This is a genomic window from Streptomyces sp. NPDC034086 (assembly GCF_055575515.1).
In genome coordinates this window covers 1-55,154 of the sequence record NZ_JBVISM010000009.1, presented here as the reverse complement: position 1 = coordinate 55,154, position 55,154 = coordinate 1, and the positions used below count along the sequence as shown (strand labels likewise).

52 protein-coding genes and 1 pseudogene (1 of these 53 running past the window's edge) are annotated in these 55,154 nt (G+C 74.3%); 24 read left to right on the top strand and 29 right to left on the bottom strand.

What is annotated here, in order from left to right; translation table 11 throughout:
• From ACZ514_RS20910 to ACZ514_RS20900, 3 genes are all read right to left on the bottom strand, one after another.
• On the bottom strand, positions 1-852 hold the 5' portion of the coding sequence (locus tag ACZ514_RS20910; protein ID WP_468165762.1) for a sirohydrochlorin chelatase. It extends 69 nt beyond the left edge of the window; the window shows 852 of its 921 coding nt (coding positions 1-852); the start codon lies at positions 850-852; its stop codon lies beyond the left edge, outside the window.
• A gap of 111 nt (positions 853-963) precedes the next feature.
• Positions 964-1,650 carry a uracil-DNA glycosylase gene (locus tag ACZ514_RS20905; RefSeq protein ID WP_468165765.1) on the bottom strand — a complete coding sequence of 229 codons (687 nt, stop codon included), beginning with the start codon at positions 1,648-1,650 and terminating at the stop codon, positions 964-966.
• A 42-nt stretch (positions 1,651-1,692) separates the two neighbouring features.
• On the bottom strand, positions 1,693-2,781 hold the full coding sequence (locus ACZ514_RS20900; RefSeq protein WP_469125351.1) for a WD40/YVTN/BNR-like repeat-containing protein: 1,089 nt from the start codon (positions 2,779-2,781) through the stop codon (positions 1,693-1,695).
• Between the two features lie 216 nt (positions 2,782-2,997).
• On the opposite strand from ACZ514_RS20900, the gene ACZ514_RS20895 reads away from it, so the two are divergent.
• Together ACZ514_RS20895 and ACZ514_RS20890 are read left to right on the top strand one after the other, a co-directional pair.
• Positions 2,998-4,098, top strand: coding sequence for an NADH:flavin oxidoreductase/NADH oxidase (locus ACZ514_RS20895; protein WP_469125350.1), 1,101 nt, complete (start codon positions 2,998-3,000; stop codon positions 4,096-4,098).
• Positions 4,099-4,209: 111 nt separating this feature from the next.
• On the top strand, positions 4,210-4,563 hold the full coding sequence (locus tag ACZ514_RS20890) for an ArsR/SmtB family transcription factor (protein ID WP_468165774.1): 354 nt from the start codon (positions 4,210-4,212) through the stop codon (positions 4,561-4,563).
• A gap of 69 nt (positions 4,564-4,632) precedes the next feature.
• On the opposite strand, the gene ACZ514_RS20885 is transcribed toward ACZ514_RS20890, so the two are convergent.
• Together ACZ514_RS20885 and ACZ514_RS20880 are read right to left on the bottom strand one after the other, a co-directional pair.
• Entirely contained in the window at positions 4,633-5,988 is a 1,356-nt protein-coding gene (locus ACZ514_RS20885; RefSeq protein ID WP_468165777.1) for an FAD-dependent oxidoreductase, read from the bottom strand.
• 54 nt (positions 5,989-6,042) lie between these two features.
• Positions 6,043-6,699 (bottom strand): DUF305 domain-containing protein, encoded by a 657-nt coding sequence (locus tag ACZ514_RS20880; RefSeq protein WP_468165779.1) that lies wholly within the window; start codon positions 6,697-6,699, stop codon positions 6,043-6,045.
• A 76-nt stretch (positions 6,700-6,775) separates the two neighbouring features.
• Here ACZ514_RS20880 and ACZ514_RS20875 point away from each other — a divergent pair, with 76 nt between their 5' ends.
• Positions 6,776-8,260, top strand: a complete 1,485-nt coding sequence (locus ACZ514_RS20875) for an LVIVD repeat-containing protein (RefSeq protein ID WP_468165781.1) — start codon at positions 6,776-6,778, stop codon at positions 8,258-8,260.
• 12 nt (positions 8,261-8,272) lie between these two features.
• On the opposite strand, the gene ACZ514_RS20870 is transcribed toward ACZ514_RS20875, so the two are convergent.
• The 4 genes from ACZ514_RS20870 to ACZ514_RS20855 form a co-directional block, all read right to left on the bottom strand.
• The gene (locus ACZ514_RS20870; protein ID WP_469125349.1) at positions 8,273-8,896 is read right to left on the bottom strand and encodes a TetR/AcrR family transcriptional regulator; all 624 of its coding nucleotides are present in this window, start codon (positions 8,894-8,896) and stop codon (positions 8,273-8,275) included.
• Between the two features lie 37 nt (positions 8,897-8,933).
• Positions 8,934-9,599, bottom strand: a complete 666-nt coding sequence (locus tag ACZ514_RS20865) for a phosphatase PAP2 family protein (RefSeq protein WP_468165785.1) — start codon at positions 9,597-9,599, stop codon at positions 8,934-8,936.
• Positions 9,600-9,631: 32 nt separating this feature from the next.
• Entirely contained in the window at positions 9,632-10,570 is a 939-nt protein-coding gene (locus ACZ514_RS20860; protein ID WP_469125348.1) for a M56 family metallopeptidase, read from the bottom strand.
• A gap of 99 nt (positions 10,571-10,669) precedes the next feature.
• Positions 10,670-11,209 (bottom strand): DUF5134 domain-containing protein, encoded by a 540-nt coding sequence (locus ACZ514_RS20855; RefSeq protein WP_468700304.1) that lies wholly within the window; start codon positions 11,207-11,209, stop codon positions 10,670-10,672.
• A 145-nt stretch (positions 11,210-11,354) separates the two neighbouring features.
• Between ACZ514_RS20855 and ACZ514_RS20850 the strand changes: the two genes are divergently transcribed.
• Positions 11,355-11,894, top strand: coding sequence for a GNAT family N-acetyltransferase (locus tag ACZ514_RS20850; RefSeq protein ID WP_468165791.1), 540 nt, complete (start codon positions 11,355-11,357; stop codon positions 11,892-11,894).
• A 25-nt stretch (positions 11,895-11,919) separates the two neighbouring features.
• On the opposite strand, the gene ACZ514_RS20845 is transcribed toward ACZ514_RS20850, so the two are convergent.
• Complete coding sequence (locus ACZ514_RS20845) at positions 11,920-12,612, bottom strand: glycerophosphodiester phosphodiesterase (RefSeq protein ID WP_468165793.1); 693 nt, start codon at positions 12,610-12,612, stop codon at positions 11,920-11,922.
• A gap of 190 nt (positions 12,613-12,802) precedes the next feature.
• Positions 12,803-13,474: a PadR family transcriptional regulator gene (locus tag ACZ514_RS20840; protein ID WP_469125347.1), complete on the bottom strand. Its 672-nt coding sequence runs from the start codon at positions 13,472-13,474 to the stop codon at positions 12,803-12,805.
• 49 nt (positions 13,475-13,523) lie between these two features.
• On the opposite strand from ACZ514_RS20840, the pseudogene ACZ514_RS20835 reads away from it, so the two are divergent.
• The 5 genes and pseudogenes from ACZ514_RS20835 (at position 13,524) to ACZ514_RS20815 (ending at position 18,417) form a co-directional block, all read left to right on the top strand.
• A pseudogene (locus ACZ514_RS20835) lies at positions 13,524-14,254 on the top strand (LLM class flavin-dependent oxidoreductase).
• A gap of 223 nt (positions 14,255-14,477) precedes the next feature.
• A complete protein-coding gene (locus tag ACZ514_RS20830) occupies positions 14,478-15,884 on the top strand; it encodes a DUF6421 family protein (RefSeq protein WP_468165797.1) in 1,407 nt (468 codons plus the stop codon).
• Entirely contained in the window at positions 15,881-16,660 is a 780-nt protein-coding gene (locus ACZ514_RS20825; RefSeq protein WP_468165799.1) for an SDR family NAD(P)-dependent oxidoreductase, read from the top strand. The genes ACZ514_RS20830 and ACZ514_RS20825 overlap by 4 nt, the downstream gene beginning before the upstream one ends.
• Positions 16,657-17,718, top strand: coding sequence for a threonine aldolase family protein (locus tag ACZ514_RS20820; RefSeq protein WP_468165801.1), 1,062 nt, complete (start codon positions 16,657-16,659; stop codon positions 17,716-17,718). The genes ACZ514_RS20825 and ACZ514_RS20820 overlap by 4 nt, the downstream gene beginning before the upstream one ends.
• 99 nt (positions 17,719-17,817) lie before the next feature.
• Positions 17,818-18,417 (top strand): transglutaminase domain-containing protein, encoded by a 600-nt coding sequence (locus tag ACZ514_RS20815; RefSeq protein ID WP_469125346.1) that lies wholly within the window; start codon positions 17,818-17,820, stop codon positions 18,415-18,417.
• On the opposite strand, the gene ACZ514_RS20810 is transcribed toward ACZ514_RS20815, so the two are convergent.
• Positions 18,353-19,591: an MFS transporter gene (locus tag ACZ514_RS20810; RefSeq protein ID WP_468165805.1), complete on the bottom strand. Its 1,239-nt coding sequence runs from the start codon at positions 19,589-19,591 to the stop codon at positions 18,353-18,355. The genes ACZ514_RS20815 and ACZ514_RS20810 overlap by 65 nt on opposite strands.
• Before the next feature lie 96 nt (positions 19,592-19,687).
• A complete protein-coding gene (locus tag ACZ514_RS20805; protein WP_468165807.1) occupies positions 19,688-20,416 on the bottom strand; it encodes a lysophospholipid acyltransferase family protein in 729 nt (242 codons plus the stop codon).
• Between the two features lie 224 nt (positions 20,417-20,640).
• Here ACZ514_RS20805 and ACZ514_RS20800 point away from each other — a divergent pair, with 224 nt between their 5' ends.
• From ACZ514_RS20800 to ACZ514_RS20780, 5 genes are all read left to right on the top strand, one after another.
• Positions 20,641-20,982 carry a thioredoxin family protein gene (locus tag ACZ514_RS20800; RefSeq protein ID WP_468165809.1) on the top strand — a complete coding sequence of 114 codons (342 nt, stop codon included), beginning with the start codon at positions 20,641-20,643 and terminating at the stop codon, positions 20,980-20,982.
• A gap of 254 nt (positions 20,983-21,236) precedes the next feature.
• Positions 21,237-21,812, top strand: a complete 576-nt coding sequence (locus ACZ514_RS20795) for a flavin reductase family protein (protein WP_468165811.1) — start codon at positions 21,237-21,239, stop codon at positions 21,810-21,812.
• Positions 21,813-22,014: 202 nt separating this feature from the next.
• The gene (locus ACZ514_RS20790) at positions 22,015-22,800 is read left to right on the top strand and encodes an electron transfer flavoprotein subunit beta/FixA family protein (protein WP_468700323.1); all 786 of its coding nucleotides are present in this window, start codon (positions 22,015-22,017) and stop codon (positions 22,798-22,800) included.
• Between the two features lie 60 nt (positions 22,801-22,860).
• The gene (locus ACZ514_RS20785) at positions 22,861-23,823 is read left to right on the top strand and encodes an electron transfer flavoprotein subunit alpha/FixB family protein (RefSeq protein ID WP_469125345.1); all 963 of its coding nucleotides are present in this window, start codon (positions 22,861-22,863) and stop codon (positions 23,821-23,823) included.
• A gap of 182 nt (positions 23,824-24,005) precedes the next feature.
• The gene (locus ACZ514_RS20780; protein WP_468165815.1) at positions 24,006-25,304 is read left to right on the top strand and encodes a DUF6986 family protein; all 1,299 of its coding nucleotides are present in this window, start codon (positions 24,006-24,008) and stop codon (positions 25,302-25,304) included.
• Positions 25,305-25,358: 54 nt separating this feature from the next.
• Here ACZ514_RS20780 and ACZ514_RS20775 read toward each other — a convergent pair whose 3' ends face one another.
• Entirely contained in the window at positions 25,359-27,617 is a 2,259-nt protein-coding gene (locus tag ACZ514_RS20775) for a WD40 repeat domain-containing protein (RefSeq protein ID WP_469125344.1), read from the bottom strand.
• Between the two features lie 157 nt (positions 27,618-27,774).
• Between ACZ514_RS20775 and ACZ514_RS20770 the strand changes: the two genes are divergently transcribed.
• On the top strand, positions 27,775-27,978 hold the full coding sequence (locus ACZ514_RS20770; RefSeq protein WP_468700331.1) for a hypothetical protein: 204 nt from the start codon (positions 27,775-27,777) through the stop codon (positions 27,976-27,978).
• Here ACZ514_RS20770 and ACZ514_RS20765 read toward each other — a convergent pair.
• The gene (locus ACZ514_RS20765; protein WP_469125429.1) at positions 27,968-28,957 is read right to left on the bottom strand and encodes a LacI family DNA-binding transcriptional regulator; all 990 of its coding nucleotides are present in this window, start codon (positions 28,955-28,957) and stop codon (positions 27,968-27,970) included. The genes ACZ514_RS20770 and ACZ514_RS20765 overlap by 11 nt on opposite strands.
• A gap of 221 nt (positions 28,958-29,178) precedes the next feature.
• On the opposite strand from ACZ514_RS20765, the gene ACZ514_RS20760 reads away from it, so the two are divergent.
• Complete coding sequence (locus ACZ514_RS20760; protein ID WP_469125343.1) at positions 29,179-30,216, top strand: NUDIX hydrolase; 1,038 nt, start codon at positions 29,179-29,181, stop codon at positions 30,214-30,216.
• A gap of 45 nt (positions 30,217-30,261) precedes the next feature.
• Here the strand turns inward: ACZ514_RS20760 and ACZ514_RS20755 are convergent, their stop codons facing one another.
• Entirely contained in the window at positions 30,262-30,957 is a 696-nt protein-coding gene (locus ACZ514_RS20755; RefSeq protein ID WP_469125342.1) for an MBL fold metallo-hydrolase, read from the bottom strand.
• A gap of 110 nt (positions 30,958-31,067) precedes the next feature.
• The gene (locus ACZ514_RS20750) at positions 31,068-32,432 is read right to left on the bottom strand and encodes a M20/M25/M40 family metallo-hydrolase (RefSeq protein ID WP_468165825.1); all 1,365 of its coding nucleotides are present in this window, start codon (positions 32,430-32,432) and stop codon (positions 31,068-31,070) included.
• Positions 32,433-32,788: 356 nt separating this feature from the next.
• Here ACZ514_RS20750 and ACZ514_RS20745 point away from each other — a divergent pair, with 356 nt between their 5' ends.
• Entirely contained in the window at positions 32,789-33,979 is a 1,191-nt protein-coding gene (locus ACZ514_RS20745; RefSeq protein WP_468166220.1) for a geranylgeranyl reductase family protein, read from the top strand.
• Between the two features lie 132 nt (positions 33,980-34,111).
• On the opposite strand, the gene ACZ514_RS20740 is transcribed toward ACZ514_RS20745, so the two are convergent.
• Entirely contained in the window at positions 34,112-34,570 is a 459-nt protein-coding gene (locus tag ACZ514_RS20740; protein ID WP_469125341.1) for a nitroreductase family deazaflavin-dependent oxidoreductase, read from the bottom strand.
• Between the two features lie 150 nt (positions 34,571-34,720).
• On the opposite strand from ACZ514_RS20740, the gene ACZ514_RS20735 reads away from it, so the two are divergent.
• Both ACZ514_RS20735 and ACZ514_RS20730 read left to right on the top strand, forming a co-directional pair.
• Positions 34,721-35,419 (top strand): TetR/AcrR family transcriptional regulator, encoded by a 699-nt coding sequence (locus ACZ514_RS20735; protein WP_468700340.1) that lies wholly within the window; start codon positions 34,721-34,723, stop codon positions 35,417-35,419.
• Between the two features lie 124 nt (positions 35,420-35,543).
• Complete coding sequence (locus ACZ514_RS20730) at positions 35,544-36,500, top strand: spherulation-specific family 4 protein (RefSeq protein WP_468165831.1); 957 nt, start codon at positions 35,544-35,546, stop codon at positions 36,498-36,500.
• Positions 36,501-36,605: 105 nt separating this feature from the next.
• On the opposite strand, the gene ACZ514_RS20725 is transcribed toward ACZ514_RS20730, so the two are convergent.
• Together ACZ514_RS20725 and ACZ514_RS20720 are read right to left on the bottom strand one after the other, a co-directional pair.
• Positions 36,606-37,817 carry a GDSL-type esterase/lipase family protein gene (locus ACZ514_RS20725; protein WP_469125340.1) on the bottom strand — a complete coding sequence of 404 codons (1,212 nt, stop codon included), beginning with the start codon at positions 37,815-37,817 and terminating at the stop codon, positions 36,606-36,608.
• 244 nt (positions 37,818-38,061) lie between these two features.
• On the bottom strand, positions 38,062-38,805 hold the full coding sequence (locus ACZ514_RS20720) for a maleylpyruvate isomerase family mycothiol-dependent enzyme (RefSeq protein ID WP_468165835.1): 744 nt from the start codon (positions 38,803-38,805) through the stop codon (positions 38,062-38,064).
• Between the two features lie 36 nt (positions 38,806-38,841).
• Between ACZ514_RS20720 and ACZ514_RS20715 the strand changes: the two genes are divergently transcribed.
• A complete protein-coding gene (locus ACZ514_RS20715) occupies positions 38,842-39,498 on the top strand; it encodes an alpha-ketoglutarate-dependent dioxygenase AlkB family protein (RefSeq protein ID WP_468700345.1) in 657 nt (218 codons plus the stop codon).
• 41 nt (positions 39,499-39,539) lie between these two features.
• A complete protein-coding gene (locus ACZ514_RS20710) occupies positions 39,540-40,802 on the top strand; it encodes an ROK family protein (protein ID WP_468165839.1) in 1,263 nt (420 codons plus the stop codon).
• Positions 40,803-40,899: 97 nt separating this feature from the next.
• On the opposite strand, the gene ACZ514_RS20705 is transcribed toward ACZ514_RS20710, so the two are convergent.
• Positions 40,900-41,445, bottom strand: coding sequence for an ATP-binding protein (locus tag ACZ514_RS20705; RefSeq protein WP_468700347.1), 546 nt, complete (start codon positions 41,443-41,445; stop codon positions 40,900-40,902).
• 209 nt (positions 41,446-41,654) lie between these two features.
• Between ACZ514_RS20705 and ACZ514_RS20700 the strand changes: the two genes are divergently transcribed.
• Positions 41,655-42,818 (top strand): PLP-dependent cysteine synthase family protein, encoded by a 1,164-nt coding sequence (locus tag ACZ514_RS20700; RefSeq protein WP_469125339.1) that lies wholly within the window; start codon positions 41,655-41,657, stop codon positions 42,816-42,818.
• Between the two features lie 94 nt (positions 42,819-42,912).
• Here the strand turns inward: ACZ514_RS20700 and ACZ514_RS20695 are convergent, their stop codons facing one another.
• The 5 genes from ACZ514_RS20695 to ACZ514_RS20675 form a co-directional block, all read right to left on the bottom strand.
• Complete coding sequence (locus ACZ514_RS20695) at positions 42,913-45,375, bottom strand: right-handed parallel beta-helix repeat-containing protein (protein ID WP_469125338.1); 2,463 nt, start codon at positions 45,373-45,375, stop codon at positions 42,913-42,915.
• A 190-nt stretch (positions 45,376-45,565) separates the two neighbouring features.
• Positions 45,566-46,165, bottom strand: coding sequence for an Rv1733c family protein (locus tag ACZ514_RS20690; protein WP_469125337.1), 600 nt, complete (start codon positions 46,163-46,165; stop codon positions 45,566-45,568).
• Positions 46,166-46,341: 176 nt separating this feature from the next.
• Positions 46,342-47,169, bottom strand: coding sequence for an MOSC domain-containing protein (locus ACZ514_RS20685; RefSeq protein ID WP_468165849.1), 828 nt, complete (start codon positions 47,167-47,169; stop codon positions 46,342-46,344).
• Between the two features lie 97 nt (positions 47,170-47,266).
• Complete coding sequence (locus tag ACZ514_RS20680; protein ID WP_468165851.1) at positions 47,267-47,806, bottom strand: DUF6643 family protein; 540 nt, start codon at positions 47,804-47,806, stop codon at positions 47,267-47,269.
• Positions 47,807-48,067: 261 nt separating this feature from the next.
• Positions 48,068-49,249, bottom strand: coding sequence for a glycosyltransferase (locus tag ACZ514_RS20675; RefSeq protein WP_468165853.1), 1,182 nt, complete (start codon positions 49,247-49,249; stop codon positions 48,068-48,070).
• Between the two features lie 653 nt (positions 49,250-49,902).
• Here ACZ514_RS20675 and ACZ514_RS20670 point away from each other — a divergent pair.
• The gene (locus ACZ514_RS20670) at positions 49,903-50,697 is read left to right on the top strand and encodes a glutamate racemase (protein ID WP_469125336.1); all 795 of its coding nucleotides are present in this window, start codon (positions 49,903-49,905) and stop codon (positions 50,695-50,697) included.
• A 69-nt stretch (positions 50,698-50,766) separates the two neighbouring features.
• Here the strand turns inward: ACZ514_RS20670 and ACZ514_RS20665 are convergent, their stop codons facing one another.
• A complete protein-coding gene (locus tag ACZ514_RS20665) occupies positions 50,767-51,666 on the bottom strand; it encodes an aldo/keto reductase (RefSeq protein ID WP_468166222.1) in 900 nt (299 codons plus the stop codon).
• Between the two features lie 446 nt (positions 51,667-52,112).
• On the opposite strand from ACZ514_RS20665, the gene ACZ514_RS20660 reads away from it, so the two are divergent.
• Positions 52,113-53,270, top strand: a complete 1,158-nt coding sequence (locus tag ACZ514_RS20660; protein WP_469125335.1) for a hypothetical protein — start codon at positions 52,113-52,115, stop codon at positions 53,268-53,270.
• Positions 53,271-53,333: 63 nt separating this feature from the next.
• On the opposite strand, the gene ACZ514_RS20655 is transcribed toward ACZ514_RS20660, so the two are convergent.
• Together ACZ514_RS20655 and ACZ514_RS20650 are read right to left on the bottom strand one after the other, a co-directional pair.
• Complete coding sequence (locus ACZ514_RS20655) at positions 53,334-54,254, bottom strand: ADP-ribosylglycohydrolase family protein (RefSeq protein ID WP_469125334.1); 921 nt, start codon at positions 54,252-54,254, stop codon at positions 53,334-53,336.
• Positions 54,251-54,847 (bottom strand): TetR/AcrR family transcriptional regulator, encoded by a 597-nt coding sequence (locus ACZ514_RS20650; protein WP_468165861.1) that lies wholly within the window; start codon positions 54,845-54,847, stop codon positions 54,251-54,253. The genes ACZ514_RS20655 and ACZ514_RS20650 overlap by 4 nt, the downstream gene beginning before the upstream one ends.
• Between the last annotated feature and the right edge of the window lie 307 nt (positions 54,848-55,154).

Genomic DNA, 55,154 nt, shown 5'->3' with positions numbered 1-55,154 from the left:
TGCCGGGTAGGCCCCGAGGACCTCGGCGGTGGAGCAGTCGGCCTCCTTGCACGCCGTGTCCAGCAGGCCCTCGGCCGCTTCCGGGCCGATCAGGTACGGGGCCAGCGCCAGCTGGACCGAACCGGAACCGCGCAGCTCGGCGGCGACCGCCGCCACCGAGCCCTCCTGGTCCAGCGCGGCGGCGATCACGGGCACCGCGAGCCGGGCGGCCAGCAGCATCCCGGTGATCCCGGCCGCCTGCACGGCCTCCTCGCCACCGGTGGTGGCCAGGATGATGCCGTCGGCGGCGGTGGCCACGGTGAACAGCCGGGCCCGGTCGGCGCGGGCCAGGCCGGCCTCCGAGAGGCGCACGTGGAGGCCTTCGGCGAGCAGCGGGTGCGGGCCGAGCACGTCGGCCAGCTCGGCGGCGGCCGAGGAGTCCATCAGCGCCTGGCGCACCCGGCGCAGCAGGCCCCCGTCGGGACCGGCCAGCAGGGGCACGACCACGGCGTCGGGGCCGGTCGGCGCGGGCACCTCCAGACCGGCGGCCCGGGCGAACTCCGCCCGGGCGGTCCGCTCCTGGGCGACGGCGTTCAGCACGCCGGACAGCGAGGGGAACTCGCTCCCCTCGCCGTCCTCGCCCTCGAGGAAGCCGATGCGGGCGTCCAGGCCCGGCAGCTCGGAGCGGCCGATGCTGATGACCTCTTCGGCGAGCCCCCGCGAGGCGGCCGAGGGGGCACCGGGCACGGCGAGCACCAGCGCGGGCGCGCCCTCGGGCGCCACCGCGGGCTCGGGCCGGCGGTGCCGTCCGGTCTGGCGGGGTCGCGGCATTCGTACGGGCAGGCCATTCGCGGGCCCAGTGGGGGAGCTCATGGCGCCGCATGCTACTGGCTTATCGGAACCCCGTGTTCGGGCAGGGCCCACTCGCGTGGCATCTGTCCGTATTTATCCATTGAATGTCGTACGTTGAATATCATATACGGTTCAACTGACTGACGGCAGGCGCCAGTCGACGGGCTGCGCGCCGAGGCCGGCCAGCAGCTCGTTGGTCCGGCTGAACGGCCTGGAGCCGAAGAAGCCGTTGGCGGCGGACATGGGGGAGGGGTGCACGGACTCCACGGCCGGCAGGTCGCCCAGCAGGGGGCGCAGATTGCGGGCGTCGCGGCCCCACAGGATCGACACCAGCGGCTTTCCGCGCGCGACGAGGGCGCGGATCGCCTGCTCGGTGACCGTCTCCCAGCCCTTGCCGCGGTGGCCGCCGGTCTTGCGGGGGGCGGTGGTGAGCGCACGGTTCAGCAGCAGCACGCCCTGCCGGGTCCACGGGGTGAGGTCGCCGTTGAGCGGCCGTCCCGTCCCGATGTCCGCGTGCATCTCGCGGAAGATGTTGTCGAGGCTGGGCGGCCACGGGCTCACGTCCGGGGCGACCGAGAAGGACAGCCCCATGGCGTGTCCCGGCGTCGGGTAGGGGTCCTGCCCGACGATCAGCACCTTCACCTCGTCGAAGGGCTGCTGGAACGCGCGCAGCACGTTCGCCCCCGACGGGACGTAGGTCCTGCCTGCCGCGATCTCGGCGCGCAGGAAGTCGCCCATGGCGGCGATCTGCCCCGCCACCGGCTCCAGAGCCCGGGCCCAGCCCGGCTCGACGATCTCGTTCAACGGTCGTGCTGCCATGGGTGATCACTCTACTGGCCCACACCGACAGCCGGCCGCCGCTCAGCGCAGTACGGCGGCCCGTACGCAGAGCACGTCCGGCAGGTGCTCGGCCAGCAGCTGCCAGCTGTCGCCGTCGTCGTGACTGGCGTACAGCTCGCCGTTGCGGTTGCCGAAGTAGACGCCCGCGGGATCGGCGTCGTCGGTGCACAGGGCGTCGCGCAGGACGGTGCCGTAGTGGTCGCCGGCCGGCAGCCCCTTCGCGAGCGGTTCCCACGTCGCTCCGGCGTCCCGGGTGCGGAAGACCCGGCAGCGGTGCTCCGCCGGCACCCGGTCGGAGTCGGCGTTCAGCGGGAAGACGTACGCGGTGTCCGGGCGGTGCGGGTGGGCGGCCACCGCGAAGCCGAAGTCGGAGGGCAGCCCGGCGCCGATGTCGGTCCACCGGGCGCCCGCGTCGTCGCTGCGGTAGACCCCCCAGTGGTTCTGGAGGTAGAGCCGGCCGGGGTCCGCGGCGTCCTGGGCGATCTTGTGGACGCACTGGCCGAACTCCGGATCCGGATCCGGCAGGAACACCGCGGAGACCCCGCGGTTGGACGGCTCCCAGCTCGCCCCTCCGTCCCGGGTGCGGAACACCCCGGCGGTGGACACCGCCACCGTCACGGCGGCCGGGTCGGCCGGGTCGGTGATCACGGTGTGCAGGCCCTCACCACCGCCGCCCGGCACCCATTCCGAGCGGGTCGGGTGCTCCCACAACGGCCGGACCAGCTCGAAGGACTCGCCCCGGTCGGCCGAGCGGAAGAGCGCGGCGGGCTCGGTCCCGGCGTAGACCACGTCGGGAGCCTCCGGACCGGCCGGGTGCAGCTGCCAGACCCGCTCGAGGGAGGCGCCGGTGTCCTTGGGGAACCTGACGGCGGGCGCGGCGGGCTCGTGCCAGGTCGTGCCCAGATCGTCCGAGCTGAAGACGGACGGCCCCCAGTGCGCGCTGTCCCCGCCCACCAGCAGCCGGGGCGCCGGCCCCCGGGTGTCGACGGCGACCGCCGAGACGGCCTGGGCGTTGAAGTGCGGACCGTCGAACTCCCAGGGGCCGCCGTCCCGGCGGCGGCCGATGAAGAGGCCCTTGCGGGTCCCCGCGAGCAGTACCACGTCGGTCATGGCCGACACCTCCGGACGTCGTTGTCCCTCACGGCAGCTTTCCAGCCAGTCTGCACCCGCCCGCGGGCCGCGGTCCGGCAGACCGGGCCGTCGAAGCCCCGTTCGATCCCCGAATCATTCATACGAGAGGTCTCGTACTACGAGAAATTTCGTAGTACGGTGTTCCTCGTACTTGGCGCCGGTTCCGGCGCCCGTCCGGTGATACCTGGAGAGCTCATGAGTGCCGCACCCGCCGCCTTCGCCGCCCTGTTCCAGCCCTACACCCTCCGTTCGGTCACCCTCCCGAACCGCGTCTGGATGGCGCCGATGTGCCAGTACAGCGCCGAGGCCTTCGGCCCGAACGCGGGCGTGGCGCTGGAGTGGCACTTCGCGCACTACGCGGCCCGGGCCACCGGCGGCACCGGCCTGATCATCCAGGAGGCCACCGCCGTAGCGCCGGAGGGCCGCATCAGCCCCTACGACCTCGGCATCTGGAACGACACCCAGGTCGAGGCGCTCCGCCGGATCACCGCCTTCGTCAAGTCCCAGGGAGCCGTCCCCGGCATCCAGATCGGCCACGCCGGGCGCAAGGCCTCCACCGACCGCACCTGGAAGGGCGGCCGCCCCGTCGGCCCCGAGGGCCACGGCTGGCAGCCCGTCGCGCCGAGCGCCGTGCCGTTCGACGAGGGGCACCCGGTGCCGCACGAGCTGACGACCGAGCGGATCCACGAGATCACCGGCCAGTTCGCGGCCGCCGCCGGACGCGCCCTCGAGGCCGGCTACGAGGTCCTCGAGATCCACGGCGCCCACGGCTACCTCATCGGCGAGTTCCTGTCCCCGCACAGCAACAGGCGCACCGACTCCTACGGCGGCTCGTTCGAGAACCGCACCCGCTTCGCCCTCGAAGTCGTCGACGCGGTGCGGGCGGTGTGGCCCGAGGAACTCCCGCTGTTCTTCCGGATCTCCGCCACCGACTGGCTGGAGGAGGACGGCTGGACCGCCGACGAGACGGTCCGGCTGGCCCGGCTGCTCCAGGAGCACGGCGTGGACCTGCTCGACGTCTCCACCGGCGGGCTCGCCCCGCACGTCAGGATCCCGGCCGGCCCCGGGTATCAGGTGCCCTTCGCCGCCCGCGTCAAGGCGGAGACCACCCTTCCGGTCGCCGCGGTCGGCCTGATCACCGAACCGGAGCAGGCCGAGAAGATCCTCGCCAACGGCGAGGCGGACGCCGTCCTCCTCGGCCGCGAGCTGCTGCGCGACCCCTACTGGGCCCGCCGCGCGGCCGCCGAGCTGGGCGCGGAGATCCCCACGCCGGACCAGTACCACCGCAGCTGGTGACCCCGGGTGCGGCGCGGGCGGGCACCGGCCCCTTCGCGCCGCACCCCCCTCCTTCCTACGACACTTCTCGTACGATGGGGTCCGCAGCGAGCCGAACGAGCGGAGCAGGACATGACGGAACGCGACACGGCCCGAGCCCTCGCCCACCCCGAGCCGCGGGAGATCCGGCTGGAGGACGTCCTGCACGCCCTCTCCGACCCGATGCGGCTGTCCATCGTCCGTGAACTCGCCTCCACGGACACCGAACTGGCCTGTTCCGACTTCGTCCTGCCGGTCACCAAGTCCACGACCACCCACCACTTCCGGGTCCTGCGCGAGAGCGGCGTCGTACGCCAGACCTACCGTGGGACGGCGAAGATGAACGGCCTGCGCCGCGACGACCTCCAAGCCCGCTTCCCGGGCCTCCTGGACAGCATCCTGACGGCCGCCGCCGCCGAGCCGGCGCCGCCTTCGGACGCGTCCTAGCGCCGGCCTCCGGGACCGGTACCCGGCCGGTTCCGGGGACGTCGGCCGCCCTACGCGACGCCGGCAGCCCTACGCGACGCCGGCCGCCGAGCGCAGACCCGCCCAGTCCGGGATCTTCACCGAGCGGCGGCCCAGGGAGCGGCCCAGGGCCTCCTCCGCGGCCTCGATCGACAGCCAGCCCGGCCACTCCACCGGGCGCAGGCCCGCGGCGCGCAGGGCGTCCAGCGGGTCTCCGGGCAGCTCGCGCCGGGCCAGCGCCCCGGCGTCCTGGAGCAGCGAGGACACCGTCTCCTTGGCGCACGGGCGGTTGGTGCCGATCACCCCGGTCGGACCGCGCTTGATCCAGCCCGCCACGTACTCGCCCACCGAGGCCCGGCCCCCGCGCACCACCCGTCCCGCCGCGTGCGGCACGGTGCCGGTGGCGGCGTCGAAGGGCAGGCCCGGCAGCGGCACCCCCAGGTACCCCACCGAGCGCAGCACCAGCTGGGCCTCGACGTCCTCGTACGCGCCCGTCCCGGTCACCCCGCCCCGGCCGTCCGGGGCCGTCCGCTCGAAGCGGAGCCCGCGGACCCGGCCGCCGGGCCCGCCCAGCACCTCCACCGGCCTCAGGTAGAAGCGCAGCCGGATCTCCCGCGCCGCGGCCGCGCCGTCCGGCCCGGCACCGGCCCAGCCGCGGAGCACCTCCAGGTTGCGCCGGGCCACCGCCGGCAGCGGCGGCGCCGCCCCGCCCGCGTACGCCGGGTCGAGGGCCAGCTCGGCGGGCTCCACCCGGGTGCCGACCCCGGGCAGCGTGCCCAGTTCGCGGAGCTCCTTGGTGGTGAACTTGGCCTGCGAGGGCCCGCGCCGGGCCACCATCGTCACCGTCCGCACCCCGCTCTGCGCGAGCGCGCCCAGCGCGGGCTGCGGCATGTCGGTGGGCTCCAGCTCGGGCACGCCCCGGGCCAGGATCCGCGTCACGTCCACCGCGACGTTGCCGGCGCCGACGACCACGGCCGAGCGGACCCCGCCGAGGTCGAAGGAGCCGGCGTCGGGATGGCCGCTGTACCAGGACACGAAGGCCGTCGCCGAGTGCACCCCGGCCAGCTCCTCGCCGGGGATGCCGAGCATCCGGTCGCGCGCGGCGCCCACGCAGTACACCACCGCGTGGTACAGCTCCAGCAGCCGCCCGGTCGGCAGGCCCTCGCCGCCCACCTCCACGTTGCCGAGGAAACGGATGCGGTCGTCCTCCAGCACCGATCGCAGGTTTCCGGTCAGCGACTTGATCTTCTCGTGGTCGGGGGCCACCCCGTACCGCACCAGGCCGTACGGGGCCGGCAGCCGGTCCAGTACGTCGACGCGCACGCCCGGCACCTCCCGCTGCTGGACCAGCGTCTGAGCGGCGTAGACCCCGCTGGGGCCCGAACCGACGACGGCGACACGAAGCACGGCGGTACTCCTCCCGCAAGGTGCTCCCCAGCATGCCACCGGGCCCCCGGCCCGTCAGCCCAGGGCGCGCATCCGCTCGATCTCGGCGCTCTGGGTGGCCACGACCTCGTTCGCCATCTCCTCCACGGCGGCGTTGTTGCCCCGGGCCAGCGCCTCGCCGGCCATCTTCAGGGCCCCCTCGTGGTGGGCGGTCATCATCCTCAGGAAGAGCCGGTCGAAGTCGGCCCCCTTCGCGGCCGTCAGCTCCGCCAGCTGCTGCTCCGTCGCCATGCCGGGCATGGCGCCGTGCTCGTGCTCGCCGGTGCCGCCGCCCGGCGCCGGGTACCGGGAGAGCCACTTCTCCATGGCCCCGATCTCGGGCCGCTGCGCGGCCGCGATCCGCTCTGCGAGCCGTCTGACCCCTTCCGCCGAGGCCCGCCCGGGGGCGAGGGCGCTCATCGTGAGGGCCTGCCGGTGGTGTTCGGTCATGCGCCGCACGTACGCGTGGTCGGCCGCGTTGGGGCTGTCGTCGGGGCGTTCCTTCGCGGCCTGTTCGGGGGAGAGGGTGCGGGCCGGGCCCCCCGGTGCGCCGGGGGCGACGATCACGGGCCCGCCGTCGCCCGCGGCCCGCGCGCCCGCGTCGTCGTCCTGGCAGCCGGTGACGGTGAGGAGGAGGCCGGCGGTCAGCGCCGCCCCCAGGAATCGGCCGACTAATGCATTTGCCATGTCCATGAAAAGCACGATACTGCCGGGGTCCAGGTTCCGTTCCCAGCAGGAGCGAAACGTACGGGCCCCCACGGGAGGCACAGTGACCCTGCTCCACAGCGTCAGAGTGCGCCACCGGAGTCTGGGGGCGGCCCTGGCCGCCGCCGGACTCCTCACCACCCTCCTGGCCGCCGGACCGGCGGCCGCCACCCCCGACCCGGGCGACCTCACCCCGGGCCCCGGAGCCCGGCAGGACGCCGGGCCCGCCCAAGGCCGCGAACTCGCCCCCGGGGAGATCCCCGGCCAGGACGAGATCGTGCACAGCGCCAACATCAGGCACCTGGCCAACGTCCCCGGCGCCAACCCGGCCGGGATCAACACCGACCTGGCGTTCCAGGGCGACTACGCCTACGCCGGCAGCTACGACGGCTTCACCATCTACGACATCGCCGACCCCAGGTCGCCCAAGGTCGTCACCCAGGTCCTGTGCCCGGGCGGCCAGAACGACGTCTCGGTCTCCGGTGACCTGCTCTTCCTCTCCACCGACTCCTCCCGCAGCGACGACTCCTGCAACAGCGTCTCGCAGCCCGCGACGGAGAAGTCCTCCTGGGAGGGCATCAAGATCTTCGACATCAAGGACAAGCGGAACCCCAAGTACGTGAAGTCCGTCGAGACCGCCTGCGGGTCCCACACCCACACCCTGGTGCCCGGCGGCCGCGACATCTACGTCTACGTCTCCTCGTACTCGCCCAACGAGGCCTTCCCGGACTGCAAGCCGCCGCACGACGGCATCTCCGTGATCAAGGTCCCGAAGAAGGCCCCGGCCCGGGCCGCCGTCGTCGGCTTCCCGGTCCTCTTCCCGGACGGCGGCAACCCGGGCGCGCCGACCAACCCGGGGGTCTCCAAGACCACCGGCTGCCACGACATCACCGTGCTGCCGTCCAAGGACCTGGCCGCCGGCGCCTGCATGGGCGACGGCATCCTCTTCGACATCAGCGAGCCGGAGCGGCCGAAGGTCATCGACCGCGTCCAGGACAACGTCAACTTCGCGTTCTGGCACTCGGCGACCTTCAACGAGCGGGCCGACAAGGTGGTGTTCACCGACGAGCTCGGCGGCGGTGGCGGCGCCACCTGCAACGAGGCCACCGGACCCGACCGGGGCGCCGACGGGATCTACGACATCACCGGCCGCGGCGACCAGCGCCGGCTGGTCTTCAGGAGCTACTTCAAGATCCCGCGGCACCAGGCCGACACCGAGAACTGCGTCGCCCACAACGGCTCGCTGGTCCCGGTCGGCGGCGGGCGCGACATCATGGTCCAGGCCTGGTACCAGGGCGGCGTCTCCGTCTGGGACTTCACCGACTCCGCGGCCCCCAAGGAGATCGGCTACTTCGAGCGCGGCCCGCTGACCACCGACAAGCTGGGCCTCGGCGGCTCGTGGTCCGCGTACTACTACAACGGCCACATCTACTCGAACGACATCGCCAAGGGCCTCGACGTGCTCAGGATCGACGACTGGCGCACCGAGAGCGCCAAGTGGGTACGGATGGAGCGGCTCAACGTGCAGAGCCAGCCCGAGTACCGCTGACCGTCACCCGGCTCAGCGGGGAATCGTTCCGCCGGGCGGCCCCCCGTCCGGCGGGACCCCCAGATCCCAGTCCAGCCCGTACCGCTGGAACAGCTCCGCCCGCAGCCGGGCCGCCGGCATCGGCGCCCCCGGCAGCAGCACCGCGACCACCGCCCCCATCAGCAGCGCCCGCAGCAGCGGGTAGTCCGTGTCCACGTCCGCCGAGCCGTACCGGTCGACGGTGTCCCGCAGCAGCTCCGCCAGGCGCTGCTGCTCCGGGCACTGGATGAACCCCTCCGCCTGGAGGATGCCGCCCATGTGCGTCCGCATCAGCCGGGGATGGTCCCGGGCCAGCCCCAGGACCGCGTCGATCGCCCGGGCCAGCCGCTCCCGGCCGTCCTCGCTGCGGGGTTCGCGCTCCAGGGCGGCTTCCAGGGTCAGGTGCATCAGCCGGTGCACGGCGGACTGGAACAGCTGGCGCTTGCCGGGGAAGTAATACGAGACCAGGCCGCGCGCCGCGCCCGCGCGGTCGGCGATGTCGCCGAGCTTCGTGGCCTCGTAACCGCGCTCGGCGACCAGTTCGACCGTCGCCTGCAACAGCCGCTCCCGGGAACGTCTGCGCAATTCTTCATTGACCGATGCGCTGCGCGGGGACATGCTTACTCCTGCGTTGACTGGCTCTGAGCCAATATACTCAGCGCGCGGGACCGTCTGCTCGGGGCGACGCGGGGGATCGCCTCGAGCAGGCATGCCGGAACGTCGCCAGCGACACCACGGCCACCCCCAGCAGCCAGCCCGCGAGCACGTCCGTGAACCAGTGCACGCCCAGGTAGAGCCGGGTGAAGCCCACCCCGACCACCGACACGACGGCCACCGCCCAGGCCGCGGCCACCACCCCGCGCGGAGTCCTCGCCGGCAGCAGCCACAGCAGCAGCCCGCACACCACCGTGGCCGTCATCGCGTGCCCCGACGGATAGGCCGCGTAGTACGCCGAGTCGACCGGATCCGGCCACACCGGACGGGCGCGCCCCAGCAGGGCCTTCAGGCCCTGCTGCACCCCCGAGGCCACCAGTGCCGCCCCGCCCACCCGGACCGCCCGCGAGCGGTCCCCGCGCCGCCACAGCCACAGACAGGCCAGGGCCGCCAGGGCGCGCATCGTCCACGGGTCCCAGACCCAGTCCGAGAGGACCCGCACGACCCCCGTGACCCCGTCATGGGCCACCGCGTACGGGTGCAGGCCCCGGGCGACCAGGTCGTCGTACGCGATCAGGGGCGGCCAGCCCGCCCCCACCAGGAGGGTCAGCGCGGCCGCGAGCAGTGCGCAGCCCACCCCGGCCCTCGACAGCCACGTGTTCCGCATGCCCCCGATCCTGTCAGCACGGGGCCGCTCACCTAGGCCAGCGCGCTCAGACCCGGCCCGAAGGCCACCAGCAGCGGCACCGCCGGGACCAGCGCGGCCATCGCCGCCAGCCGCAGCCGGCGGGCCGGCGACAGGCGCGGCGCGGCCGACAGCAGACGCCGCACCCGCTGCGGGACGTGCGCCTGCTCGGGCCCGCACGGGCCGAAGACGCCCCGGTCCTCGTTCAGCCCGACCAGGGCCAGGGCCACCGTCAGCCGCCCGTAGCGCCGCGAGGCCACGTCGTCGGCCGCCAGCTCGACCAGCCGGTGCATCTCCGCCTCGAACGCGGCGAACACCGGCACCTGCGGGAACCCCTGCGCCAGCGCCCGCGAGCAGTGCAGCAGCCAGTCGTGCCGGGCGGCCACGTGCCCCTGCTCGTGCGCCAGCACCGCGTCCAGCTGGCTGCCCTTGAGCCGGCCCAGCGCCGCCGTCGTCACCACCAGCCGCGGCGCCGCCCCCGGCTGCCACCACGCCTCCGGACGCGGACCCTCCAGGACCACCAGCCGCGCGGCGGCCGGGTCCTCCCCGGGCATCAGCGGGGCCCGCACCAGGAGTTCGGCCCCCCGGGCGCGCCGCCCCGACCGTGCCCGCAGCACCTCCCGCACGAGCATCGCCCCGGTCCACAGCCCGCCGCCGGCCAGTGCCAGCGCCGTGCCCGCGGCCCAGGCGCCGCCCTCCGCCCCCAGCGCGTACGCGTCGACGACCCCGTGCGGGGCCACGGAGAACAGCCGGCCCCGAACCGCCTGCCAGGCGGCCGCCGCGCTCAGCAGCATCGACAGCCCCAGGCACAGCAGGGTCGCGGCCACCACGCACTGCCACACCCACAGCGCGACCACCGGTTCGCGCTCGGGCCACCGCGCCCGGGCCAGCAGGCGGGGCGCGAGCACCGCGGTCAGTGCGCCGAGCATCAGGAGAGCGGCGGAGACCATCATGTCCGCCAGCCTATGAGCGCGGCGCCGCCCACGGGTACGGGCCCGGGCCATTGGTGACGCAGGACACGTCCCGCCCGCCCGACGCCCCGGCCCCGGGGTTCACATGGCCAGCAGCATCGCCAACATCCCCGTGCCCATGGCCAGTCGGCAGGCGCGCGTCAGGTCCCCGGTCCCGCCCGCGTCCCCGCCGCCCCCGTCCGGCGCCACGGCCACCGGCCGTGTCCCGCCGCCCGCCGTCAGCAGCCGTGCCCCGCCGAGCAGCACGTACCCGGCGTAGTACACGAGCAGCGCCCCCGTCACCGCCGGCAGCCCGGCCCGTCCGTGTCCGTGCCCGACGGCCATCGCCAGTGCCATGTACGCCATCGCCAGCGAACCCACCAGGTGGTGCGCGTGGTGCACCCCGCCGCGCAGCAGCCACAGCGCGTGCACCGCCGCTGCGGCGAAGACGGCCAGCAGGGCCCGCGGGCCCCACGGCCCGATGCCCGCGGGGACGGCCATCGCCGCCATCCCGAAGCCCATCACCACCTCGCCCACGGCCGCCCCGCGCGTACGCCGGTCCGCTCTGCGCGCCCGCAGCAGGCAGTACCCGCCGGTGGCGGCGCACAGTGCCACGAGCATCCAGGCAAGGGTGAGCGGCATCGCGGATCCGTGCACGGCGGAACCTCCCGGTTCGTCGGCGTCGCAGAAGGGATTCCCTGCTCGCGCCGCCCTCACGCCGGCCCGGGTTAGGCTCTGCGTGCCGTACCAGGCATGTCATATGCCGCCGCGACGAACGGAGCGCCCGATGTCCACCGCCCAGCCCGCCGCCCCGAGTTTCCGCAGCGCCGTGGAGGCGGACGTACCGGATCTGGTGGCGCTCGTCGAGTCCGCCTACCGGGGCGACGCCAGCCGGGCCGGCTGGACGACGGAGGCGGACTTCCTGGACGGGCAGCGCACCGACCCGGAGGGCGTCGGCGCGATCATCGCGGACCCGGACGGCATCCTGCTGGTGGTCGAGCGCGCGGGCGAACTCGTCGCCTGCTGTCAGCTCGAACACCGCGGCGACCACGCCTACTTCGGCATGTTCGCCGTGCGTCCCGGGCTCCAGGGCGCCGGTCTCGGCAAGGAGGTCCTGGCCGAGGCGGAGCGCCGGGCCCGCGAGGCCTGGGGCGCGAAGGAGATGCGGATGACCGTGGTGAACGTACGGGAGGAGCTCATCGCCTACTACGTGCGCCGGGGCTACCGGCGCACGGGCGAGCTGAGCCCCTTCCCCTACGGTGACGAGCGCTTCGGCGTCCCGCTCCGCGACGACCTGGCCTTCGAGCTGCTCGTCAAGGACCTCTGAGGTCCACGGGTCCCGCCCGGGCCGCTCAGGCGGTGAACCGGCCGGTGCTGCGGATCTCCGGGAAGTCGGTGGCGGCACCGTCGAGTTGCAGGGCCCGGGCCAGCCGCAGCTGGTCCAGGGTGTTGACCGTCCAGCCCGTCACCCGCAGCCCCGCCGCGTGGGCCGCCTCCACCGTTTCCAGGGTGAGCCGGCGGATGTCCAGGGCCACGGTGCGGGCACCCGCCGCCAGGGCGAGGTCCACCAGGTCCTCGGCGGCCGCCCCGGGCCGCCTCGGGTGCAGGGCGGTCCGCACCCCGGGGGCGTGCCGGGCGACCGTCGCGAGCACGTCGCCGTCACCGGAGGCCACCTCCACCCGGGCGGCCAGGTCCCGGCGCACGATGAGCTCCGCGAGCGCCGTCGCGGCGGCCCGGTCCTGCACCGACACCTGGAGCGGGAGCCGGACGGCCTCCAGGACCTCGTCCAGGACCGGCACCCGCTCGCCCTGGCCCGCGTCCAGTTCGCGCAGCTCGGCCAGGGTCAGGTCGGCGACGGCACCCGCGCCGTTCGTGGTGCGGTCCACCTCGGCGTCGTGCAGCACCACGAGGGCGCCGTCCTTGCTGAGGCGGACGTCCAGCGCGATGACGTCCATCCCGCAGCGTTCGGCGCGGACGAACGACCGCAGGGTGTTCTCCGGCTCGACACCCATGACCCCGCGGTGACCGATGGTGAGGAAAGTCAAGGTTCTCTCGCTTCCGTCGAGGGCGGCTCCCCGCGCGGTCGCGGTGTCCCGACCGGCCGCGCGCGGTGAGGACGCATGCTAGTGCGCCCCGGTCGGGATGGGACCGGTCGTGCGGGGTCCCGCGGAAGCCCTCCGGCCGCTTCCCGCCAGGGGCGTGCGCCGCGCGCGGGGCCGGGGGCGCCGTGCCGCGTCACCCCTGCGTGGGCGCGTCCCCGCCGCCTTGACGGGCGGCCGTCCGCGGGGCCCGCCCGCCGGTCGCGGGGGCTCCCCGGCCGGCCCCGGCGGCCCGGATCCCGGCCTCGCGCAGGTCGGTGAGCAGGGCGCCGGCGAGGTCCAGCTCGGCCAGGTGCTGCCGCTCGCTCCAGCGCAGCGCGAGGACCGGAAAGGCCCATTCCGGTACGTCCGCCGCGTGCTTCCTCGCCTCGCGCACGGCGGCCAGCTCGCCCCGGGTCCGCTCGACGTGGTCCTCGACCATCGCGCGCAGCCGCTCGGGATCGGCCAGGTGCCCCAGCCAGATGCGCAGCAGCAGCCCGTGTTTGAGGACCGGAGGTCCGGCTTCCGTCGTGTCGGAGGCCCAGCCGGAGAGGGCCTCGCGACCCGCCGCGGTGATGGCGTACCGCCGCTTGGCGCGGGCCTCCTCGGGCCCCGAGCGCACGGAGGCCGCGTACCCCAGGTCCTCCAGGCGGCGCAGTTCGGCGTAGATCTGGCTGATGGCGGGCGACCAGTAGAAGAAGCGCAGGGAGGAGTCCGCCCACTTCTTCAGCTCGTAGCCCGTCCGTTCGCCGGGGAACGACAGCAGACCGAGCACCGCCCAGGCGGTCGGCGGAAGGTCCTGCTTCTTCAAGGCCTGACTACTCGCCATATTTCTGATCGAAGCAAGGCCGGGTGCGGGACGCATTCCTGGAGGCATCGTGAAATTCTCCGTGATCTTCGAGGCTCAGCCGGCCGGTCCCACCGTGGAGCGCGAGCACCAGGTCACCGTGACTGCGTGGAGCAGGCGGTCCTCGCCGAACGCATGGGATTCGACCGGATCCGGGCCGTCGAGCACCACTCGCTGAACTGGTACGCCAGATGAGCGCGCCGGAGGTCTTCCTGAGCTTCGTCGCGGCCAGGACGAACACCATACGCATCGGCCATGGTGTCGTGTGCATGCCCTTCCGCTTCGGCCACCCGGTACGCGTGGCCGAGCGGAGACCTCGCTCTGCGGGGTGGGCCGCGACCGCACCGGAGCACCACGGCGAGCTGCTGGACATCGGCCCGCACCCGATCCTGCCGCGCCCGGCGCGGCGCCCCCATCCGCCGCCTGGCGTGCAGTCGGCGCCCTGGTGATGGGCCTCGCCCGGTCCGGAGGCCGTCGCGGGGAGGCGGGCGGTGACCGCCGAGCAGGTGGCGGCCCGGCTGCACGCAGGACATCCCGGTGCGGCCGGCCTCGACGGCCACCTTCAACGCCGACCACGCCCACGGGAGCGCGGAGGAGGCCGTCACGTACGTCGAGCGGCTGCGCGCGGCGGGCGCGGACGAGGTGATGTGCCTGGTCCGGATGGGCACGGTGCCGCAGGAGGCCTGCCTGGACACGCTGCGGCAGTGGGGGGAGAAGGTCATCCCGCACTTCCGTCCGGAGCGCGCCGCCGTCCGGGCCTGAGCGGCGGCCGGACCCGCGGCGCCCGGTTTTTTTCGTGGCGCAGGCGGAGCCCGGTCCGATACTCCAACTACTAGGCGGACTGGTGGATTCCACCGTGCGTTACCGGAAGACTTCCGGTGGAGCTGGGGGTCGCACAGGATAATTTCCCGAGTTGCCTCTTGAGCAGAAGAGCCTCACATGCATACGCTGTCTTAACGCGAGGTTCTCCTGTGGAGGAAGTGACATGACGGAAACTCTTGTGCCGGGCTCCGGCGGTGCCGTGATAACCGCTGGCGCGCGGGTGGTGGACCACCCTGCATGGCCCGTGCTCAAGGCCGCCGTGGAGGAGATCCGCCCCTGGCAGGCCAAGGACGGATCGATCGACTTCGAGGTCGAGGGCGCCCCCGCCCGCGTCGACGTCGAGGCCGCCGTGGAGCGGGTCGCCGCCGCGGTGCAGGAGCTCTCGCCGCTGCTGCCGCACGCCACCGCCTACCACGCCGCGCTCGTCGCCGACCTGCGCAAGTGGGCCGCCGAGGGCTTCGGCGTCCCGGACTTCCTCGACTCCCTGCTGGCCTTCCACCCGGCCTCCCAGCGCGCCGACGGGCTCCAGCACCTCGTGGTCTTCCCGATGTACACGCAGAACGGCAACCCGGACCGCAACCTCGAGGCCGTCGTCCTGAAGATGGTGTGGCCCGACTGGCTCTCCGAGCTGGAGCGCACCCGGTACGACAACCCGCTCTTCCTCGGCATCACCTTCGAGGACTTCACCCCGGGCTACGACACCAACTCGGCGGTGCTCTTCCCGGAGACCATCGCCGTCCGCGAGGCCCCCGAGCGCTTCACCTGGGGCGGCATCTTCTGCGACCGCGAGGCGGCCCGCTACCGCAAGGTGACCGCGGCGGCCGTCGACATCCTCGGCATCGAGCTGCCCGAGGACATCGCCCGCATGGTCGAGGACCAGGAGCGCTGCGAGAAGGCCTTCGTCCTGTGGGACATGGTCCACGACCGCACCCACAGCCACGGCGACCTGCCGTTCGACCCCTTCATGATCAAGCAGCGCCAGCCGTTCTGGATGTACGGCCTGGAGGAGCTGCGCTGCGACCTCACCGCCTTCAAGGAGGCCGTGAAGCTGGAGTCCGAGGGCAACGAGCACGGCCGTGACGTGCAGTACGCCGTCCTCTTCGACCGGATGTTCCGCTTCCCCGTCTCCGGCGACCGCAACCGCAACTACGACGGTCTCGGCGGCCAGCTGCTCTTCGCGTACCTCCACAAGCACGACGTCGTGCGCTGGACGGACAACAAGCTGAAGATCGACTGGATGCGCGCCCCGCAGGTCACCAACCAGCTGTGCGCCGAGATCGAGGACCTCTACCGCGCGGGCATCGACCGCCCGAAGCTGGTCCACTGGTTCAAGGCGTACGAGCTCGTCTCCACCTACCTTGCCCCGCACCCGGGATCCAAGTGGGCCAAGGGCCCCGACGCCCTGGACCTGACGCAGCCCCCGCGCAAGCTCGTCGACGACGTGCTTCCGGACGAGTTTCCCCTCAGCATGTTCTACGAGGCCCTCGCCAAGAAGCTCAAGGGTGTCATCGCCGCGACCAAGGGCATCACCCCGGCGAACGCGGACGACACCGAGCGGGCCGCCGCATGAGCGACCGCGCACAGGAGGCTGCAGGGATGAACGGCAACGGGAAGCTCCACGGAGCGGTCGTGGCGGTGGCCGGGGCCGGCGGCCCCGCCGGCCGCGCCGCGCTGATGCGCCTCGCCGAGGCGGGGGCCACCGTCGTGGCCTCGGACGCGGACGCCGGACGCCTGGCGGAGGCCGTCGACGCGGCCCGCTACGCCCACGGCGGCGCCACCGTCACCGGCGACACCGTCGACCTGCTCGACCTGGAGGCCACCAAGGCCTGGGCCGAACGCACCGAGAAGGAGTTCGGCCGTGTCGACGGCGTCGTCCACCTCGTGGGCGGCTGGCGCGGCAGCAAGACCTTCACCGACGTGGACCTCGCCGACTGGGACTTCCTGGAGAAGCTCCTCATCCGCACCGTCCAGCACACCTCGCTCGCCTTCCACGACGCGCTGCTGCGCAGCGACCGCGGACGCTACGTGCTGATCAGCCAGTCGGGCGCGCACAAGCCGGTCGCGAACAACGCCGCGTACAACGCCGGCAAGGCGGCCGCCGAGGCCTGGACCCTGGCCATGGCGGACTCCTTCCGCAAGGCGGGGGGCGAGGAGGGACCGCGGGCCGCCGCCGCGATCCTGGTCATCAAGGCACTGGTGCACGACGCGATGCGCGCCGAGCGCCCCAACGCGAAGTTCGCGGGCTTCACCGACGTCAAGGAGCTGGCCGAGGCCATCGCCGGCGTGTGGGAGCGGTCCGCCACCGAAGTGAACGGACAGCGTCTGTGGCTCACTCCGCAACCGTGAAGACCGATGCCCGCCGCCACCACGATCCGGCGGTCCGCGGTTTCGCGAGCGACAACTACGCGGGGGTGCACCCGGAGATCCTGGAGGCCATCGCGCTCGCCAACGGCGGCCACCAGGTCGCCTACGGCGAGGACGAGTACACCGAACACCTGCAGAAGGTCATCCGCAGCCACTTCGGGCCCTACGCGGAGGCCTTCCCGGTCTTCAACGGCACCGGTGCGAACGTCACCGCCCTCCAGGCGATGACCGACCGCTGGGGCGCCGTGATCTGCGCCAGGACCGCCCACATCAACGTGGACGAGGGCGGCGCCCCGGAGCGGATGGCGGGCATCAAGCTGCTCGCGGTGGACACCCCGGACGGCAAGCTCACCCCCGAGCTGATCGACCGGGAGGCCTGGGGATTCGACGACGAGCACCGGGCGATGCCCCAGGTCGTCTCGATCACCCAGAACACCGAACTCGGCACGGTCTACACCCCGGACGAGATCAGGGCCATCTGCGAGCACGCCCACGGCCTCGGCATGAAGGTGCACCTCGACGGCGCCCGGATAGCCAACGCCGCGGCCTCGCTCGACGTGCCGATGCGCACCTTCACCAACACGGTGGGCGTGGACGTGCTCTCGTACGGCGGCACCAAGAACGGCATGATGTTCGGCGAGGCCGTGGTCGTGGTGAACCCGGACGCCGTCCGGCAGATGAAGCACATCCGCAAGATGTCGATGCAGCTCGCCTCCAAGATGCGCTTCGTCTCGGTGCAGCTGGAGGCCCTGCTGGCGAAGGACCTGTGGCTGCGCAACGCCCGTCAGGCCAATGCGATGGCGCAGCGGCTCGCGGCGGGCGTCCGCGAGGCCGACGGGGTGGAGATCCTCTACCCGGTCCAGGCCAACGCCGTCTTCGCCAAGCTGCCGCACGAGGTGTCGCGCCGGCTCCAGCAGCGGTACCGCTTCTACTTCTGGGACGAGGCAGCCGGGCACGTCCGCTGGATGTGCGGCTACGACACCCGGGAAGAGGATGTGGACGGCTTCCTCCAGGCCCTCAAGGAGGAGCTGGCCCGCTAGGGAACCGCCTCGCGAGGCACCGGCTCACAAAGTGAATAGATATGCCCCTGACTGTAAATCTATTGATCTACGGTCAGGGGCATGCCTATGCTCCCGCCCATGCAGCTGATCCAACAGAACCCAGACATTCAGGCCTACCTCGCCTCCGATGAGGCCATAGACCACGGGCACCCCCTGGTGCGGGAGACCGCCGACGCCCTCTGGACCGCCACCAGCGACGCATATTCATACGCCGAAGCGGCTTTCGCATTCGTCCGGGACACCATCCCGCACTCGGCGGACTCCGGGGACGCGCGCGTCTCCTGGCGCGCCTCCGACGTACTGACCACCCGCAACGGCATCTGCTACGCCAAGGCCCACGCCCTCGCCGCCCTGCTCCGCGCCCAGGGCATCCCGGCCGCCCTCTGCTACCAGCTCCTCGGGGAGGACGACGGATCCGGTCCCGTCGTCCACGGGCTCGTCGCCGTCAGACTGCCCGGCTCCGAGACCTGGGCCCGCGTCGACCCGCGCGGCAACAAGCCCGGCGTCGACGCCCGGTTCAGCCTCGACCGTGAGCGGCTCGCCTTCCGGGTCCGGCCCGAGCTCGGCGAGATCGACTACCCCGAGCTGTACGCCGCCCCGCACCCCGCGACGCTCAGGGCCCTCCAGGAGTCCGCCGACCGGGAGCGGCTGTGGCGGAACCTGCCGACGGCCCTGTGACCCCCGCGGCGGGGACCGGTTCCCGGCCCGCCACCAGCGCGTGCAGCGCGGCAGCCACCAGCTGCAGTACGGCGATCCCGAGCAGCAGCGTCCACGGCGGCGCGGCGGCGACCAGCCCCACCAGGGCGGCGCCCGCCGAAGCCGCCGTCATCTTCAGCCCCGCCCCCAGGGTGAACACCTGAGGCCGCACCGCCGCCGGCGCGTGCCGCGAGCGGATCCGGAGCGTGGCCGTCAGCAGCGGCCCGTCGCAGAAGCCGGCCACCGCGAACGCCACCGCCGTCAGCGCCACGGACGGCGTGAACGCGGCCACCGCCAGGGCGGCCCCGGTCCCCGCCAGGCCCCGGCGGGCCAGCCGGCCCGGCGGCACACCGGTCATCCGGCCCAGGGTCAGGGAGCCCGCCAGCGCACCCACCGCGAACGCCGTCATCAGCACCCCGCCGGCGCCCGGACTGCCGAGCCCGGCCGCCAGCAGCACCGCGCTGGTCGTCAGCGCCCCGATACCGGCGAAGGCCAGGGTCGTCGCCGAGGTGATCGCCCTCAGCTCCCGGACCCGCCACAGGGCCGCCAGCCCCGCCGCCGCCCCGGCGCGGGACCCGTCCCCCGGCGCGGCCGCGCCCCGGTCCTCGTACGGGAGGGACGCGGCCAGTACCGCCGCGAGCGCCCCCGAAACCGCCAGCACCGCCATCGCCGGCCCGGCCGAGGCCAGGGTCCCGACCGCGCTGACCGCCGCGGGGGCCGTCACCGCCGCCGCGTTGTAGGTGGAGGCGTCCCAGCCGTACGCCCGGTCCCGCGCGGGACCCGCCGGCAGCAGCCCCGCGACCAGGCTGGAGAGCCCACCGGTCACCACCGGCCCGCAGGCCCCGCCGAGCACCGCCACCGCGAGCACCACCGGCACCGGAGCCCGCCCCAGCAGCACCGCCAGCGCCGCCACCGCGGCCGTGAAACCGGCCAGCGCGCCCGCGTAGAACAGCCGAGGCCGCCGGGTCCGGGCGGCGGCGGTCCCCGCCGGCGGGGCGGCCAGCACGTGCGGCGCCAGCCAGGCGGTCAGCACGAACGCCCCGTGGGCGGCGCTGCCGGTGCGCTCCAGGGCCAGCAGCACCACCGCCATGCCCATCCCCTCGGACGCGAAGCGCGCGGCCAGTGCCGCCGCCAGGTACCGCCCGAACCCGCCCATCAGCGAACCCCCCTCCGCGCCGGGTGACGTCGTCGGCAGGACGCTACGCCCACCGGAGGCAGGACCGCCGGAAGGGGCGTGGCGCCCGGGGCGGGTTCAGTTGGCCTCGCGTTCCTTGACCTGCGCGGCCGTCGGGGCGGTGCCGCCGAGGTGGGCCGGAAGCCACCACGAGTCCTCCGCGCCCTGCGGCTTGCCCGGGTAGGCGCTCTGCGCCGCGTCCAGCAGCTCCTGCACCCGCTCGCGCAGACGCCGGGTGATCGCGCCCGCGTACTGGTCCGCCGGGGCCTCGATGGCCTCGCCGACGCGCATGGTCACCGGGATGTGGCTGCGCTTGAGGTTCTTCGGGCGGCCCTTCGTCCACAGCCGCTGCGTGCCCCACAGGGCCACGGGGATCAGCGGGACGCCGGCCTCCTGGGCCATCCGCGCCGCACCCGACTTGAAGCTCTTGAGGGTGAACGACTGCGAGATCGTCGCCTCCGGGAACACCCCGATGATCTCGCCCGAGCGCAGCGAGTCCAGCGCGTGCTGGTACGCGGTCTCACCCTGCTCGCGGTCCACCGGGATGTGCTTCATCGCGCGCATCAGCGGGCCCGAGACCTTGTGCCGGAACACCGACTCCTTGGCCATGAAGCGGACCAGACGCTTCTGCGGCCGCGCGGTCAGGCCGGCGAAGATGAAGTCGAGGTAGCCGATGTGGTTCGACACCAGGACCGCCCCGCCCTTGCGCGGGATGTTCTCGGTGCCCTTCATGTCGATCCGGATGTCCAGCGCACGGAAGAGGGTGTGCGCGGCACCGATCACCGGGGGGTATACGAGCTCAGCCATGCTGGGGAGACCCCGCTTTCTGCCTGGGGAGGTGCTCCCGGCCGGAAGTTACGGCAGCGTAGGTACGCGGCCATTGGGGATCGTGCCCCAAACGCGGCCCGCTGGCCAGCCCAGACGACCGCACCGGGCGAGATTCTCGTCACGCGGGGAATGCCGCGCGCCGGACGGATGCTCGCACCAGGGTACGTACATGCGGGACGGAGCGGACGGGAGCGGGTGTGCGGGTGCACGGAGACGAAGCGCGGCGGCCGGGCGGCCACGGCCCCCTCGGGGCCGCCGAGCTGGGCAGGGCACCGGGGGAGCGGGCCAGCCTGGTCCAGTTCTCCAGCGCCTTCTGCCAGCCCTGCCGGGCCACCCGCAGGATCCTCGCCGAAGTCGCCGAAATGGTGGACGGCGTCGCGCACATCGAGATCGACGCCGAGGGCGACCTCGAACTCGTGCGCGCCCTCGGCATCGAGAAGACCCCCACCGTCCTCGTCCTGGACGCCGCCGGGCGCGTCGTCCGGCGCGCGGAGGGGATGCCGCGCAAGGCGGACGTGATCGCCGCCCTGGGGGCCGCGGTGTGACCGGGGGCCGGTACGCGCGCCCGCACGCAGCGTGACGCGCCTGACATCTGCCCGCCGCGGCTTGACTGGGTACGCGTGTGATCGCCAGGCTGGCGGCATGCGGTATGAACTCCTGCTTTACGGGCGGCTCCACGTGGACCTCGTCCGCCATGCGGGCGCGCGCTGTCGGGATCGCTGAAGGCCCCGGTCCCGGCCCCAGGCCCCCGATCCCCTCTCACGCGCCCGCGTCCCCCGCGGCAGAAGGAAGCATTCCCATGACGGCCCCGACGGCCCCTCGCGCCTCCCTCGGATCCTTCGACCCCTTCGACGCCGGTCGTTCCGCCGGGGGCGGACAGGCGGCCGACGGCCCCCGGCCCGGCTCTCCCGAGCTGCTCCGCTCCGTCTTCAGGCGGCACGCGGCGGGCGTCGCGGTGATCACCGCGGAGAGCGGGGGGCGGCCCGCCGGTTTCACGGCGACGTCGCTCAACTCGGTCTCCGCGGACCCGCCGCTGCTCTCGTTCACCATCGGCACCGGCGCCTCCAGCTGGCCGGCCGTGCGCGACAGCGCGTACCTCGGCGTCCACATACTCGGCGAACACCAGCGGGAGCTGGCCGGCCTCTTCGCGCGCAGCGGCGCCGACCGCTTCGGGCCCGGCACCGAGTGGGCCCCGGGCCCGCACGGAGTGCCGCTGCTCGGCGGGGTGCTGGCGTGGACGGTCTGCAAGGTGGTCGCGCGGGTCCCCGCGGGGGAGCACCGGGTGGTCATCGCCGAGGTGGTGGCGGGGGACCCGGCGGGGGAGGGGCGCCCCCTGCTGTACCACCAGGGGCGCTTCAACGCGTTGCGGGACTGAATCGTCCCTGCTGGGACGGGTTCGGGCGGCGTTGGACAGATCACAGTTCGGCGGCCTTGCAACCGGGGAAGACCCACTGTGTACTGACGAGTAACATTCCCTTCGGAGCGCGGGCCGCCCCGACCGGGATCCGCCCGACGAGGCGCCTATGCTGCCTGCACAAGGCGGTATCAGAAAAAGACGATGCGGTAGGAGAGCCGGCGTGAGCCTGAGGATCGTTGTCTGTGTGAAGTACGTGCCCGACGCCACCGGTGACCGGCACTTCGCCGATGACCTGACCGTCGACCGCGACGACGTCGACGGTCTGCTGTCGGAGCTCGACGAGTACGCCGTCGAGCAGGCGCTGCAGATCGCCGACGAGGCGGACGACGCCGAGATCACCGTTCTGACGGTGGGCCCCGAGGACGCCAAGGACGCGCTGCGCAAGGCGCTGTCGATGGGCGCCGACAAGGCCGTCCACGTCGAGGACGACGACCTGCACGGCACCGACGTCATCGGTACCTCGCTGGTCCTCGCGAAGGCGATCGAGAAGGCCGGTTACGACCTGGTCATCACCGGTATGGCCTCGACCGACGGCACCATGGGCGTCCTCCCGGCGATCCTGGCCGAGCGCCTGGGCGTCCCGCAGGTCACCCTGCTCTCCGAGGTCAAGGTCGAGGACGGCACCGTCACGGGCCGCCGCGACGGCGACTCCGCGAGCGAGCAGCTGGAGGCCTCCCTCCCGGCGGTCGTGTCGGTGACGGACCAGTCGGGCGAGGCCCGCTACCCGTCCTTCAAGGGCATCATGGCCGCCAAGAAGAAGCCGGTGGAGTCCTGGGACCTGTCCGACCTGGACCTGGAGGCCGACGAGGTCGGCCTCGAGGGCGCCTACACCGCGGTCGACTCCGCGGCCCAGCGTCCGGCCCGCACCGCCGGAACGATCGTCAAGGACGAGGGCGAGGGCGGCAAGCAGCTGGCCGAGTTCCTGGCCGGCCAGAAGTTCATCTAAGAGCTTCGGCCACCCCTCTCAAGCCCCCAGACACTTCGCAACAGCAGGAGAGACAGTCCCATGGCTGAAGTTCTCGTCTACGTCGACCACGTGGACGGTGCCGTCCGCAAGCCCACCCTCGAGCTGCTGACGCTGGCCCGCCGCGTCGGCGAGCCCGTCGCCGTCGCCCTGGGCGCCGGTGCCGAGGCCACCGCCGCGGTGCTCGCCGAGCACGGTGCCGTCAAGGTCCTCACCGCCGACGCCCCGGAGTTCACCGGGTACCTCGTCGTCCCGAAGGTGGACGCGCTGGAGGCCGCGTACAAGGCCGTTTCCCCGGCCGCCGTGCTCGTCCCGTCCTCCGCCGAGGGCAAGGAGATCGCCGCGCGCCTCGCCGTGCGCATCGGCTCCGGCATCATCACCGACGCCATCGACCTGGAGGCCGGTGACGAGGGTCCGGTCGCGACGCAGGCCGCCTTCGCCGCGTCGTTCACCACCAAGTCCCGGGTGTCCAAGGGCACCCCGGTCATCACCGTGAAGCCGAACTCGGCCCCGGTCGAGGCGGCCCCGGCCGCCGGCGCCGTCGAGGCGCTCGCCGTCACCTTCGGCGCCCTGGCCACCGGCACCAAGGTCGTCTCCCGCACCCCGCGCGAGTCGACCGGCCGCCCGGAGCTGACCGAGGCCGCGATCGTGGTCTCCGGCGGCCGCGGCGTCAACGGCGCCGAGAACTTCGCGATCATCGAGGAGCTCGCGGACTCCCTCGGTGCGGCCGTCGGCGCCTCGCGCGCCGCCGTCGACGCCGGCTGGTACCCGCACTCCAACCAGGTCGGCCAGACCGGCAAGTCGGTCTCCCCGCAGCTGTACATCGCCTCCGGCATCTCGGGCGCGATCCAGCACCGGGCCGGCATGCAGACCTCGAAGACCATCGTGGCCATCAACAAGGACGCCGAGGCCCCGATCTTCGACCTGGTCGACTACGGCGTGGTCGGCGACCTCTTCGAGGTCGTCCCGCAGCTGACGGGTGAGATCAAGGCGCGCAAGGGCTGACCTCCGCGCGGGTCCTGACCTGCGCGTCTCTTGGCCTCCGGGGCCGTGTGGTGATTGTCACCGCACGGCCCCGAGTCGTTTGTCCCACGCGGCGGAGGGACCATTGACGGAGCGGAACGCCGTGGCTAAGTTCTGCTATGCGGATCTAAGCTTCCGTGAAGCGGAAAAGAGGAGAGTGCACGATGGGTCAGCAGGAGAAGGTGGCGACGAGCCTCGCAGGCGCGGTCAGCGAGGGCATCAGCGCCTCCCTGGCGCCGGTGGACGCGGAACTCGCGCGTCACTACCCGGGCGACCCCGGCACCCGCCAGCCCATCCACACCGTCTACGTCCCCGGCGACGTCTTCGCCGCCGGCACCATCCGCTCCTGGGGCGACCAGGCCCTCGCGGCCCTCGACGAGCACGCCCCGGACGCCGCGACCTTCGCCAAGGTACTCGGCATCTCCGACGAACTGGCCGTACCCGTCTACGACCGCGTCCGCGCCAAGCTCGCCACCGAGCCCGTCGAGGACCTCCGCGTCGACTTCGAGGACGGCTTCGGCGTCCGCTCCGACGAAGAGGAGGACCAGGCCGCGGCCCGCGCCGCCCGCCTCGTCTCGGAGGCCTTCTCCAACGGCACGAACGCCCCCTACATGGGCATCCGCATGAAGTGCATGGAGTCCAACGTCCGCGACCGGGGCATCCGCACCACGGACATCTTCCTCTCCGGCCTGCTGGAGCACGGCGGCCTGCCCGACGGCCTCGTCCTCACCCTGCCCAAGGTCACCTACGCCGAGCAGGTCAGCGCCTTCGTCAAGCTGCTGGAGGCCTTCGAGTCCACCCGCGGCCTGCGCCCGGGCCGCATCGGCTTCGAGATCCAGATCGAGACCAGCCAGTCCATCCTGGCCTCCGACGGCACCGCCACCGTGGCCCGCATGATCGAGGCCTCCAAGGGCCGCGCCACCGGCCTGCACTACGGCACGTTCGACTACAGCGCCTGCGTCGGCGTCTCCGCCGCGTACCAGGCCAGCGACCACCCCGCCGCCGACCACGCGAAGGCGGTCATGCAGGTCGCCGCCGCCGGCACCGGCGTACGCGTCTCCGACGGCTCGACGAACGTACTGCCCATCGGCACCACCGCGAAGGTCCACGAGGGCTGGAAGCTGCACTACGGCCTCACCCGCCGCGCCCTGGCCCGCGCCTACTACCAGGGCTGGGACATGCACCCGGCGCACCTGCCGACCCGCTACGCGGCCGTCTTCACCTTCTACCGCGAGGGCCTGGAGACCGCGGCCGCGCGCCTGAAGGCGTACGTCGCCAAGATCGAGGGCGACGTCATGGACGAGCCCGCCACCGCGAAGGCCCTGGCCGGCTACCTGGTCCGCGGCCTCGACTGCGGCGCGGTCGGCACCGACGAGGTCACCGCCCTCACCGGCCTGACCCGCGCCGAACTGGACGCCTTCGCCATCCCCCGCCGCTCGGCGACCCTGACGGCGACGGCCTGACCCCGAGGACCGTGAGGCCCGTCCCCGAACGCCCCGGGCGGGCCTCACCGCGCATCAGGGGGTGCCGACCAGCCACTGACGCAGGGAGCCGTGGGAGCAGGCGCCAGCCAGAAGGGTGCCGTCGGGTGAGAAGGACACGGAGCTGACACCGCTCGCGGGCACCTCGGTCAAGGGGCGCCGGCGCGTGACGTCCCACAGCGTCAGGTGACCGCTGCCGCCTACGGTGGCCAGCAGCCGGCCGTCGGGCGACAGCGCGAGGTCGTCGACGGCGGCTCCGCGACGCTCCAGCGGACGCGCCAGCGGCGCGCCGGTCCAGGGATCGCTCAGGTGGACCGGTCCGCCTTCGGCGTCGACCGAGGCCAGCAGCCCGGCCGTCGCGTCGAAGGCGAAGCACCGCGCCGCCCGTCGGCTGCTCACGGTCCGGTTCTGCTCGGTGTCCCACAGCAGCAGTTCCCTGCCCAGAAGCGCCAGCAGCCGCCCGTCAGGGGCGAACCGTACGTCGGTCCCCGCATCGGGATCACCGGCGTCCAGCGGCCCGCCGCGGAGTGTGAAGGTCCGGGTGTCGAGGACGGACACCCGCCCCTCGTGGTCCGTCACCGCCACGAGTCGTCCGTCTGCGGAGTAGGACATGTGGTCGACCAGGGACAGCCGTACGGTTCCGGCGGGCCCGCCGGGCGGCGGGGTCAGCCCGTGCGAGGCCCAGACGACCGGGTCCCGGTCCTCGGGGCAGTCCACTCCCCACAGGGGCATGTGGAGCGGAAGGTCCAGAGCGCGTGCCGGCCCCGGCGCCGCGGTGTCCCAGACGGCCAGTTGCCGGGTACCGGCCAGGGCCAGGATCCGCGATCCGTCGGGGGAGAACCGTACATGGTCCAGGGGGAGGCCGACGGACGCACGGGCCGGCAGCGGCAGCACGGGGTGTTCCCGCAGAGCAGCCGCGAGGGCCGCCCCGCCGGCAGACGTCGCCCGGCCGCGAGCGGGACGCTGCCGGTGCAGCAGGATCGTCTTGTCGTCGCCCGCCGTTGCGAGCACCTGCCCGTCGGGGGAGAAGGCGACCGCGTTGACGGCCAGGGTGTGACCGGCCATCGGCGGGCCCGCCGGGCGTCCCGTGGACGTGTCCCACAGCCGTACGGAGCGGTCGCGGCTCGCGGACGCGAGCAGCGATCCGTCGGGGGAGAAGGCCACGGCGTTCACGGCGTTGTCGTGCCCGGACAGGGGTGACGCGACCGGCCTGCCGGTGGCCGCGTCCCACAACCGGACCGTGGTGTCGTGGCTCCCCGTCGCCAGCAGACGGAGGTCGGGGGAGTACGCCAGGGCCTCGACGTTGTCGCAGTGGCCGGCCAGGGCCGCGCCGACGGGCTCCCCCGTGGTCGTGTCCCACTGCTGGACGTCTGCGAATCCGTCGGCGACCACCAGCAGCCGGCCGTCCCCCGAGAAGGCGAGGGCGTCCGCCCGCCCGCTGTAGTACGTGTCGGCGGGACCGCGCGCCGTGTCGGTGTCGAGGTCCACGACTCGGCACACGCCGCCCTCCACGACGGTCGCGAGCAGGTGCCCGCCGACCGCGAAACCGAGGCCGCTGCACCGGTGGTGTCCGCCGGGAAGCCGGTCGGGCGCGTTGGTGCGGGTGTCCCACAGGTGCACCGCGCCGTCGTCAGACAGAGCGGCCACCCGGTTTCCGCACGGGGAGAAGCACACCTGGAGCAAGGGCGCGTACGGACTCCGGCCGAGTAGGACGCCCTTGTTCCGGCCGTCCCCGGTCCTCCACAACCGGACGGCCCCGTCGTTCCCCGCGGAGGCCAGAGTGCGGCCGTCGGGGGAGAAGGCGAGCCGCCAGACGAGGTGGGTGTGGCCGACCAGGCGGTCCGTGACCGTGAACTCCGTACTGTTGCCCTCCACCTCCCCGGGCGCCAGCCGTGCCCGTAGGGGAAACGGTGGCGGAGGAGCGTCGGTTGCCGGGGGTGACGCCGGTGGGTGGGCGTGCCCGGATCCGCTCCGGCTCCGGGCGGCCAGTTCGCGCCAGCGGCGGCGCCAGGGCTCCAGTTCGGGGGAGTTGTGCGGGGGGACGGACCGCTCCTGGCCGAACTCGTCGTAACTGTGCAGGATCCGGATGAGGCCCATGAGACTGTCGAGACCCGGCAGGCGGTCACCGCGGAAGGTGTCGCTCTGGGTGGACACCGGGAGCCGGATCCCGGTCCGTGATTTCGCCGCACGCGCGGCGAGTTCGCGGTACGACGGGTTGCCCCGGTCGAGCCGCAGCCGACGCAAGTCCGCCGCGAACGAATCCAGTTCTTCGCTGAATGCACGCACGCTGTCCATCACCGCACAGGTTAGGGCCGTGTCCCGCGCTCCGCCGGACGATCCCGGACAGTGCCGGTCAGCGACGGGATACGGCGCTGTCCGGCGGCGTCCGGAGGCGGTACGGGTTCGTCCGGTGGGGGCGGCGCGCGGGAGGGAACGGCGGTGGAATCACGGCATGACCGCACCACGGAACCCGAACGACACCGATCCGCCCCTCCTGACCCTGCACGCCGCCGTCGTGCTCCTCGGCGCCCTGCTCGTCGGCTTCGTCGCAGCCGGGCTGAGTCGCCTCGGCGGGGTGCCGGCCCCGCTCGCCGTGCTCGCCGGGCTCACCGCCGGCGGCGCAGCGGTGCCCGTGCTGCGGTCGCTCATCCGGTGACCGGCGGGATCTCGCCCGAGCCGCGGGGGATGAGCCGGGTGGGGAGTTCGATGCGGGCCGGGGGGAGGTTGCTGCCCGCCAGGCGCTGGAAGAGGCGGTCCGTGGCCACCCGGCCCACGGCCGCCGGGTCCTGGGCGACGACCGTGACGCCCGGGCGCAGCAGGTCGGCCAGCTCGAAGTCGTCGAAGCCGACCAGCGCCACCGGCCGGGGAAGCGCCGCGAGGACCCGTACGACGGTGACGGTGACCCGGTTGTTGCCCGCGAAGACGGCGGTGACCGGCTCCGGGCCCGTCAGCATCGCCCCGGCCGCCGCCGCCACCCGGTCCGGTGCGGTGGAGCCGAGGGAGACCCAGCCCCCGGCCACCGGCAGCCCCGCCCGCTCCATCGCCTCGCGGTAGCCGCGCAGGCGTTCCGTGGCGGTGTGGATGCGGGGGTGGTCGCCGATGAACCCGATCCGCCGGTGCCCGGCGGCGATCAGGTGCGCCACCCCGTCCCGGGCGCCGCCGAAGCTGTCCGACAGGACGACGTCGGCCTCGATCCGGCCCGCCGGGCGGTCCACGAACACGGTGGCCACCCCCGCCCGGATCTCGGGCTCCAGATAGCGGTGGTCGTCCCCGGCCGGGATGACGATCAGCCCGTCCACCCGGCGGGCGCACAGCGCGAGCGCCAACTCCCGCTCGCGGTCCGGGTCCTCGGCGCTGGAGCCGTTGATGAGCAGGGCGCCGTGGGCGCGGGCCACCTCCTCCACGGCACGGTTGAGCGGACCGTAGAAGGGGTCGGCGAGGTCCTCCAGGACCAGCCCGACGGTGGCGGTACGGCCCTTGCGGAGCACCCGCGCGCTGTCGTTGCGGCGGAACCCGAGCTCCTCGATGGCCTCCTGCACCCGGCGCTCGGTGTCGGGGGTCACCCCCGGCTCGCCGTTGACGACCCGTGAGACCGTCTTCAGGCCGACGCCCGCCCTGGCCGCCACGTCCTTCATGGTCGGCCGGTTGCCGTAGCGGGGCTCGGACGGGGGGCGGGTCTGCGGCACGGTGGGGAAACCTCCGGAGGTGGCGGCGGTGCGGAAGGGCTCCGACCTCGGCTGTGATCTCGGCTCCGCCCCCGAGCATAAGCACTGGGCCGGCGGGCGGGTTTCCGTGGCAGGGTGGGGCGGGCAGGCACCGGGGGGTTCGGAGGCGAGCCATGGGGAGAGGGGTAGACGTGATTGTCTGGATCAACGGCACTTTCGGTGCCGGGAAGACCAGCACGGCCCGCGAACTGGCCGGAATCCTGCCGGACAGCAGCCTGTACGACCCGGAGCTCATCGGCGACGCCCTGCGGCGGCTCCTGCCGGCCAAACGCCTCGCTGAGGTCGACGACTACCAGGACCTCCCCAGCTGGCGGCGGCTCGTCGTGGACACGGCGGCGGCGATGCTGGCGGAACTCGGCGGGACCCTGGTCGTGCCGATGACGCTGCTGCGGCAGGAGTACCGCGACGAGATCTTCGGCGGTCTCGCGGCGCGCCGGATCGCGGTGCGGCACGTCCTGCTCGCCCCGGAGGAAACGATCCTGCGTGAGCGCATCGCCACCCGTCAGGAGCCGGGGACGCCGCGGGAGGTGGACGTACGGGTCCGCCAGTGGGCGTACGACCACATCCCGGCGTACCGGCAGGCCCTGGGATGGCTGGCGGCCGACGCGCACCTCATCGACAACGGGCACTTGACGGTCCGGGAGACGGCGCAGCGGATCGCCGACGCCGTACGCACCGACACGGCGGCCGTCTGCGACATCGTGCAGACCCCGGAGCCGACGCGGGAGACCGTGGCGGCGGGGGTGCTGCTCTTCGACGACCGGGACCGGGTGCTCCTGGTGGATCCGACGTACAAGCCCGGATGGGAGTTCCCGGGCGGGGTGGTCGAGGCGGGCGAGGCCCCGGCGCGGGCGGGCGTACGGGAGGTCGCGGAGGAACTGGGCCTGACGCTGGAGCGGGTCCCGGGCCTGCTGGTGGTCGACTGGGAGCCGCCCCGCTCCCCGGCGTACGGGGGCCTGCGACTGCTGTTCGACGGCGGGCGGCTGCCGGAGGCGGAGACCGCCCGGCTGCGGCTGCCCGGACCGGAACTGCGGGCCTGGCGCTTCGTCACCGAGGAGGAGGCCGCCGGGCTCCTGCCGCCGCAGCGCTACGAGCGGCTGCGCTGGGCCCTGCGCGCCCGCGAGCGCGGCCACCCGCTCTACCTGGAGTCGGGCCGCCCCACCCCGTGACACCGGCCCGGCGGCGCGGCCCGGGGCCGGCGGGCCGGGCGGGGCTCAGACCGTGGCCGCGTCCGCCGCCGCCCGGAGCGCCTTCGCGGTGTCCTCGGTGCGGGGGTCACCGTGCCCGAAGCAGGCCACGGACGGGGCGAGGGCGGCCAGCCGGCGGAAGGAGGCGACCGCCCCGGCCCGGTCGACGTTGAACACGCCCGGCATCACCCGGCCCACCCCGGCCACGCAGTCCCCCGTGAACAGCACCCCGTGCGCCGGCAGGTGCACAGCGATGCTGCCCGGCGTGTGGCCCGGGGCGTGGACCACCACCGCCCCGCCGCCGAAGTCCAGCTCGTCACCGTCCTCCAGCTCCCCGTCGACCCAGGTAGGAGGCGCCTCCGGGGCCGTCAGCCCGTGCGCGTACAGCGGGACTTCCCAGTCCAGCAGCACCGGTTCGGGGACCGGCCGCTCACCGCGCACCACCGGGGCGTCCAGCCGGTGGGCCAGCACCCGCGCGTTCCAGCGGACGGCGAGCTCACCGGCGGCACCGACGTGATCGCGGTGGCAGTGCGTCAGCACGATCCGCTCCAGCCGCTCGGGCGCCAGACCGAGGGAACGTATCGCCCGCTCGATGCCGTCGGCCGAGCCGGCATGGCCGGCGTCGATCAGGGTGAGCGCCCCGTCGTCCTGCCAGAGATAGGCCTGGCCGATGGAGAAGCGCAGCATGTGGAGCCGGTCCGGGAGTACTTCTACGAGGTCCATGACGACGACCGTAGCCACCGCCACCGCCGCGGGGCACGCGGCTTAGCCGCAAGCAGAGCACGCCCGGGGCGCGGTGCGCCCCGGGCGTACGAAGGATCCTCCGGCCGGTGTCAGACGGCCTTGGACGCCGCGTAGTTCACCAGGAACAGGGCCTCGGCGACCGACAGCCGCTCCAGCTCCTCGGGGGAGACGCTCTCGTTCACCGCGTGGATCTGCGCTTCCGGCTCGCTCAGCCCGATGAGCAGCATCTCCGCCCCCGGATACAGCGAGGTCAGCGTGTTGCACAGTGGGATCGACCCGCCCATGCCGCTGATCTGCATCTCCTGGCCGTCGTACGCCTCCCGCAGGGCCGCAGCCATCGACGCGTACGCCGGGCTGCTCGTGTCCGCCTGGAACGGCTGGCCCTGGCCCACGACCTCGAGCTCCAGGCGCGCCTTCCACGGGGTGTGCGCCACCAGGTGCGCCTCCAGCAGCTTGATGGCCTCGGAGGTGTCCACGCCCGGCGGCACGCGCAGGCTGATCAGGGCGCCCGCGCTCGCGTGCACCGAGGGGGTCGCGCCGACCACCGGCGGGCAGTCGATGCCGAGGACGGTGACGGCCGGACGGGCCCACAGCCGGTCGGCGATCGTGCCCTCCCCGATCAGCTCGACACCGTCCAGTACCTTCGCGTCGGCGCGGAAGTCCGCCTCCGGGTACTGCAGGCCCTCCCACACCGCGTCCGACGCCAGACCGTCCACGGTCGTCGAACCGTCCTCGGAGCGCAGCGAGTCCAGCAGGCGGATCAGCGCGGCGAGCGCGTCGGGGGCGACACCGCCGAACATGCCGGAGTGCAGGTTGCCGCCCAGGGTGTCGATCCTGACCTTGATCAGGGTCATTCCGCGCAGCGTGGCCGTCACCGTCGGCAGCCCGAGGCGGAAGTTGCCCGCGTCGCCGATGACGATGGTGTCGGCGGCCAGCAGCTCGGGGTTGGCTTCGGCGTACTGCTGGAGGCCGCCGGTGCCCTGCTCCTCCGAGCCCTCGACGATCACCTTCACGTTCACCGGCACCCCGCCGTTGGCCTTCAGGGCGCGCAGCGCGAGCAGGTGCATGATGAACCCGCCCTTGCAGTCCGCGGCGCCGCGCCCGTACCAGCGGCCGTCGCGTTCGGTCAGCTCGAAGGCGGGGGAGATCCAGGCGGCGTCGTCCAGCGGCGGCTGCACGTCGTAGTGCGCGTACAGCAGCACGGTCGGGGCGCCCTCGGGACCGGGCAGAAACCCGTACACGGACTGGGTGCCGTCCGGGGTGTCGAGCAGCGCCACGTCCTGGAACCCCTCGGCGCGCAGGGCGTCGGCCACCCAGTTCGCGGCGGCCCGGCTCTCGCTCTGCGGGAACTGGGCCCAGTCCGCGACCGACTGGAAGGCCACCAGCTCGGTCAGCTCCGCCTTGGCGCGGGGCATGAGCGAGGCGACGGTCTCGGCGATCGGATTCTGGGACATGGGCACGCTCCTCGTGGGTGCGACGTTGTGACGGGTGCCGGGGTACGGCGAATGCAAGGCGAAAGGCTGTCACGATCCTCGCACAGAGGGACGAGGCGGCGGCTCGCCGTAGGATTTCCACGGCATCGGAGCAACCGGGTGATCAGGAGCAGCAGCACATCGTGAGCAGCGACGACGACGTGAACGGCGCGAGCGCAGAGCAGGCCGCTCGAGGGGCGGACGAGGGCACCCCGGCGGAGGCGGCCGGGGAGGCGGCCGGGGAGGCGGCCGGGGAGGCGGCCGGGGAGACGGCCGGGGAGACGGCCGGGGAGACGGCCGAAGGGGCGGCCGCGGAGGCCGCCGAGGGCGCCGGAGAGGTGTGGGACGTCGTCGTGGTCGGCGCCGGACCGGCCGGAGCGTCGGCGGCCCGGGCCGCGGCCGCGGCGGGGCGGAGCGTCCTGCTGCTGGAGAAGGCGGAGCTGCCCCGGTACAAGACCTGCGGCGGCGGCATCATCGGCCCGTCGCGCGACGCCCTTCCCCCGGGCTTCGCCCTGCCCCTCAAGGACCGCATCCACGCGGTCACCTTCTCCCTCAACGGCCGGCTGGCCCGCACCCGCCGCTCGAAGCACATGCTGTTCGGGCTGATCAACCGGCCCGAGTTCGACGCGGCCCTGGTCGCGGAGGCCGAGAAGGCCGGCGCGACCCTCCGCACGGGCACGGCCGTGTCCCGGGTCGAGCAGCACGGCGCGGCCGTGCCGGACCGCCGCACGGTCGCCGTGGTCCTCGCCGACGGCGAGACCGTCCTGGCCCGGGCCGTGGTCGGCGCCGACGGCAGCGCCAGCCGGATCGGTGCCCACGTGGGCGTGGAGACGGACCAGGTCGACCTCGGCCTGGAGGCGGAGATCCCGGTGCCGGAGACGGTGGCCGAGGACTGGAAGGGCCGCGTCCTGATCGACTGGGGTCCGCTGCCCGGCAGTTACGGCTGGGTGTTCCCCAAGGGCGACACGCTCACCGTCGGGGTCATCTCCGCGAAGGGCGAGGGTGCCGCCACCAAGCGGTATCTCGACGACTTCATCGCCCGGCTGGGTCTGGCCGGCTTCGAACCGGCCGTCTCCTCCGGGCACCTGACCCGCTGCCGCAAGCCCGACTCCCCGCTCTCGCGCGGCCGGGTGCTGGTGGCCGGTGACGCGGCCGGTCTCCTGGAGCCGTGGACGCGGGAGGGGATCTCCTTCGCGCTGCGCTCGGGACGGCTCGCGGGGGAGTGGGCGGTCAAGATCTCCGAGGCGCAGGACGCGGTGGACGCGCGCCGTCAGGCGCTCAACTACGCCTTCGCCGTCAAGGCCGGGCTGGGCGTGGAAATGGCGGTCGGCAAGCGGATGCTGGCCGTCTTCGAGGCCCGCCCGGGGTTGATCCACGCCGCGCTCACGGGCCTGCGGCCGGCCTGGACGGCCTTCGCCCGCATCACCCGCGGCTCGACGACCCTGCCCGACCTCGTCCGTACGCACCCGCTGGCGCGCAAGGCGCTGCACCTGATGGACGACCGTGACGCGCGGGGCCGCCGGGGATAGGCCGTCTCTTCCGGATCTCGCCGGTCACGCCCGGGCCTGACCGGCGAGGCGGAGCCGCCCGGCGGGGGTCGGGCGGGCCAGGAGTCGCCCGGCGGGGTCGGCGGGGTCCGGCGGGGTCGGCGGGTCCGGGGCTCAGCGGGTCACCGTGACGCGGAAGACGGGGTGGTCTCCGGCGGCCGCCCTGAGCTCGGCGTCCGTGGACCTCGCGGTGACGCCCTGGAAGAACCGGTTGACCTCCCAGCCCCACTTCTCCAGGTAGGTGCGCAGGACGGCCGCCTTCTCCGCCGGGTCGGTCAGCTCCACGGCGGTGAAGGCGCGGACCTTACGGCCCACGCGCAGCTCACCGCTGCCCGCCGCGCGCATGTTGCGGACCCAGTGGGAGTGGCCGCGGGCCGAGACGAGGTACTGGCCGCCCTCGTGGGTGTGCGGGTTGACGGGGATGCGCTGCATCCGGCCGGAGGTGCGGCCGCGCACCGACAGCTCGGCGGAGCCGGCCACGCTGAGGCCGAGACGGGCGAGCGTGCCGAACAGGGCGTTGAAGCGGACGGCGAAGCGGCCGGCTTGGGCGTAGTACGGGGCGGACGCGTTCATGGGTGGCCTCCGGGAGTCACTGGGAGAGCACTGCTCTCGCTTGAGATCAGTGTGCACGGATCGGCGCACCAAAACAAGAGCAGTGCTCTCCCTATTGAGCGGTGCTCTGGATTTTGGGCACCGCTCTCCGCCCGTGGCACACTGATCCGCATGAGCACCGTGCGAGGAGCCAGGGAACGGGCCCGTATCGAGGTCACCGCCGCCATCAAGGACGAGGCCCGCCGCAGGCTCGCGGCCGAGGGCGCCGCCAAACTCTCGCTGCGCGCCGTCGCCCGCGAGCTGGGCATGGTCTCCTCGGCCCTCTACCGCTACTTCCCCAGCCGCGACGAACTGCTCACCGCGCTGATCATCGACGCCTACGACAGCCTGGGCGCCGCCGCCGAAGCCGCCGACGCCGCCGCCCTCGCCACGGGCGCCCCTCCCCGCGCCCGCTGGACCGCCGTCTGCGCGGCCGTCCGTACCTGGGCACTGGCCCACCCGCACGAGTACGCCCTCGTCTACGGCTCGCCGGTCCCCGGCTACACCGCCCCCCTCGACACGGTCGGCCCCGCCGCCCGCGTCGCCCACGTCCTCATCGGGATCCTCCGCACCGCCTACGAGGGCCGCGGCCTCGCCCTGCCGCCCCTCCCCGCCGCCCTGCGCCCCGAAGCCCACCGGATGACCGAGGACTTCGCCGAAGGCCTGCCCCCGGAAGTGACGGCCGCCCTGGTCGCGGCCTGCGCGCAGCTCGTCGGCCTCGTCTCCTTCGAGTTGTTCGGCCAGTTCAACCGGGTCGTCGAGGAGCGGGAGGCCTTCTTCGCGCACGCCGCCGGGCAACTGGCGCACTCGGTGGGACTGCCCGCCGTATGACAGGGGCATGGTGACAAGTCGCTCGCCTGTTCCTCATACCGATCCGGGTGGTTCGCCGGTCTCCGGGTTACCGCGCGTCTAGTGTTCCTGGGGTCCCGCCACCGCCGCAGCCGGAGGAACAGCCGTGACCCCCGCCCGCGTACTGAGGTCCCTGTACGCCGTCGCCGTGACCGTGCTGCTCGTCGCACCGGCACCGGCGGTGACCGCCTCCGCGAGACAGACGACACCGCCGGTCACGCCGGCTCCCCGGATACCCGGCGTGCGCGGCCTGGAGATCGGCGTACCCGCCTACGTCCGGGCCGACGCCCCGATGCTGGCCGCGCTCACCGCCACCACCCCCGCCGCCTCCGTGGTCGTCCTCAACCCCGGTAACGGAGACGCGCCGTTCGACGGCCGCTGGCGCGCCCGCGCCGACGCCCTGCGCGCCGGGACCACCGCCACCGGCGAGCGGACCAAGGTCCTCGGCTACGTCCACACCGACCACGGCCGGCGGGACCCGGCGGCCGTCAGGGCCTCCGTCGACAACTACCTGCGGCCTTCCGGCGACGGGGACGGCCGGCTGCACGTCGACGGCATCTTCTTCGACGTGGTCAGCCGCGACTGCGGCCCCGGCAACGCGACCCGCGACCACTACGCGGCACTGCGCCGCTACGTCCAGGACGCCATGCACGCCGCCGACCCGGACGTGGACGACCTGGTCGTCAACAACCCCGGCACCGCCATCGCCGACTGCTACCTCGAACCGGGCCACCGCACCGCCGACGTCTTCGTCACCTACGAGAACACCTACGCGGCCTACACCTCGGGCGGCTGGCACGGCAACGTCTTCGACGCCCACGGCACCTACCGCGAGGGCACCGAACTCGACCCGGCCGGCACCGCGTTCTGGCACCTCGTGCACGAGGTCCCCGGCACCGCCGCGATGCGCGCCGCCCTCCGCACCGCCTTCACCCGCGGCGCCGGCTACGCGTACGCGACGAGCGCGGCCATGCCCAACCCGTGGAACACCAGCCCCGCCTGGAAGTACGGCCCCCAGACCGCCTACGCGGCCACCCTGGACGGGACGGACCCCGCCGGCTGACCCGTCCCGCGGGTACGCCGGCCACTGCGGCGGGGAGCCGCGGCCGACGGCCCGGCCGGTCCGCACCGAGGCGCGGGCCGTGCCGGAGGCCGCCGGGGAGATGACCTAAGGCTGCTCTCCGGGGGCGAATGGGCCGTCCGGGGCGAAGGCGTGGGCGGCGAAGCGGTCGGCGATGAGCTGGTGGGCGGCCGGGGACGGGTGGAGGCCGTCGGGGAGGGGGAGAGCGGCGAAGTCGGCCTCGCCGTAGAGGCCGAGCCCGTCGAGGTGGTGCAGGTTCGGGTCGTCGGCCGCGCGTTCCCGCACGATGCGGGCGAGTTCCTCCCGCACGACCCTGAGGGTCAGTTTGCCCGCGGGGACCTCGGCCGGATCGCCCGCGGCCCGGAAGCGGAGCCTGCCCGCGGAGAGTTCGCCGAGGTCGGGGGCGGTCGGGCCCGGCGTGTCCTCGTGGATCGGGCAGAGGACCGGTGAGACCAGCAGCAGCGGGGTGACGGGGTGCCCCTCGCGGATGGTGTCCAGGAAGCCGTGGACGGCGGGTCCGAAGGCGCGCAGGCGCATCAGGTCGTGGTTGACCAGATTGATGCCGATCTTGACGCTGATCAGGTCGGCGGGGGTGTCCCGCAGGACGCGCGCGGTGAAGGGGTCGAGGAGGGCGCTGCCGCCGAAGCCCAGGTTGACCAGCTCCACCCCGCCCCGGGCGGCGGCCAGGGCCGGCCAGGTCGTGCTGGGACTCGCCGCGTCGGAGCCGTGGCTGATCGAACTGCCGTGGTGGACCCAGACCCGGCGGCCCCGGTCCGGGGAGGGCTCGACGGGGGCGTCGGTCCGCAGGGCCACCAGCTCGGTGACCTCGTTGTGCGGCAGCCAGATCTCCACGTCCTTGAGCCGGTCGGGCAGCCCGGAGAAGCGGACCGTGCCGACCGGGCCGGGGACGCGCTCCGCCGACCCGGTGGCCATGTCCACCATGAGGACGTGACCGCCGGGCACCGAGGCCCGGCCGGCCGGCCGGCCGTCGACGAGCAGGTCGTACACGCCGTCGGGGCGCGGCGGGGCGCCCCGGTAGGCCGTCCTGGTGCGCACCGCGTCCAGTTCGACGGCCGTCGCCCGGGTGCGGAACACCAGCCGCACCCCGGAGGGCTGCGCCTCCGCCATGGCCAGCTGCCCGTCGGCGCACTGGGCACGGGCCCGGGCGGGCAGCCGGTGCGGGAGCAGACCGAGCGGGGTGCGTTCGAGTTCCAGGGCGCCGCGCAGCAACCGCTCGTGCACCGGGGTGGTGATCCAGCCGGGGGCGGTCGGGGAGCCGGGAGAGGGAGGGGAGGCCATGGGGGCCAGCCTGCCAAGCCGGTGTCCGGTCCGCACGGGGAATTCCGCCCGCGCCGTCACCCGCGCGCCCCGCGCCCTCACCCGCGCGCCGTCACCCGCGCGCTGTGACCGCCGCGTCGGCGCCCGCGCGGCGGCACCGCCTCCTGCACCGCCCCCCCGGGCCCGCCGGTGGCCGCCCGGCGGCCGCCCGGCCCGGTGTCACCGGGCGGGCACCCGCCGGCTTCCGGGCCGGGCCGTCGGGGGTTCAGATCCCCGCCGTCTCCTGCCACAGCCGGGCCAGCGACTCGTCGCCGCGTACGCCCGGGCCGGCGAGCGGGAGCCGGTTCCACAGGGCCGCGTACAGCCAGGACGCCTCCCCGGTCACCTCGCAGTCCGCCGCCTCGCCGGTGTCGCCGCGTACCGTACGGGCCGGCTCCTTCGACAGGTGGACCGTCCACACCGCGCCCGTGTCCGCCGCCCGGACCCGCAGCACCCGCGGCTCCTCCGTCCGCACCCGGCTGCGCGGCCGGGCGTGGAAGCCGGTCAGCAGCTCGTCCACCCCGTCCTCCGCGAATCCCGGGTCCACCGGCGAGAGGGCGACACCCCGCGCGGACTCGGCGTCGAAGCGGTGCACGGTCGTCTCGTGCGCCTGCCGCCGGGCCCAGAACGCCAGCGGCGACGGCGGCGCCGTCGGCAGGAAGGTCCAGCACGCCAGCCCGGCCGGGGCCTCGGACAGGGAGCGGACCAGTTCCGCGTGCCCCTCCCGGAACCAGGCGAGCAGCTCCGCCCCGGCCAGCTCCGGAGGCTCCGGGAACGGCACCCGCTCCACCAGCCCGTCGCGCACGTACCCGGCGGCCCAGCGGTGCACCGAGCCGGTGTGCCGCAGCAGATCGGCGACCCGCCACTCGGGACAGGTCGGCACCAGGACGTCCGTACCGGCGCGTTCGGCCTGATCGGCGAGCAGTTCGCCCTCCCGGGCCAGGCTCTCCGTGTATTCGGTGATCTTCATGCCGCGAGTCTGCCAGCAGCCTCCGACAATGGGAGGGTGGACGAGGAACTCTTCCCGCGCGAGCGGACCGAGATCGCGCCCGGCGCGGTGCACCTGCCCGGCTGGCTCGGGCCCCAGAGCCAGCGGGACCTCCTCGCCGCGTGCCGTGAGTGGGCCCGCCCGCCCGCGGGACTGCGCACCGTACGCACCCCCGGAGGCGGGACGATGACCGCCCGGCAGGTGTGCCTGGGCCTGCACTGGTACCCGTACGCGTACGCGCGCACCGCCGTCGACGGGGACGGCGCGCCGGTCAAGCCGATGCCGGGGTGGCTCGCCGAGCTGGGACGGCGGGCGGTCACCGCCGCGTACGGATCGCCCCCGCCGGACGCGGAGGCGTACGACATCGCCCTGGTCAACTTCTACGACGGCGACTCCAGGATGGGCATGCACCGGGACGCCGAGGAACGGTCCGGGGCGCCCGTCGTCTCCCTCAGCCTGGGTGACTCCTGCCTCTTCCGCTTCGGCAACACCGTCTCGCGGGGGCGGCCGTACCGGGACGTGGAGCTGCGCAGCGGAGACCTGTTCGTGTTCGGCGGACCGAGCCGGCTCGCCTACCATGGGGTGCCGAAGGTGCTGCCCGGGACCGCCCCGCCGGGCCTGGGCCTGAAGGGACGCCTCAACATCACCCTGCGGGTCGGTGGCCTGGACGTATAGCCGGGGAGGGCACCGCCGCCCGGTCGTGCGAGGATCCCCTCATGAACGGCAACGGGGCCCCGCCGGGGGCGGGGGACGCGGGCACGGCGTCGGCGGCGTCCGCCAGGACCAAGCTGGAGCGCGGCCGCGGCGCGCTCGGCCCGGCGCTGGAGCTCGTGCACACCGGCCGGGCCCCCACCCGGGCGGTGCTGACGGCCGAACTCGGCGTCACGCGCGCCACCGCCGGAGCCGTCGCCGCCGAGCTGGAGGCGCTCGGCCTGATCCGCGTCGACTCCCGCCCCGGCGGAGCCGGCGGCACCCAGGGCCGTCCCTCGCACCGGCTCGCCGTCGACGAGAACGGTCCCGTGGCGCTGGCCGCACAGGTCCACCCCGACGGGTTCCGGGCCGCGCTGGTCGGCCTCGGCGGGCGCATCGTGGCCACCGCGCCCGGCAAGCTCACCGTCTCCGCCGACCCCGCGCAGGTGCTCGGCGCGGTCGTCGACGCGGGCGCCCGGCTGCTCGCCGAGTCGGGGCGCCGGTGCGTCGGCGCGGGCCTCGCGGTGCCCTCGGCGGTCGCGGAGCCGGAGGGCACCGCCCTCAACCCGCTGCACCTGGCGTGGCCGCCCGGCTCTCCGGTACGGGCCCTGTTCGCCGAGTGCGTGAAGGCGGCCGGCATCGACGGACCGGCTCTGACCGGCAACGACGTGAACCTCGCCGCGCTCGCCGAGCACCGGCACGGCGCGGGCCGCAGCGCCCAGCACCTGCTCTGCGTGGCCACCGGGCACCGCGGGGTGGGCGGGGCCCTGGTGCTCGACGGCAGGCTGCACAGCGGGAGCGCGGGCCTGGCCCTGGAGGTCGGCCACCTCACCGTCAACCCGGAGGGGCGGGCCTGCCACTGCGGCAGCCGCGGCTGCCTGGACGTGGAGGCCGACCCGCTGGCCTTCCTCACCGCGGCCGGCCGTACGCCGGGGCCCGAGGTGTCGCTGCTGGCGCAGGCCCGTGACCTGCTGCGCGCCGAGTACGCGCAGCCGTCGGTGCGGGCGGCCGCCGAGGAACTCATCGACCGGCTCGGACTGGGCCTCGCGGGCCTGGTCAACATCCTGAACCCGGACCGGATCATCCTCGGCGGACTGCACCGCGAGCTGCTGTACGCCGACCCGGAGCGGCTGCGGGCGGTGGTCGCCGACCGCAGCCTGTGGGGGCGCAGCGGGGGCGTGCCGATCCTGCCGTGCACCCTGGACCACAACAGTCTGGTCGGCGCGGCGGAGCTGGCGTGGCAGCCCGTACTGGACGATCCGCTGGGGGCGCTGGGCGCGGCCGCCTGAGCCGGGGGCCGGGCCGGTGTGCCCGGCGGGGCGGGGGTCCGGGCGGGGGTCGGGGCCGTGGTCCGGTCCGGGGGCCGGGCCGGTGTGCCCGGGGGAGTCAGCCGGGCCCGGTCGCGGCCGTGACCGACGCCGGCACGCCGGTCCCGACGGCCCGGGCGTCGACGGCGGCGAGCACCGGGCGCGCGGGTCCGCGTACGGTCTTCTTGACGCCGATGCTGACCGTGCGCGTCGGCGCCGCCGGTGACGGGGCCGCCCGCATCGAGAACCACACCACCTTGCCCGGCCCGTCCGGCCGGTGCCGGGCCCCCCAGGCCTCGCTGACCGCCTCGACGAGCGCCAGTCCGCGCCCGCAGGTCTCCAGACCGTCGGCCGCCCGGCGGACGGGCAGCCGCGGATCGCTGTCGTGGACGGAGACGGTCAGGCGCCCGAGACGGAATTCGATCTCGACCGTGCACGCCTTGTCGGGCTGCGCGTGGCGGTGGACGTTGCTGAGCAGCTCCGTCACGCCGAGCGCAGCCCGGTCTATGAGCGGGTCGAGCTGCCAGTGGCGCAGTTGCGCGGAGACGATCCTGCGGACCTGACCGATCCGCGCTGGCAAGGCCTGCAGTTCGACGACGCAGTGCCTGCGGGAATGACTGATCACGGCTGCGACTCCCCGACATCATTGTTACGGGTGCTGCACCCTCGGTGACGCGAGTACCAGGGTCACCCACCGTGGCTCCGCCTGCAACCGAACGCGGCGGAATAGGGCCGAAAGCGATCCGCATGGAAACCCAAAGCAATCATTTGTGCAGGTGAGGGGGGTACATTGCGAAAGGAGGGGGCCCTGGAACCGACAAAGGAGCAAGGCGCATGAGCACCACCGGCACCACCGGTACACCGGCCTCGAACACGGCCGGGAGCACGGTGACGACGACGGTCGACGTCGACCGCAGCGACGCCGACTACCGCGCCTGGCTCAAGGAGGCCGTGCGCAAGGTCCAGGCGGACGCCAACCGCTCCGCCGACACCCACCTGCTGCGCTTCCCGCTGCCCGAGGCGTGGGGCATCGACCTGTACCTGAAGGACGAGTCCACCCACCCGACGGGCTCCCTGAAGCACCGCCTCGCCCGCTCACTGTTCCTCTACGCGCTCTGCAACGGCTGGATCCGCCCCGGCCGCCCGGTCATCGAGGCCTCCAGCGGCTCCACCGCCGTCTCCGAGGCGTACTTCGCCAAGCTGATCGGCGTCCCGTTCATCGCGGTGATGCCGAGGACCACCAGCCCGGAGAAGTGCCGCCTCATCGAATTCCACGGAGGCGCGTGCCACTTCGTCGACGACCCGATGAAGATGTACGAGGAGTCGGCCGAACTGGCGGCCCGCACCGGCGGCCACTACATGGACCAGTTCACCTACGCCGAGCGCGCCACCGACTGGCGGGGCAACAACAACATCGCCGAGTCGATGTACCAGCAACTGCGTCTGGAGCGGTACCCCGAGCCCGCCTGGATCGTGGCCACGGCCGGCACCGGCGGCACCTCCGCGACCATCGCGCGCTACGTCCACTACATGCAGCACGACACCCGCATCTGCGTCCCGGACCCGGAGAACTCCTGTTTCTTCGACGGGTGGACCAACAACGACCCGCACGCGAGCAGCGACTGCGGCTCGCGCATCGAGGGCATCGGCCGGCCGCGGATGGAGCCGAGCTTCGTGCCGGGCGCCATCGACCGCATGATGAAGGTGCCGGACGCGGCGTCCGTCGCCGCCTGCCGCGCCCTTGAACAGGCCATAGGACGCAAGGCGGGCGGCTCCACCGGCACCGGACTGTGGAGCGCCCTGAAGATCGTCTCCGAGATGGTGGCGGAGGGCCGCACGGGCAGCGTCGTGACCCTGCTGTGCGACCCGGGCGACCGCTACCTCGACAAGTACTACTCGGACGAGTGGCTGGCGGCCCAGGGCCTCGACATCGCCCCCTACTCCAAGACGATCCGGACCCTGCTGGAGACCGGCGACTGGCGCGAGCCCGAGGCCTGAGCCGGGCGGCGGGGCCCGGCCGGGCGCGGGACGCGCCGCGCGCGTGTGCCGCGCACCCCGGCCGGCCGGCCGTTCGACCTCCCCGCCCACGCGGTCAGCACGACGACGGCAGGGCCGGCAGGTCCTCCGGGAACAGCAGGGTGAGTTCGTCCTTGTCCGGGTCCGCCAGCTGCGCGACCCGCCCCGCGTGCCGCTCCACCATCGCCTCGAAGGTCTGGCGCGCGGTCCGGCCGTTGCCGAAGGCCGGGCCCTTGGGCAGCTCCGTGAAGTACTTCAGCAGCGCCTCCCCGGTCCCCTCGCCGAGCCGGTACTCGTGCTCCTCCGCCTGCTGCTCCACGATCCGCAGCAGTTCGGGCGGCCCGTAGTCCCCGAAGGTGATGGTGCGGGAGAAACGCGACGCCACCCCCGGGTTGACGGTCAGGAAACGCTCCATCTCCTCCGTGTACCCGGCGACGATCACCACCACCGCGTCCCGGTGGTCCTCCATCAGCTTCACCAGCGTGTCGATCGCCTCGCGCCCGAAGTCCCGGCCCGAGTCCTCCGGGGCCAGCGCGTACGCCTCGTCGATGAACAGCACCCCGCCCCGTGCCCGGTCGAAGGCCTCTTGCGTACGGATCGCCGTGGACCCGATGTGCTCGCCGACCAGGTCCACCCTGGACACCTCGACCAGGTGGCCGCGCTCCAGCACCCCGAGGGAGGCCAGGATCTCCCCGTAGAGGCGGGCGACGGTCGTCTTGCCCGTACCGGGGGAGCCCGTGAAGACCAGGTGCCGGCGCACCGAGGCCGCCTTCAGGCCCGCCAGCTGCCGCCTGCGCCCCACCTCGATCATGTCGGTGAGGGCCCGCACCTCGCGCTTGACGCTGTCCAGCCCGACCAGCGCGTCGAGCTGCCCCAGCACCTCGCCCGAACCCCGGGGGGCCGGCGCCGCGCCCGGCGTCCCGGCCGGATCCGGCACCTCCCCGGCCCGGGAGGCCGGCACCCGGTCGGCGGGCCGCCCCGCCGGGCCCTGTACCACCGTGGCCGTACGCTGCCCCCCGCCCGGCGGCGCCCCGGCGGGCCCCCCGCCCGCCGCCCGCTCCGCGGGCCCCGTACCGGCCTCGTCGCCCGTGCACCCCTCGGCCAGGGGACCGTCCTCCGCGAACTCGTAGCCGCCGCGCGCACAGCGCTCGGTGTGGCACCGGGTGAGCGTGGTGCGGCAGCCGTCGATGACGTGGAAGCCGAAACCGGCACTGCCCGTCACCCGGCACGCCGTGAACGTGCCCCGGCCGCCCGCCGACACGTAGAACCCGGCCTCGGCGGCGGAGGTCACCGCGCACCGCTCCAGGGTGGGATCGGCGCCCTTGGTGACGATCACGCCCGTCTGCACGGCGTCGATGGTGCAGTCGGCCAGGGCGCCGCCGCTGCCGTGGTCACGGAACCACGCCCCGGTGCCCGCCTCCCGGATCCGGCAGTCGTCGAGCCGCGCGCTCGCTCCGTCGCTGACCGAGACGGCCGTGTTGCGGACCTGCGACAGATCGCTGTCGACCACGTCCACGCGCGAGCCCCGGTCCAGGACGAACAGCGCGTCGGGCACGTCGTGCAGGCGGCAGGAGTCCAGCGAGGCGGTGGCCCCGTCGCTCACCCACACCGCCGGATAGTCGCCCGTACTGTCGTGGATCTCGCAGGACTCGGCGTCCACCCTGGTCCCCGGGTCCCACACCGACAGGCCGTTGCGCCCGAACCGGCGCACCGTGGTGCGGCTGAGGGTGAGCACCGAACGGGAGCGCAGGTCGACGGCGTTCTCCGGGATGTCGTGGATGTCGCAGCCGGTGAGGGTCAGCACCGCGTCGGTGTCGAGGGTGACCCCGTCGGCGGACGTACGGTGCACCGCGCAGTCGGTGAGGCGGGCCGCCGCGCGCGCCGCGACCTGCACACCGGCGCCCTTGACCTCGTACACCTCACATCCCAGTGCCTCAAGGCCCGAGCCCTCGCCGGTGACCGAGATGCCCGCGCCCACCGCGTGGTGGATCCGGCAGCGCTCCAGGCGCGGGTGGCCGCCGCGCACCGAGACCCCGGCCTGCCCGGCGGCGACCACCTCGCACTCCTCGAACACCCCGCCACCGCCGTCCAGGACGGAGATCCCGACCCCCGCCGGATTCTCCACCGTGCACCGGCGCACCAGGGGCCTGGCCCCGCCGCGCACCTCGATGCCGGACGCCGACCGGGTGTGCACGCGCAGCCCCGTGAGCTCCGGTGAGCCCTCCTCGACGAGCAGGGCGGGCGCCGTCCGGTCGGCTCCCTCCAGGTACAGGTCCTGGACCACGGCCGAAGCGCGAACGGTCAGCGCGACCCCGTCGAGCGGGGCGATCCGCACCGACCCGGCCACCGCCCCCTCGGGCCCGCGCAGGGTGACGGCATGACGCAGGACCAGGTTCTCCCGGTAGGTGCCGGGGGCGATGGACAGCACGTCGCCGTCGCCCGCCACGGCGAGCGCGGCGGCCAGCGTCGGATAGTCACCGGAGCGGCGCCGCCACCGCGAGGCCCCGCCGTGCGTCACCTGGACCGTGCCCTGAGCCATCGTGCTGTCGTGCCCCCACCCCTGTACTCGCGCTGCCGGACCGGTCGGAAGCGACTGAAGCGACTGAAACGACCGGAGTGGTCGAAGTGGTCCGAGCGCCCCGGGAGTTCCACGGCCGCCGGAGCCGCTCCCGCGACCGGACCGGCCTCCGGCTCCACCGTAGCGCGCATGGGGCCGGTGAGTGACCAGGTCAGCTGCCCGCGCCCGTCCGGCCCCAGTCGGGCCACGCCGCCGCCCACGCCCGGTCCAGCCGTATGTACCGCCGATGCATGAGCCGGCGTACGACCAGCCGGCGGACCGTCTCCGCGAGCGCGGCGGCGGTGAGCGCGGCCGCCAGACCGGCGGTACCCGCGTGGAAGGAGGCGGCGGAAGGGTCGAGCGGCTGCCCCACCAGCCTGCCGCGGATGTCGGTCCATACCCGGAACCGGTCGCCGGCGCGCGGCGGTTCCTCCGCCGCCGGAACCGTGCCCTCGTGGTGGCTGCCGTCGGGCGCGGTCCAGGAGGCCACGATCCGGGTCCGCTCGGGTGCCTGCCGCTGCGCCGACGGATCGGCACCCGTGCCCGGCGCGGACCGGACCACCACCGCCGGGACCAGGTACCGCTCGTGCCGCTGCTCGCGCGCGGCCCGCTGCAAGGTCCCGTCCACCTGGCGGCCCGCCGCCCAGCCGACGGCCGGGGCCACCAGCAGCACGCACACCAGCGCGGTGAACGCCACCCACGCCTCGAAGAGATCGGTCGGCCTGCGCAGCGGATTGCGCCGCCAGCGCCACACACCCATTGCTGTCCGCACGGTCCGGCTCCCCCTGCCCCATGCCCGGTCTTCGTCTTCCTCTGCCGTCCTGAATGCTCCAACGGCCCTGCGCGGCCCGTTGGTTCCAGTGAACGCCAGGAGCCCCCCGAAGGTGTCATTCCGTCAGCCCGCCGTGGTCAGCGGCGGGGGCGGGGGCTCCGGGCGCGGCGGCACGCTCACTCCAGGACGCGTACCTCGTCGCCCACCCGCACCGTGCCCGTGACGACCGGCACCAGCTGGCGTCCGAAGGCCAGCGACTTCCCGATCCGGCGGTGCTTCGCCAGGGTCTTCAGCGGTTCACGGCCGCGCTCCGCGGTCCGCTGGTCGGTGGTGGTCACGATGCAGCGTCCGCACTCGCGCACCCCGCGGAACACGGCGTCGCCGATCGCGATCCGCCGCCAGTCGTCCTCGGCCCACGCCGCGGCGGGGCCGCCGACCACCAGATTGGGCCGGAAACGGTTCATGGGCAGCGGTCCCTCCTCGGGGTGGTCGCCCTGGGCGATCAGCGCGTTGAGGGCGTCCAGCGAGGCGCTGGTGGCCAGGAGGAGGGGGTAGGCGTCGGCGAGGCTGACCGTCTCCCCCGGCAGCGCGTACTTCGGGTCCACGGGCCGCCGTACGGCCGGATCGTCCAGGTGCACGAGGCGCGCGTCCTGGCCGAGGTAGGCGGTGAACCACTCGGCGGCCGCGGCCGCCGCGACCACCGTCTTGATCTCCTTGCCGAAGAGCACGACCGGCTCCAGCGGGCCGGACCGCGGCACCTCGACCACGAGGGCGGGCATGCCCGGTCCCGACAGCTCGACCCGCCCGCCCGGCAGCGGCCGCGCCGAGGCCAGCGCCAGCCGCGCCTGCTGGCGCTGGGTGATGACCGCACCGGTCGTGTCGATCACGGCCCAGCGGCGGTCCCCGGCCGGTCCCCAGGGCTCCACGGCCATCTCGTCGGGCGCGGCCCCCGCCACCGACTTGACGGGATGGACGTGGAGTGACTGGACGTACAAGTTCGACATGGGGGCATTGTGACAGCTGCCCCCGCCGGCCCCCCAGGGACCGTGTGCAGGGCACACGGTGCGCGGGACGCCGGCGTCGCGGTCGGCGGGCGCCCGGTCAGTAGCCCCGCTGCTGGTACGGGCGGCCGTACGGGTCCTCGTACGAGGGGACGCCCGCCGCGGACGCCACCGGGGCCATGGGCGCCACGGGGGCCATCGGGCGCGGAGCCGCCGGGCGCATGGCCTCGTACCCGGTGCCCATGGCGGCCGGACGGGGCTGCTGCGGCTGGGGCTGCGGCGCGTAACCGGCCCGGCCCGCGAACTGCTGCTGCTGCGGGATGTAGGGGGCCGGCGCGTGCTGAAGCGGAACCGGCATCTGCTGGGGCTGGGGCATGGCCTGCTGCGGGTACCCGTAGCCGTACGCGGGAGCCGGCGGCTGCGGCGCCGCGGGCGGCAGGGCGGGCATGGACGAGGCGAGGGCCGGCAGGTAACCACCGCTCGAGTAACCGGCACTGGGGGACTCGTACGCGGCCGGAACGCGGATCGGGGCGATCTGCGGAGTGCCGCGTTCGGCGACGAGGGAGTCGTAGATGGGGGTGTCCGGGAAGGAGGGCGCGGAGTAGTAACCGCCGCCATAAGTGGAGCGGGGGGAGGTCATGGGAGACAAGTTAAGCCCACGGCTTCACCGGGTCCATAGCCAGGCTCCGCCAACACCGCCCTGACCTGCATATTCCCAGGTCAGGGCCACAGCTTTCCCATCGCGTCCACCTGCACGATTCGTCACGTGCGCCCCGGCTTGATGCTACTCGTACTCGCCGGTTGGCCTTTGCACGCACATGGAAGTGACGGAGCGTCACAACACGGTGACCTCGGATGACGCTTCCTCAGGAGGGCGAATTATCCGTTTCCGCCCGAAGCCTCAGGCGTCGCTCGGGCGGGCGTAGGTGCGGCCCTTCCACGCGGCGCCGCGCCCCCGGTAGTGCTGGACGGCCGAGTCCACGGTCATCAGGAGGTACAGGAGCGCGGTGAGCGGCAGCAGCGGAGCCAGCACGGGCGACTGCCGGTAATAGCGCAGCATGGGCAGGTACGTCCCCGCCATCAGCAGCCACGCGAGGCCCCCGGCCCAGGCCGTCGCGGTGCCCACAGCCGAGGCCGGCCCCGCCAGACCCGCGAACAGGGCCGCCGGGGGAACCACGTACACCAGCACCAGTCCGGCGACCGTCCCGGCCAGCAGCAGGGGCTGGTGGCGCAGTTGGGCGTAGGCGCTGCGGGACACCATCCGCCACAGGTCCCCCAGAGCCGGGTACGGGCGCACGCTGTCCACCCGCTCCGCCAGCCCCAGCCAGATCCGCCCCCCGGAACGCTGGACGGCGCGGGCCAGGGAGACGTCGTCGATGACGGCCTGCCGGATCGAATCCGGGATCCCCGCGCGGACGGCCGCCTCCGTCCTCAGCAGCACGCAGCCGCCGGCGGCCGCGGCGGTGCGGGAGGCGGGACGGTTGATCCGGCGGAAGGGGTACAGCTGCGCGAAGAAGTACACGAAGGCCGGTACGAGGAGCCGCTCCCAGAAGCCGGCCACGCGCAGCCGGGCCATCTGGGAGACGAGGTCGAGGCCGGCGCTGGTCGCCGCGGCGACCAGCTCGCGCAGGCTGTCGGGCTCGTGCGCGATGTCGGCGTCGGTGAGGAGGAGGAACTCGGGCTCCCGGTCCGGGCCGGTACGGGCCCGGGCGATGCCGTGGCGCAGCGCCCACAGCTTGCCCGTCCAGCCGGGCGGGGGGTCCGCGGGGGTGACGACGGTGAGCGGCAGCCCCGGCTGCTCGGCGGCCAGCCGGCGGGCGAGGTCCGCCGTGCCGTCGGTGCTGCCGTCGTCGACCAGGACGATCCGCGCCTCGCCGGGATAGTCCTGGGCGAGGAGGGAGGGCAGGCTCCGGGGGAGCACCTCGGCCTCGTCCCGGGCCGGGACGACGACCGCCACGGTGGGCCAGCGGGCGGGGGCGGTGCGCGGGGGGAGGCGGACGTCGGTGCGCCAGAACATGCCCTGGGCGAGGGTCAGCCAGAGCCAGGCGGCGAGGGACGCGCAGGCGGCGAGGAGGAGGCCCATGACGGCAGTGTCGCCGAAGCGGCGCCGGTGCGGGGCCGTCTTCCGGGCAAGCGGGATCCCGGGCGCGTCGGGGCGTCCTGCGGGCGGGCCGGATCCAGAGCGGCGAGGGGCGGGACGGGGCGGGAACGGCCCGGGTCCGGCGGGGACGGGGCGGGCGGGCGAAGCCCGGCACGGCGGGCGGCGGCGGCCGGTACCTGGGTGCCGCGGCCGGTACCGGGGTGCCGCGGCCGGCACCGGGAGCGGCGCCGGCTCCGCGCGGGCCTTGCGCGGCCCGGCCGGCCCGCTACCGGGCCCGGCCCTGACGGGTCCGGAACCGGACGGCCTTCGGCCCTGCCGCGCCGGGCCGGAAGGCGGCACCGTGCGGGGCCCGGAAAGCGGCCCGCCCGGCTCGGCCCGGAACCGGGTCCGGCCGTGCCCTGCCCGCCCTGCCCGCCCTGCCGGGCCCGGAACCCGGACGGGGCGGGGACCCGGGCCGTGTCCCCGCCCCGGTGTGCCGTGGCCGCCGGAACCGGACCTCGGCTCGGGGCGGCCGGGCCTGGGCCGGGGTCCCGTGCTGGTGAGGGCCCCGGGAGGGGCCGCAGGGACGCGCCGCGGGCCGGGTGCGAGAGGCGCGGGTTCACCGGTGCGGTGGGTAAGTCGACTAAGGTGACCAGGTGAAGATCGCGCTCATGGACTCGGGAATCGGCCTCCTCGCTGCGGCCGCCGCGACGCGTCGGCTGCGGCCCGACGCCGACCTGCTGCTGTCCTCCGACCCGGACGGGATGCCCTGGGGGCCCCGTACGCCCGCCGACCTCACCGAGCGGGCACGTGCCGTCGCCCGGGCCGCCGCCGCGCTCGGCCCGGACGCGCTCATCGTGGCCTGCAACACCGCCTCCGTGCACTCCCTGCCCGCGCTGCGGGCCGAGCTGGAGCCCGGGATCCCCGTCATCGGCACCGTGCCGGCGATCAAGCCCGCCGCGGCCGCCGGAGGGCGGGTCGCCATCTGGGCGACCCCCGCCACCACCGGCAGCCTGTACCAGCGCGGGCTGATCCGCGACTTCGCCGCGGGGGCCCGCGTCACCGAGGTGCCCTGCCCCGGACTGGCCGACGCCGTCGAGGCCGGTGACGAGGCGGCCGTCGCTCGCACCGTCGCCGCCGCCGCCGCGCTCACCCCGGCCGACGTCACGGACGTGGTCCTCGGCTGCACCCACTACGAGCTCGTCGAGGAGGCCGTCCGGGCAGCCCTCGCCGCCCGCACCGGGGGAGCGGAGCTGAGGTTCTACGGTTCCGCCGAGGCCGTCGCCGTGCAGGCGCTGCGCCGCATCGGCCTCGAGCCCGCGCCGGAACTGCCCCCCACCGGCGGGCTGACCGTACTGCACAGCGGGCGGACCGCCGCCCTCCCGGACGCCGCCCTCACCTATGCCGAAGGCCGGCTCCTCGCGGACCTGGAGCGGGTCCACCAGCACTGAGCCCCGCCGCTTCCCGGCGCCCCGCCGTCCCGCGGCTGCCCGGCGCCCCGCGGGCTCCGACGTCGCGGGTCAGGCACCGGCCCCGCGGGCCGGCAGCGCCGCCTCCAGCTCGGCCAGTTCCGCCGCCTCGAGTTCGATCTCCGTGGCGAGGGCCGAGTCCTGGACCGACGCCGGACGGCTGGCTCCCGGCACCGGGACGACCCTCGGGGAGCGGGCCAGCAGCCAGGCCAGGGCGATCCGCTGCGGGCTGACGCCGCGTCCGGCCGCGACGCGGTGGAAGGCGGTCCCCGCGGAGGTGGGGCCGGACGGGCCGTCCAGGGAGCTGCGGGAGATGCCGCCCAGCGGGCTCCAGGGCAGGAAGGCCAGACCGAGCCGGGTGCTCAGCTCCAGCTCGGGCTCGGCGTCGCGGACCGCGGGGGAGTACTGGTTCTGCACGCAGACGAGCGCGTCACCGAGGATGGCGTGGGCCTCGCGGATCTGGCCGCTGGTCACGTTGGAGATCCCCGCGGTGCGGATGGTGCCGGCGTCGAGGAGTTCGCGCAGGGCGCCGACCGATTCCGCCCAGGGCACGCCGGGGTCCGGCTTGTGCAGCTGGTACAGGCCGATGGATTCCACCCCCAGGCGCTTGAGGGAGGCCTCGGCGGCGTGCTTGAGGTGGGCGGGGGTGCCGGTGACGGTCCAGCCCCCGTCGCCGGTGCGGCCCCGGCCGCCTTTGGTGGCGACCAGGACGTGGGAGGTGTCGCCGCCGTAGCGGGCCAGGGCGCGGGCGATGAGGAGTTCGTTGTGGCCGCGCTCGCCGGGGTGCCAGTGGTAGCTGTCGGCCGTGTCGATGAGCGTGACGCCGGCGTCGAGGGCGGCGTGGACGGTGGCGACGGCCCGCGCCTCGTCCGGGCGGTTCTCGATGGACAGGGGCATGGCGCCCAGGGCGATCGCGCTGACCGTGGTGCTTCCCAGCGGGCGGTACTTCATGTGCGTCCGTTCTCCGTTCTCCGGTGTCGGTGTCGGTGTCGGTGTCGGTGTGGGTGCGGGTGCGGGTGTCCGTGGCGGCGGTGCGCGCGACCGGAGCCCGCGGGGGCCGGCGTGGCGTGTGCGGCGGGGCCCCTGCCGGGGCGCCGGGCCGCGCGGTCCTCATCCTGGGCGGGTACGGCAGGCGCCGGAAGTGCCGGATCGGTGGACACGCGTGAAGGGAAACTGTCGACCGGTGCCTGCCGGACCGGGCGGCCGGAACTCCCTGAGGAGACGGACGGCGAAAGGCGGTGACGCCGGACCTCCCGGGCTCGCATACTGGCCCTGTGATTGCCTACGCCAAGCACCTTCCCGCCGGGGTGATACCGGCAAGTGATGTGCGGACATGGGGCGTCGAGGAGTCCGAGCGCTGGCGAAAGGCCCGGCCGCCGGTCATCTTCGCTCCGTGCGTGGTGAGTTGGGTTCTCGCCGCCCTGGTCACCGTCTCACTCGTGCTGGCCCTCCGTGACGGGGGGCCGGCCGGTCCGGTGGGCACGTCGTGGCGGTTCTACCCGGCGGCGGTGCTGCTGGTGGCCCTGCCCCTGTGGTACCGCTTCCTGCCCGCCGCGGCAGCCGTGGCCGCCGCCGTGCTCGTGGCGGAGTCGGCCGCCGCCGTCGCGCGGGGCCCCGCGGCCGTCCTCGTCCTTCTCCTGGCCTCGTGGGCGCTGGCCGGGTCCCTGCTGCGGCTGTGGTCCCGGCGCAGGCAGGAGCGGCTCTTCCTCGAGACCGCCGGGGCGGCCCGCTTCCCGCTCCCCGACCGGATGCCGCACGGGCAGGAGCGGCGCGGCAACAGGCGGATCATCGGCGGGGCCGTCCTCTGCCTCTTCGCCGCCGTCGTCCTCCTGGACGGTCTCCTCGACGACCTCGGGACCGACCCCGGCGACCATCCCTACGACGCCGTCGGCCAGCAGTGCCTGGCCCTGGTCCTGGTGGTGCTCGGGAGCACCCTCCTGGGGCGGGGCTGGGCCGCCGACCGGGCCACGCGCCGCCTGTACTCCGGGGACCAGCCGGTGCGGATCGTCGGCGTACGGATCTCCCCCTCGGGGCACTTCTGGCTGCTGCCGGACGCCGACGACACGACGGGCCGGCCCCTGGTCTGCTACCGCCCCCGGGACGGGGACACCCTCGGGGGCCCGCGGCTGCTGGCGGCGGGGACGGCGGGCCTGCCCCGGGGCGGGCTGCACGACGTCGACGCCCGCGCCGAACCCTTCGAGGCGCTGCTCCAAGGGGTGCCGCGCGAGGGCGGCGAGGTCATCCTCGAGTACGCCGTCCACGAGGACTACCGCGGCATCTCCGGCCAGGTCGCGGGCGTGTCCCTGCATCCCCGCCGCCGGCACGGGCTCGGCCGCTGGCAGCCGGCCGGGTCCTCCTACCGCGCGTCCGCCGAGGGAACCCGCAAGCGGGAGGAGGACCGCCGCAGGGAGCGGGAGCGGCTGCTGAAACAGGCCTCCCGCGGTACGACGAAGGCGAAGCGGGCCACGGCCTCCGGGACCGCCGGCACCACCGGGGCGGGCGGCTGCGGGGGTGGCTGTGGCGGCGGCTGCGGCGGCTGCGGGGGCTGCGGCTGACCCCGCCTCCCCGGCGGGTCCGCAGCCGCCGCCCGCGCTCGGCCGGACGGGCGGAGGCGGGCCTCAGCCCGCCTCCGCGAGCCGCCGGGCCAGGTCGCGCAGCGCTTCGGCGTCCAGCACGCGGTCGCCGAAGCCGGGCAGCGGCACGTGCAGCGGGTCCGTCCACCGGGCCGGGACCGCCGCCTGCCCGTACACGGCGCCGGCCAGCGTCCCGGTCACGGCGGCGACCGTGTCGGTGTCACCGCCCAGGTCCACGGCGGCCCGTACGGCTTCCGCGAACCCGCCGGCGCTGCGCAGGGCCCACACCGCCGAGCCCAGGCAGGGCCACACCGCCCCGTTGAACTCGGTTGCCAGCCCCGGATGCCAGTCGGGGGCGAGCACGCGGGCGTACCGGTCGCGGTGGTCCGGGTGCACCGCCTCCAGCGCCTCCGGGAGCGCGGCTAGCGGGTCACCGCCGTCCAGGGCCACCCGGACGAGTTCGTGGAGGACGGCGGTGCCCTCCCAGGCGGCCCGGTCGCCGTGCGTGAGGGCCGCGAGCCGCCGGGCCGCGTCCATGGAGGCCTCCCGGCCGGCGGCCGCGAAGTACACCGCCGAGCCCGCGGCCCGCATGAGGGAACCATTGCCCGCGGCCCGGGCGTTGACCTGGAAGTGGTGGGCGGCGGCCAGATCCCAGGGCAGACCGTTGGACAGTACGTCCTCGGTCTGGAGCCCGATGTCCTTGGGCTGCCCCGCGGCCCAGCGCTGGAAGCGGCCGAAGACGTCGGGGAGTTCGAGTCCGCCGTGCTCCAGCAGGGACTCGGCGACGAGGACCGCCATCTGGGTGTCGTCCGTCGCCTCGCCCGGATCCCAGCCGCCGCCCCCGCGCATCTCCGCGCCGCACGCGCTCAGTTGTCCCGGGGGACCGAACTCGTACGGAGCCCCCAGCGCGTCACCGGCGGCCGAGCCGAGGACGGTGCCCACGGCCCGGTCCAGCCGGGCGGTCACCGGGCCTCCCCGCCGCCAGGGCACACGGTGGCCAGCAGGGCCCGCGTGAAGCCGTCCAGGTCGTCGAGCCCGGCCGCGGCCAGCGCCTCCGGGGTCCCGGCCAGCAGGTGCGGGATCGCGCCGTGCAGGGCGAGGGTGAGGGCGCGTGCCTGCTCCGCCCCGGCCGGGAGGCCCGCCCCGGCGAGCAGGGCCCGGTACGTCGCGAAGTCTCCGGCGGCGATCGGGTCCAGCAGCCCGGCCAGCCAGGGCCGCCGGGTGGCTTCGGTCCGCAGCTCCAGGTAGGCCAGCAGGCGCGGTTTCCCCGGCCCGGCCACGTCCCGCAGCAGCCCGGCCAGCAGCGACGCCAGCCCCGCCCGGTCCGAGGGGCCCGGCCCGGCGGCCGCCAGTGCGGCGGTCAGGGCCCGGTACTGCTCCAGGCAGCGCTCGGCCACGGCCCGCAGGAGCGCGTCGCGGGTCGGGAAGTAGTTCTTGGCCGTGCCCAGCGGCACGTCCGCGGCGGCGTCGACGGCCCGATGGGTGAGCCCGCGCCCGCCCGCCCCGGCCAGCACGGCGACGGCCGCGTCGCGCAGCCGGTCCCTCCGGTCCTGATTCACCTTGCCAGGATAACCACAGCCGTGGTACCACGAATGAGGTACCACGGCTGTGGTGGTGCGGTTCGGTCGCCGCACGTCCGACGGATCGAGGGGGCGCGTCATGGCGCACGACAGGAACGACGGGAACGACGAGAACGACAGCGACAAAAGGGACTGCCCGAACGGCACGTACGACCCGAACGGCGAGAACGGGGAGCGGCCCGGCCGCGGGCAGGGGGGGCGGTGGGGCCCGGGGGGTGGGGGCGGTGGAGGGGGGGTGGGTGTCCGGGGGTTGGGGGGCGTTATCGCACCATGAGGGTTCCTCCAC

What these genes read in the sequence shown, in the direction of transcription:
- ACZ514_RS20665 (WP_468166222.1), bottom strand. Translation starts at nt 51,666, where the DNA reads ATGAAGTACCGCCCGCTGGGAAGCACCACGGTCAGCGCGATCGCCCTG.
- ACZ514_RS20750 (WP_468165825.1), bottom strand. Translation starts at nt 32,432, where the DNA reads ATGTCCCAGAATCCGATCGCCGAGACCGTCGCCTCGCTCATGCCCCGC.
- ACZ514_RS20855 (WP_468700304.1), bottom strand. Translation starts at nt 11,209, where the DNA reads ATGCCGCTCACCCTTGCCTGGATGCTCGTGGCACTGTGCGCCGCCACC.
- ACZ514_RS20890 (WP_468165774.1), top strand. Translation starts at nt 4,210, where the DNA reads ATGACGGAACGCGACACGGCCCGAGCCCTCGCCCACCCCGAGCCGCGG.
- ACZ514_RS20895 (WP_469125350.1), top strand. Translation starts at nt 2,998, where the DNA reads ATGAGTGCCGCACCCGCCGCCTTCGCCGCCCTGTTCCAGCCCTACACC.
- ACZ514_RS20825 (WP_468165799.1), top strand. Translation starts at nt 15,881, where the DNA reads ATGAGCGACCGCGCACAGGAGGCTGCAGGGATGAACGGCAACGGGAAG.
- ACZ514_RS20900 (WP_469125351.1), bottom strand. Translation starts at nt 2,781, where the DNA reads ATGACCGACGTGGTACTGCTCGCGGGGACCCGCAAGGGCCTCTTCATC.
- ACZ514_RS20675 (WP_468165853.1), bottom strand. Translation starts at nt 49,249, where the DNA reads ATGGGCCTCCTCCTCGCCGCCTGCGCGTCCCTCGCCGCCTGGCTCTGG.
- ACZ514_RS20865 (WP_468165785.1), bottom strand. Translation starts at nt 9,599, where the DNA reads ATGCGGAACACGTGGCTGTCGAGGGCCGGGGTGGGCTGCGCACTGCTC.
- ACZ514_RS20700 (WP_469125339.1), top strand. Translation starts at nt 41,655, where the DNA reads ATGAGCACCACCGGCACCACCGGTACACCGGCCTCGAACACGGCCGGG.
- ACZ514_RS20680 (WP_468165851.1), bottom strand. Translation starts at nt 47,806, where the DNA reads ATGACCTCCCCCCGCTCCACTTATGGCGGCGGTTACTACTCCGCGCCC.
- ACZ514_RS20805 (WP_468165807.1), bottom strand. Translation starts at nt 20,416, where the DNA reads ATGGCTGAGCTCGTATACCCCCCGGTGATCGGTGCCGCGCACACCCTC.
- ACZ514_RS20740 (WP_469125341.1), bottom strand. Translation starts at nt 34,570, where the DNA reads ATGAACGCGTCCGCCCCGTACTACGCCCAAGCCGGCCGCTTCGCCGTC.
- ACZ514_RS20795 (WP_468165811.1), top strand. Translation starts at nt 21,237, where the DNA reads ATGACGGCCCCGACGGCCCCTCGCGCCTCCCTCGGATCCTTCGACCCC.
- ACZ514_RS20770 (WP_468700331.1), top strand. Translation starts at nt 27,775, where the DNA reads ATGACCGCACCACGGAACCCGAACGACACCGATCCGCCCCTCCTGACC.
- ACZ514_RS20785 (WP_469125345.1), top strand. Translation starts at nt 22,861, where the DNA reads ATGGCTGAAGTTCTCGTCTACGTCGACCACGTGGACGGTGCCGTCCGC.
- ACZ514_RS20810 (WP_468165805.1), bottom strand. Translation starts at nt 19,591, where the DNA reads ATGGGCGGGTTCGGGCGGTACCTGGCGGCGGCACTGGCCGCGCGCTTC.
- ACZ514_RS20775 (WP_469125344.1), bottom strand. Translation starts at nt 27,617, where the DNA reads ATGGACAGCGTGCGTGCATTCAGCGAAGAACTGGATTCGTTCGCGGCG.
- ACZ514_RS20850 (WP_468165791.1), top strand. Translation starts at nt 11,355, where the DNA reads ATGTCCACCGCCCAGCCCGCCGCCCCGAGTTTCCGCAGCGCCGTGGAG.
- ACZ514_RS20685 (WP_468165849.1), bottom strand. Translation starts at nt 47,169, where the DNA reads ATGTCGAACTTGTACGTCCAGTCACTCCACGTCCATCCCGTCAAGTCG.
- ACZ514_RS20860 (WP_469125348.1), bottom strand. Translation starts at nt 10,570, where the DNA reads ATGATGGTCTCCGCCGCTCTCCTGATGCTCGGCGCACTGACCGCGGTG.
- ACZ514_RS20725 (WP_469125340.1), bottom strand. Translation starts at nt 37,817, where the DNA reads ATGGCCTCCCCTCCCTCTCCCGGCTCCCCGACCGCCCCCGGCTGGATC.
- ACZ514_RS20840 (WP_469125347.1), bottom strand. Translation starts at nt 13,474, where the DNA reads ATGGCGAGTAGTCAGGCCTTGAAGAAGCAGGACCTTCCGCCGACCGCC.
- ACZ514_RS20870 (WP_469125349.1), bottom strand. Translation starts at nt 8,896, where the DNA reads ATGTCCCCGCGCAGCGCATCGGTCAATGAAGAATTGCGCAGACGTTCC.
- ACZ514_RS20735 (WP_468700340.1), top strand. Translation starts at nt 34,721, where the DNA reads ATGAGCACCGTGCGAGGAGCCAGGGAACGGGCCCGTATCGAGGTCACC.
- ACZ514_RS20905 (WP_468165765.1), bottom strand. Translation starts at nt 1,650, where the DNA reads ATGGCAGCACGACCGTTGAACGAGATCGTCGAGCCGGGCTGGGCCCGG.
- ACZ514_RS20710 (WP_468165839.1), top strand. Translation starts at nt 39,540, where the DNA reads ATGAACGGCAACGGGGCCCCGCCGGGGGCGGGGGACGCGGGCACGGCG.
- ACZ514_RS20815 (WP_469125346.1), top strand. Translation starts at nt 17,818, where the DNA reads ATGCAGCTGATCCAACAGAACCCAGACATTCAGGCCTACCTCGCCTCC.
- ACZ514_RS20830 (WP_468165797.1), top strand. Translation starts at nt 14,478, where the DNA reads ATGACGGAAACTCTTGTGCCGGGCTCCGGCGGTGCCGTGATAACCGCT.
- ACZ514_RS20780 (WP_468165815.1), top strand. Translation starts at nt 24,006, where the DNA reads ATGGGTCAGCAGGAGAAGGTGGCGACGAGCCTCGCAGGCGCGGTCAGC.
- ACZ514_RS20880 (WP_468165779.1), bottom strand. Translation starts at nt 6,699, where the DNA reads ATGGACATGGCAAATGCATTAGTCGGCCGATTCCTGGGGGCGGCGCTG.
- ACZ514_RS20765 (WP_469125429.1), bottom strand. Translation starts at nt 28,957, where the DNA reads ATGAAGGACGTGGCGGCCAGGGCGGGCGTCGGCCTGAAGACGGTCTCA.
- ACZ514_RS20695 (WP_469125338.1), bottom strand. Translation starts at nt 45,375, where the DNA reads ATGGCTCAGGGCACGGTCCAGGTGACGCACGGCGGGGCCTCGCGGTGG.
- ACZ514_RS20720 (WP_468165835.1), bottom strand. Translation starts at nt 38,805, where the DNA reads ATGAAGATCACCGAATACACGGAGAGCCTGGCCCGGGAGGGCGAACTG.
- ACZ514_RS20755 (WP_469125342.1), bottom strand. Translation starts at nt 30,957, where the DNA reads ATGGACCTCGTAGAAGTACTCCCGGACCGGCTCCACATGCTGCGCTTC.